Here is a 57,671-nt window from a genome sequence, read left to right as displayed (position 1 = left end):
GATTCTGCGATATGCGGCGGCACTGATCGCCATGACGCTGCCGGCTTTCTATATCGGTGTGGCCTGTTTCCACCCGGAAATGCTGCCGACCAGCCTGGAATTGTCTTTTGCTGCAGCCAGGGGCGGCGTTCCCTTTCCGGTGCCGGTGGAAGTGCTGCTGATGGAATTGGCTTTTGAACTTTTGCGGGAAGCAGGAATACGGCTGCCCGGTCCGATGGGAAGCGCCCTCGGTATTGTGGGCGGCCTGATCATCGGACAGGCGGCGGTGGACGCCAATATTGTCAGTCCGATCGTTGTTATCGTTGTGGCATTGACGGCCCTGGCGTCCTTTACGATCCCAAATGAGGGTTTTGCCTCGGCTTTCCGGCTTGTAAAATTTTATCTTATTTTTCTCGGAGCTTTTCTGGGAGTTTATGGAGTAGTCCTGGGGATGCTGACTGTGCTTATCCATCTGGCATCCCTCGAAAGCTTTCAGATTCCCTATCTTATGCCTTATGTGGCGGTGAAGGCGGATGAAAACCGGGATTTTCAGGATGGACTTATCCGAATGCCTTTGTTTAAATTAAAAAAGCGGCCCGTTTTTGCGCGGAAAGGCCAACGGATACGCTATAAATCGGAGGAGGAACAGGATGTTTTCAAATAATGGAAAAATTTCAAATCATCAGGCGACAAGGCTGCTGATCCTGGATGTATTTACCGGCGCCTGCCTCTTTTTGCCGATGGCCCTTCCGAGACTGGCAGGGGAGGGCGGTTTTCTTGCGCTGCTTCTCGGACTTTTGCTGACACTGGCGGACGGCGCCCTGCTGTCATGGGTTCTCGGCAAATGCGAAAGCCGTTTTGTTCAAAGCCTCGGCGGCTGGCCGGGAAAGGTTCTGCGATGGCTTTACGGGCTTCGATGCTTTGCGGCCTTTGTTTTCCTTATGGGTTTGTTTTCATCGGTTTTAAATGAAACTTTTTTATATACAATGCCGAAATGGCTTGTTATTGCAGGGATGATGCTCGTCCTCATCTATGGAAGTACCAAAGGGATTGAGGTCCGTGCCCGGTTGTCGGAAATTCTGTTTTATCTGATTCTGATCCCAATCATATTGATCGGACTTTTTTCTATACCGGAAGGTGATATTTTCCGGCTGCTGCCCCTTTCGGATACTTCACTTTCGGGAATCATTCAGGGGGTGTTGGTGACCTGGGTGTTGATGGCACCGGTGGAATGGATGCTTTATATCGCCCCGGAGAATCCCAATGAAAAGCCTTTTCGGGTTTTTGCCTGGGCCCTTGGCATCGGCGGCGGATTGGCTGCTCTGATTTATGTCCTGTGCGTGACAGTAATGACGGTTGAGGGGATGGCCGGGGAACGCTGGCCGACGGTCATACTGATGCAGATTGTCCGAATCCCCGGAGGATTTTTATCAAGGCAGGATGGCCTGATGCTGTCCTTCTGGATTTTTGCCATGTTTATCAGTCTTTCCGGCGCCCTGAGTCATACGGTGGAATTATGGGGGATTCGTGAGGCAAAGGTCAATCGCTGGAAGGTATGGGCCTTTGCTTTGGCCGGGGCTGCACTGTCCTGGCGGCTGGGGACGGAACGGCGATTTTTGAATATTTATTTTATGTGGATGCTTATCTCCGGCGCCGTTCTTTTGTGGCTTGTGCCGTGGCTGATGGGTATGACCTGCAAGGGCAGAAAAAAAGGATTTCGGAAAGCGGGCGCACTGGTGCTGGCACTTTGCCTGCTTGGCGGTCTGACCGGGTGCGAGAATTATGTGGAGCTTGAGAACCGGGCTTTTGTCATGGCCCTCGGCGTGGATCTGGGGGAGGAGGAAACCTATCGGTTTACCTATACCTTTCCGGATCTGGAGGCGCTGACGGGCAATGGCAGCAGTGCCAAATATCCGCCGATGACGCTGGAGGCGGACAGTCTTCAGAAAAGTGAGGATAAATATGACAGTATGTCAGGGAAATCATTGGACTATGGACAGGTGAAGGTGATTGTTCTGGGAAACGAAGTGGTTGCCGACAGAGAGAAACTGCAGGGCCTGTTGGAAGAAATACGGGAGAATACAGAATTTGCCCGGACAATGCTCGTGTGTGAAAGTCTGACGACAGGGGAGGACATGCTGGCCCTGGACGAGGAAGTGGCCGGTTCCATAGGAATTTATATGGAGGAGATGTTTGAAAACAATGGTGAACATCTCGGGGTATCTCCGGTCATATTAAACGATGTGATTTTAAAAATGGAGAAGGCGGATGTCGGCGATATTCTTCCAAAAGTTTATGTTTACGACAAGAAACCGAGAATTATGCGCTGAATTCCTTGCCTTTTCCGGGGATTTCGGGGGAAGAAAGCAGTTGAATAATTAGAGTGAATCAGGTACAATAGATAAAAAACTACAATACAGTAAGTATGGATAGATAACCGAGGTGCAAAACATGAATAATAAATTAACTGTAGCAGTAATGTTTGGCGGTCAGTCCTCTGAACATGATGTTTCCTGTGTGTCGGGCGTGACCATCATGAAAGCCCTGGACAGGGAAAAATACGACGTCCTTTTGATCGGGATCACAAAGGATGGCCGCTGGCTGCTGGCGGATTCGATAGAGGATGTGGAGAGCGGCGCATGGCGGGAAAGCAGGATACAGGCAATTATCTCGCCGGATGCGCAGGACCACGGGCTGATCCTTTTTGAGGATGGCCGGAGCCGGAAACAGCGGGTAGATGTGCTTTTTCCGGTGCTTCATGGAATGTACGGCGAAGATGGAACGATACAGGGATTATTTGAAATGGCCCAGATCCCTTATGTGGGCTGCGGCGTTTTGGCTTCCAGCGTTTCCATGGATAAATGGTATACGAAGATTGTGGTGGATGATTTAAATATCCGCCAGGCAAAATACGTGCCGATCAGTCATATCGATATGCGGAATATCGATGGTTGTGTGGCAAAGGTGGAGGCGGCTCTGCCTTATCCGGTGTTTGTTAAACCGTCGAAGGCGGGATCATCTGTCGGGGTGAATAAGGCATCCGACAGAGAAGAACTGGTTGCCGCTTTGAATGAGGCTCTCCGGCATGATATTCACATTCTCGTGGAGGAAGCTATTGTGGGCCGGGAGATTGAATGTGCCGTTCTCGGCGGTTATGAACCGAAAGCCTCGGATGTGGGTGAGGTGCTCTCCGCCGAAGATTTCTATACATTTGATGCGAAATATAACAATCAGGAGTCCAGGACGGATCTGCATCCCGTATTCCCGGAAGGAAAGCTGGAAGAGGTCCGGGCCGATGCGGTGAAGATTTTTAAGGCGCTGGACGGCTTCGGCTGCGCCCGGGTGGATTTCTTTATGGAAAAGGGAACGAATGAAATTGTTTTCAATGAGATCAATACAATGCCGGGCTTTACGTCCATCAGTATGTATCCGATGCTGTGGAATGAAAAGGGACTTGATAACGGCGCGCTGGCAGATGAGATGATTCGTCTGGCATTTGAGCGTTATGTGAGATAGGAGGTCCGAAAGATGCAGATAGATGCACCGATTGGTGTTTTTGATTCGGGCGTCGGCGGTTTGACCGTAGTGCGGGAAATCATCCGGCAGCTTCCTTCGGAAAATATTGTTTATTTTGGAGATACGGCCAGAGTACCTTATGGAACAAAATCCAGAGATACCATTATTAATTATTCGGAACAGATTGTTCATTTCCTAAAGACAAAGCAGGTGAAGGCGATCGTGGTGGCCTGCAATACGGCCACATCCTATGCCCTGGATGTTTTGAAAGAAAAACTGGATATACCGATCATCGGCGTTGTCCGGCCGGGAGCGGTGACTGCGGTCAATGCCACCCGGAATAAACGCATCGGTATTATAGCGACAGAGGGCACCATCGGCAGCGGTATTTATCCGCGGGTGATCCATGAGTATGATTCAGCGATCGAGGTGGTGCAGAAGGCGTGCCCGCTGTTCGTTTCCCTGGTTGAGGAGGGATGGACGGATGATCCGGTGACGGATGAGGTTGCCCGGCGGTATTTGAAGTCGCTGCAGGATTCGGGGGTCGACACCCTCGTCCTCGGCTGCACCCATTATCCGCTGCTCCGAAAAACTATCGGGCGGCTTGTCGGCGAAGGCGTTACCCTGGTCAATCCGGCCTATGAGACGGCCTGCAGTCTGCGGGAGCTGTTGAAGGAGGAAGGTATATACAGGGAAACCGGAGAACCGTCCTATCATTTTTTTGTCAGCGACGGTGCGGAGCGGTTTACCAAGTTTGCCAATTCGATTCTTCCGGTGGATTTAGTACCGACACGGCTTGTGCCGATTGAAAATTATTAATCAGAATGGATGAAGGACAGGTATACATAATGACAGATAAAGTAATTTTATCAATAAAGGGCGTTCAGCATGAATTTGGCGAAGACGGCACGACGGAGATGATAACGACCGGGAATTATTATTTCAGAAATGGGAAACATTATATTCTGTATGATGAAATGATACCTGAGATCGGAGAGCAGATGAGTAATACGCTGAAGATGACGCCGAATCGGGTCGATCTGATCAAGCACGGTTCCCATAATGCCCATATGGTATTTGAGCCGAATATGAAGAATATGGTGATGTATCGGACGCCTTACGGCATGATGGAAGTCTGCTTTAATACTTTCAGCGTGGAATTGACGGAAACAGAGGAAAACATTCATGTGCGGATAGAGTATGCGCTGGATATTAATGAAGGTTTTGTTTCCGATTGCACCATCGAAATCAATGTTCATGCGAAAGAACATTGATTTTACGGGATTTCATTGATTTTTTTCGTATTTAAGAGTAAAATTTTAAGTAACTACTAACAAAGAAAATTATGGAGGGTTAAAAAATGTTTGTATCCGCAGAAGAGATGTTGAAAAAAGCCGTAGCCGGCCACTATGCTGTTGGACAGTTTAATATTAACAATCTGGAATGGACAAAAGAAATTTTGCTGGCTGCAGAAGAAGCAAAATCCCCGGTGATCCTTGGGGTTTCCGAGGGCGCCGGAAAGTATATGACCGGGTTTAAGACGGTTGCGGCAATGGCCGGAGCAATGATTGATGAACTCGGCATTACTGTGCCTGTAGCGATCCATTTGGATCATGGAACTTATGAAGGCTGCCTGAAATGTATCGAAGCCGGATTTTCTTCCATTATGTTTGACGGTTCCAAATATCCGATCGAAGAAAATGTTGAAAAAACAAAAGAACTTGTAAAAATCTGCCGTGAAAAGGGAATGTCTCTGGAAGCGGAAGTCGGTTCCATCGGCGGTGAAGAGGACGGTGTTATCGGTGCCGGTGAATGTGCGGACCCAAATGAATGTAAGATGATCGCTGATCTGGGCGTAGATATGCTGGCAGCAGGTATCGGCAATATTCACGGCAAATATCCGGCCAACTGGAAGGGACTGAGCTTTGAAACATTGGATGCCGTTCAGAAGCTTACAGGTGATCTGCCTCTCGTACTTCACGGCGGCACAGGAATTCCGGATGATATGATTAAAAAAGCAATTTCCCTGGGTGTTGCAAAAATTAATGTAAATACGGAATGTCAGCTTGCTTTTGCAGACGCTACCCGTAAATATATTGAAGAAGGCAAAGACCTTCAGGGCAAGGGCTATGATCCGCGTAAATTATTGAAGCCGGGCGCAGACGCTATCCGTGCGACAGTGCTTGAAAAGATGGAATTATTCGGTTCCGTTGGCAAGGCCTGATTGAAAATTTTATAAAAAAAGCGGGGCATTTACTTCAAAGTGGGGGTAAATGCCCTTTTTATCCCCTTTTTTACGTAGTTTTTTAATAAAAAATGCGAAAAACAGTTGATTATTTACATGATTTATGCCATAATTGTAGTAAATATGTAATAGAATTGTAATAAATCAACAGGGAGGACATTATGAAAAAGTTCAGTGGCTTTAATAAGGGCCTTATCTATGCGTTGGTGACATCAATGGTTATTTCCTGCGCATCAGGCATCGGTCCGCTGAGGGCAAATGCGGCCACGACGGGTACGGTCAACGCAGATGCTTTGAATGTCCGTTCTGGCGCAGGCACAGGGTATTCCCGTGTGGGAACAGTGACTCAGGGACAGACACTCAGCATCGAGGAGACGATACAGGGCTCAGATGGTTATACATGGTACAAAGTGTCCGGGGCGGTTTCAGGATATGTTCGGGGTGACTATATTTCGAATGTGGTTTCAGATACACCGACACGTCCAACCAGTTCCGCCGGAACGATCACGGCGGATTGGCTGAATGTGCGTACCGGGGCAGGAACGAATTTTTCCCGTATGGGCAGTGTGGCCCAGGGCACGCGTCTGACAGTGATTTCGGTTCATGGCGAATGGTATAAGATCACCTGCCAGATGGATGGCGTTATTCAGACAGGATATGTACATAGCCAGTATGTTCAGATGGACGGCAGTTCAGGCAATACAGGCAGTCAGGGCAATACAGGCAATCCGGGAAATACGGGCGGTACAACGCCGACACCGGCTACCGGTACAGGCGTTGTCAATGTGGACGCGTTGAATGTCCGGGGCGGAGCAAGTACTTCGGATACGATTTTAGGCCTTATCCGTCAGAATGAATCGGTGGAGATTCTCGCAAGCGAGGGATCATGGTATAAGATTCGTTGCTCTATCAATGGAAATACTCAGGAAGGCTATGTTTATGCCGAGTATATTTCAAAAACATCGGGCAGCAGCAATCCGTCAACGGATCCGGCCCCATCGACCGGCAAAGGTGTTGTCAATGCGGATGCACTGAATGTGCGAACCGGTGCGGGAACAAACCACAGTTCGATCGGCTTGATCCGAAAGAATGAACAGGTGGAGATTATCGGACAGTCCGGTTCATGGTATCAGGTAAAATGCAAAGTGAACGGCAGTGAGACAACCGGTTATGTTTCTGCCGAATATATTACACGGATTAACGAAAGCGGCGGCACAACACCGGCTCCGGAACCGGAACCGACACCATCCTATGAAAAGAAAAATGGTGTTGTCAACGCAGATGCGCTGAATGTGCGTACCGGGGCAGGAACAAACCATTCTGCTATCGGCCTGATTTATCAGAATGCGTCAGTGACTGTTATCGGTGAGGAGAACGGATGGTATAAGGTTTCCTGTGTTGTCAACGGAGCAAACCGTGAAGGCTATGTTTCCGCTGAATATATTACGATTGTTGACAGCAGTTCCGGCAATCCTGGAACTACCAATCCGGGCGGCAATGTCGATGTCACGGGAAAAACCGGAATTACGACGGCGGACGGCTTGAATTTCCGTACCGGTCCGGGAACAAATTACAGTACACAGGGGCTTGTATATCTCGGCACACAGGTAAATATCCTGGGTGAAGAGGGCGACTGGTACAAGGTATCCTGCGTTGTGAACGGCGTTATCAAAACCGGCTATATGAGCAAAGAATTTGTACGAATTGCCGGAAGCAATGATACGCCATATGAAGGACCTACAGATGCTCAGTTTGAAGAACAGCTCGCCGCTTTCCCGGAAAGCTATCGAAATGCGCTGAGACATCTTCACGCACAGCATCCAAGCTGGAGTTTTACTGCAAAATATACAGGGATTGATTTCAATTATGCGGTTGACCAGGAAAACAGCGGTAATCGTTCGATGATTTATGTTTCTTCAACGACACCGTTCTCATGGCTGTCCACAGCGCCTGGAGATTATGACTGGGCAACGGATACGTATGTTAATAAGGACGGTTCATCATGGAAGGGCGCTTCCAGAGAATTGATCGCTTATTATATGGATCCGAGAAACTTCCTGGATGAACAGCAGATATTCATGTTTGAGAGCCAGTCCTATGAGACTTCCCAGAGCAGAGTTGTTACGGCAGGTATTCTGGGCGGTACATTTATGGCGGATGGTAATGGATATTATTATAATGGCCGGTATTACAGTTATATAGATACATTTATGGAAGCCGGACAGATTGCGGGAGTAAGCCCTTATTTCCTGGCCTCCAGAGTACGCCAGGAGGTTGGCGGCGGCAGTTCGGCAGTCGATGGAAGTTACGGTTATTACAACTTCTTTAACATCGGCGCTTATGCCAGCGCTTCAGGAAATGCGGTACAGAATGGTATGAACTATGCGGCTCAGACAGGTACATGGCGGCGTCCATGGACAAGCCCGTGGTTATCCATCGTCGGCGGCGCGGAATTCCTTGCAAGTTCCTACATCAATGTCGGACAGAATACGGATTACTTCCAGAAATTCAATGTGGTTGATACGCCATATTTTGACCATCAGTATATGGGCAATATTCAGGCACCGTGTACGGAAGGTACAAGCCGGTACAGCACTTATAAAAACCTTGGTGTATTGGACGACAGTGTCATTACCTTTATTATTCCTGTTTATGATAATATGCCGACAAGCGCCGCAGCGATTCCGGCAGTGACAGGAAATCCAAACAGCTATATCAAGTATATGAGCATCAACAATGGCAGCATTGGATTTAACCAGACATTTACTTATAATAAGCTGAATTATAATGCGGTAACAAGAGAGTCTTCAATCAATATTTCCGCAACGCCGGTCAGCAGCTATGGAACGATTGTTTCCGGAGCAGGATATCATGCACTGAATCCGGGCAACAATGTGATCCAGGTTGTATGCCAGGCCGGAAATGGAAATCAGACAACCTATACACTGAATATTTATCGCCAGTAGAAAAGGAGAAAGACCATGAATAAAAAAATAATTTCTATCATATGTGCAACGGTTTTAACCCTCTGTGCAGTGGTCGGCGGCGTGGTATTTACCGGGATGCAGACAATTGCGTCGGGAGCCCAGATGACCGTATCCGTGGAATCTCCGACAGTGGGAAAAGACGATGAAGTGAAAGTACTCGTGACAGCTTCCAGCGGTGAGGCGATGAGTTATATTAAGGCGGATCTGACTTATGATGCCGAGAAACTTGAGCTGGTTGGAACATCCACCGATCTGGCCACCGGTGCCAACGGTGAAATCCAGATTATTGAAACATTGGCTTACGGCGAAACAGAGAGAACCTATGAGCTGACCTTCAAAGCGCTGGAAGTCGGAGCGACAGATATCAGTCTTCATGATGCGTATATCGAGCAGTATGAATCGCTGGAAATGGTCAGCCTGGAAAGCAGTTATACTTCCCTTGAAGTGGTTGTCAATACGGATATCTCCGAGGATGCCCGGATTAAGGAACTTATGATCGCAGGGGTTCAGAAGCTGGAAGAAAAATTCAGCCCGGATGTTTTTGAGTACGATGTGGAAGTCGGAGTGGATATGGAAATGTTCATCTATTCCGCAGTACCGATGGATGAAGAAAGTGTGATCACCGCACCGGAGGACCTGATGCTTGACATCGGTGAGAACTATTTCGAGATTCTTGTAACGGCTCCGGCGGGCAATACCCAGACATATATCATTAATGTCACCCGGTTGGATCACGAACTGGAAACGGAAACCGAGACAGAATCCGAAACAGAAACCGAATCTGCGATGGAGACGGAAACCGAATCTGTATTAGGAAGCGAGAGCGAGACCGGATTGGAAACCGAAGGTGAAACAGAAAGCGAAACCTTAGGTGAAGACCTTCTTGGAGCACCTCAGCCATACAGTGTTGATGAGACGGAACCGGAAATGTAAAATAAAAAATTGATCAAAACCCCTATAGGCCTTTGGTTTATAGGGGTTTTTGTGGTATACTGTGAACACTTGGCGACACATTGAGTACTTGGCGAGGTATTTTCGAGCCTAGTACGAAAGCGTACAGAGTAGGTATTAAGTATTTAGAGGAAAGGGAAGATTATTTTATGTTAGATCAGAATATATTTATGGAAACAGTGCGGGAAGTTTCTGAAATTATAAGGACGGCTTCGGAGCCTCTGTCGCGGGAGGAGATTCTCGGCTATTTTGCTTCCATGGATTTGAACGAAACTCAAAAGGAGATGGTGCTGGAATATCTGTTGAAGCCGGAAAAGAGCTCGGATTCTTCCAAAGGAAATATGGCCAGTGATGCATCGGAAGAGGAAATAATAGATGAAGATTTGCTGGAAGAGGGGGAAGGGACGCTCGAATCGGAGGAAATATCCGAGTCGATGAAAAGCGGCGGAAAGAACGCCGAATCGCCGAAGAAAGGGAGTCAGGCATCCGAACTGCCGGATTCTCCGGTGTTCCGCATGTATCTGGATGAAATTAGCGGAATTTCTCTCTGCACGCCGGAGGAGCTTCAGAAGTTGTACGGACAGCTTTTGGAGGGCAACGACAGTGTGATCGGGAAGATATCTGAAAACTGGATGCACAGGATTTTAGAGCAGGTGAAAAAGCTGTCGGTGGCTGCGGAGGATTTTTCCGATGTTGTGCAGGAAGGAAATATGGCTTTATTTATGAAGCTTTCCGAGTTGTGCGGCGGCAATACGGCCCTGACAGATGTGGAAGCAATGCTTGACCGGGCAGTCGAGGCGGCGATGAAGGGCTATATGGATGAAATCACCGGGGAAGATGATGTGGAAAATGCTGTGGTCGGCAAGGTGACGCTGGTGAATGAAGCACGAAAATATCTCATGGAACAGAGTGGGCAGGAACCGTCGATCCGAGAACTGGCGAAGTATACAAAAATGTCTGCGAGTGAACTGAGGGATATGCTGGATTTCATTCAGAAGGCAGAGGAATCGGCAAAAGACCGAAGATAGAAAGCAGAGGATATGAGAGCATATTGGAAGAATATCGGGAGCATGCCGGAGCAAATCGGGAGAATATCGACTCTGGGGCGGGCATATATTAGCCTGAAGGATTTTAAGGAAGCGGTTAGATGAGGGAATATCGGGTTCTTGCGGCAGCTTTGTGCATGATGTTGGTATCGCTGATCATATCCGGAGTACGGAATATCAGTGTGTCTGCAGCACCGGAAAGTGCAACCTATGATATTTATGAGGAAAGTGAACGGCTGGTGGCATTGACCTTTGATGACGGTCCAAAAGGAGAAAAAACAGAGGCGCTTTTGGATATGTTAAAAGAAAAGGGGGTCCATGCCACTTTTTTTATGATCGGCGCCCAGGTGGAGGAACAGCCGGAGCTTGTCCGGCGTATTTATGAGGAAGGACATCAGATTGGGATACATACCTACAGCCATGTGGATTTATCTTGTCTTACGGAAGAGAAACAGCGGGAAGAAATCGAGAAATCCAGGGCAGCGATCGAGGCGGTTATCGGGGAGGGAGAGTTTCTGCTCAGACCGCCCTTTGGCAAAATGAACCCGGCGCTGGAGGACTGGCTGGACTGCCCGATGATCTTATGGTCCGTTGACACGGAGGACTGGACAGGGAAACCGGCGGCGGATATTATTCGGGAAACGGCGGAAACAGTGAAGGATGGCGATATTATTTTGATGCACGATATTTCGGATTATGGCCTTGAGGGGGCGGCCGGAATTATTGACGAATTACGGCGGATGGGTTATACTTTTTTAACAGTGGATCAGTTATTTGCCTGCCGGGATATTGAACTGGAAGACGGCGTGTCCTATCGGCGGGCGCGGTGAGAGGAGAAAATATGTTAAAGATAGGTTCCCATGTGGGAATGAGCGGAAAAGAAATGTTTTTGGGGTCTGCAAAGGAGGCTGTATCCTACGATGCCAATACTTTTATGGTGTACACGGGGGCGCCCCAGAATACAAAGCGTAAAGATATCAGTGAACTGCGCATCGATGAGGGGTGGGCTTTCATGCGGGAACATGGAATTGATGAGATCGTCATTCATGCACCCTATATTATCAATATGGCGAATACGGTGAAGCCGGAAACCTTTGAGCTGGCTGTGGAGTTTATGAATCTGGAACTCAGCCGCTCTGAGGCGATGGGAAGCAAAATCCTTATTGTCCATCCGGGGGCCCATGTGGGCGCAGGGGCCGAAGCGGGCATTGCAAAGATTGCCGAAGCCCTGAATGAAGTGCTGCACCGGGATTCGAAGGTGTGCGTGACCCTGGAGACAATGGCCGGCAAAGGCAGTGAGATCGGCCGGAGTTTTGAGGAATTGGCTCAGATTTATGACCGGGTTGCCTGCAATGATAAGTTGAGAGTTTGTTTTGATACCTGCCACACAAGCGATGCAGGGTATGATATTATCCATGATTTTGACGGTGTTATGGAGCAATTTGACCGGATTCTCGGGAAGGAACAGATTGCTGTATTTCATATTAATGACAGTAAAAATGCGCCGGGAGCGGCCAAGGACCGCCATGAAAATATCGGGTTCGGCCATATCGGTTTTGAGGCTTTAAACCGAATCGTCCATCATAAGGATTTTGAAGATGTACCGAAGATATTGGAGACGCCTTATGTGGCCGATGCGGACCAGCCAAAAAAATCCTGGGCGCCGTATCGGATGGAGATAGCGATGCTCCGTCAGGGAGTATTTGACGCAGAATTAAAAGAAAAACTTGCAAAAAACGGAGGAATGAAGTCATGAGAGACGAAACAAAATGTTTGCATTCAGGCTATACGCCGAAAAACGGAGAACCGCGGGTACTGCCGATCGTGCAGAGTACCACCTATGTATTTGATTCAACCGAGCATATCGGCCAGTTGTTCGATATGCCGACAGAATATATGTATTCCCGGTTTGCCAATCCGACAGTGGATGCGGTGGAGAAAAAAATCGCGGATTTAGAGGGCGGTGTCGGCGCAATGTGCACATCTTCCGGACAGGCTGCATCCCTGTTTTCAATTTTGAATCTGTGTAATGCGGGCGACAGTTTTATCAGTACATCCACGATTTACGGGGGTACAGTGAATCTCTTTGCCGTTACATTAAAAAAACTTGGCATTGAATGTATCTTTGTGGATGCGGAAGCCGATGAAGAAACCATTCAGAAGGCATTTAAACCAAATACCCGCTGTGTATTCGGGGAAACTCTGGCAAATCCGGCGCTGGCGGTTCTTGATATTGAAAAGTTTGCCAATATTGCTCATAAAAATGATGTGCCCCTCATTATAGATAATACCTTTGCCACTCCGATTCTCTGCAAGCCGATTGAATTCGGCGCGGATATTGTTGTTCATTCCACCTCAAAATATATGGATGGACATGCCCTTCAGATCGGCGGTGTGATCGTGGACAGTGGTAAATTTAACTGGGCCAACGGCAAATTTCCGGAGTTCACCGAGCCGGATGAATCCTATCACGGTGTGATCTATACGAAGGAGTTTGGCGAAATGGCCTATATTATTAAGGCCCGTATGCAGTTGATGCGTGATTTCGGCGCTTATCCGGCAGCCCATTCCGCGTTTTTGCTGAACCTCGGATTGGAGACACTGCCGATCCGTATGGAACGCTATTGTGAAAATGCGCTGAAGGTTGCGAAATTTTTACAGGCCTCAGACAAAATCGAATCGATCAGCTATGCGGCTCTGCCGGGAGATAAATATCATGAACTGGCAAAGAAATATCTTCCAAAGGGAACCTGCGGCGTAATCTCCATAACGATTAAAGGCGGGAAGGCAGCAGCTGTCCGGTTTATGGACGGGCTGAAGCTGGCATCCAATGAAGTCCATGTGGCGGATATCCGCACCTGTGTTCTTCATCCGGCCAGCGCGACTCATCGTCAGCTGACAGATGAACAGTTGATCGCTGCCGGTGTGAATCCGGGATTGATCCGTCTTTCTGTCGGACTTGAAAATGTGGATGATATTATTGCGGATTTGGAACAGAGTCTTAAAAATGTATAATTGCGCGGATAAAAGAGGGTTGGAATAATGACATTACAACAATTACATCAGGTAATTACCATTGCGGACAATGGTTCTATGAATGAGGCGGCCAAAAAGTTGTTTATATCCCAGCCAAGTCTGTCAGCCACGGTGAAGGAACTGGAGCAGGAAATCGGTTTCAGCCTGTTTGTGCGTTCCAACCGGGGAATTATCATCACGCCTGAGGGCGAAGAATTTCTGGGTTATGCCCGGCAGGTGACAGAGCAGTATCATTTGCTTGAGAACCGATATCTTGAAAAAAAATCAAAAAAGAAATTCAGTGTCTCCATGCAGCATTATTCTTTCGCGGTGAAAGCTTTTGTGGAGATGGTTAAGAAGATCGGTATGGATGAATATGAATTTGCCGTCCATGAAACCCGGACATGGGAAGTCATTGAAAATGTGAAGTTTTTTAAAAGCGAGCTCGGCGTGCTTTATCTGAATGATTATAATGAACAGGTGATGCGCAAGATTTTTAAGGAGAATGGCCTGGAATTTGCGGAGCTTTTTCAATGTGAAACTTATGTTTATCTGTGGGGAGGACATCCGCTGGCCGATCAACCGCAGATTTCGATGGAGGAGCTGCAGGCTTATCCCTGTCTGGCTTTTGACCAGGGGAAAAACGGGGCGTTTTATTTTGCGGAGGAAATGAAGAGCACCTATGATTATAAGCAGATTATTCATGCCAATGACCGGGCAACGCTTTTAAACCTGATGGTTGGACTGAATGCTTATACGCTCTGCTCCGGCATTATCTGTGAGGAGTTAAACGGCCTGGATTATAAGGCGGTGCCGCTGGTGGAAACGGAGAAGATGCGGATCGGTTATATTAAACGGAAAGGTTCGAATATCAGTCCCATCGGAGAGGTTTATATCCGGGAACTGGAAGCCTATCGGGAACGGCTGTTATAGGCTGTACCTATAGTTTGATATCGCTTTTTCATATTAACACTTTTCAGAAAATATTGATATAATGAGAACATCTTAAAAAACAGGTGAAGTGATCTGGCACCTGTTTTTTAATCATCAATAATCATATAAAAACGATATGAATAATATGAATTAAGGAGATTCACTATGATTCGATTTGAGAATGTGAGTAAAACTTTTGTTTCCGGAGGACGGACGATTGAAGCGGTAAAAAATGTGAATCTGGAAATTGAAAAGGGGAAGATCTACGGAATTATCGGATTTTCCGGGGCCGGGAAATCCACGTTGGTCCGCTGCATAAATCTTTTGGAGCGGCCTACATCCGGAAAGGTATATATCGATGGTGTGGAGCTGACCGGGCTGTCGACGGCGGAGCTGAGAAAACAGCGCGAGAATATAGGCATGATCTTTCAGCAGTTTAATCTGTTTAAGTCCCGGACGGTTTATGAGAATGTGGCTTTTCCACTGCGAAAAAGCCATCTTACGAAAACAGAAAAAGAAGAGAAAATCCGCCAGCTTCTGGATTTAGTAGGCTTGGAGGACTATAAAAAAGCCTATCCGTCCCAGTTGTCCGGCGGGCAGAAGCAGAGAGTGGCCATAGCGCGGGCATTGGCCAATAATCCGAAGGTGCTGCTGAGTGATGAGTCTACCAGCGCGCTGGACCCCCAGACGACGAAATCTATTTTAAAATTGTTGAAAAAAGTCAATAGGGAAATGGGAATTACGATTGTTATTATTACCCACGAAATGCAGGTGGTCAAGGATATATGCGATGAGGTGGCCGTTATGGAAAACGGAGAGGTCGTAGAGCAGGGCGGTGTTTTTGAAATCTTTGCGTCACCGAAACAGCCGATCACGAAAAATTTTGTGGACAGCACAACAAATCTTTCCAGAATATATGAATTGGTGGAGGAAAAACATCCGTTGACAATGCTGCGGAAGGGACAATGCATTTTACGACTCCGATATTTAAAGCAGGATGCTTCGGAGGCGTTGGTATCTTACATATCCCGACAGTTTCAACTGGATATGAATATTATTTTCGGTAATATTGAACTGATCGATGAGAATCCTATTGGCGGATTGGTAGCTATTGTTGATGGGGAGAGATCATCCGTCGAGAAGGCTGTGGATTATCTGAGAAATAAACAGATTGGCGTGGAGGTGATTTTGGATGCCTGAATTTCTTGAAAAGATCATACCGAATGTTCTTGATAAGCCGGATGCGCTTGTGGAAAGTATTCAGGAAACGCTGGTGATGACCCTGTGGTCGGGCGTGTTGATTTTTGTCTTGGGAATGTTTTTCGGTATTATCTTAACGGTAACAAAACAGGGTGGAATATGCGAAAACAAAGGCGTTTTTCAGGTGCTGGATAAATGCATTAACTTTTTTCGTTCCATTCCGTTTATTATTTTGCTGACGGGTCTGATGCCTTTGAGCCGTTTTATTATGGGAACAGCGATCGGAGTACCGGGGGCTATCGTTCCCCTCGTGTTCGGCGCCACTCCTTTTTTCACGCGCCAGATTGAAAATGCTTTTGCAGAAGTGGATCCGGGGCTGATCGAAGCGGCCCAGGCCATGGGCTGTTCTGCACCGGAGATGGTCTTTCAGGTTTACATTAAAGAAAGTATTCCGGGCATCGCCAGGGGAACAACGATTACGGTGATTAGTCTGCTCGGACTGGTAGCTATGGCCGGTGCGGTTGGGGCCGGCGGTCTTGGCGATTTTGCCGTCCGCTATGGCCATGACAGAAATCAGGTGGATGTCACCTATGTGACGGTCATTATTCTCGTTATTTTTGTTTCGATGATTCAATGCATCGGAACATTTATAGAAAAGAAAAATATACATTAACACAATGAAGAGGAGGAAATGAATATGAAGAAGAATATTTTACGTACCTGCGCTTTAACGGCTGCACTGATATTGGGGCTGACAGCCTGCGGCGGTTCAGGAAAAACAGAGACAAAGAAAGCCGATGCGGAATCCGCAGTGTCAACAGAAGGTGAAGAAACAGCGGCGGGCGGAGAGTCAACAGCCTCCCGGGAGGAAGTCACCGTCAGGATCGGTTTGACCGGGGCAATTTATGAAGAAATATGGAATCCGATTGCTGAAGAATTAAAGGATGAGGGCATCAATATTGAACTGGTTCAGTTTTCTGATTTTTCTCTGCCGAATGCGGCACTTGCCAGCGGCGATATCGAAATGAATGCATTCCAGCATCACGCCTATTTTGAAAATGAGGTTGAGACAAAGGGATATGACATATCGGCTATCGGCGATACCTTTGTTATTGCAATGAATCTGTATTCCGATAAGATCAGCGATGTTTCTGAATTGAAGGACGGCGACACGATTGCCATTCCGGGGGATGCCTCCAACGGCGGACGGGCATTGAAGCTTCTGGAATCTGCGGGTATCATTAAATTAAAAGATGATGCGGGAGCAAATCCGGAGGTATCTGATATTGAGACTTATAATGTTCAGGTTGAATTTATTGAGGCGGATGCTTCGAATATATATTCCATGCTGCCGGATGTTACCGCGGCAGTCATCAACGGAAACTATGCGCTGGATTGTGGCATCGACCCGCAGGAAGACGGCATTTTCTTTGAAAAAGAGTATGATGACGACAGCTATTTCTGCCTGATCGCCGTGCGCAGTGAAGATAAAGACGACCCGGTGTATCAGAGAATCGTAGAAGCATTCCAGTCTGAATCCACAAAACAGGTTTTCCAGGATGTATTTAAAGGATTTTTTGTACCAGCATGGGAGTGAAAGCAATGACATCAATTCATGACATTATTAAAGACGACAAACGGTGTATTACCGAAAATATTGATGAAAAGTATCAGAGTGACGTCCTCGGGCGCTTAAAAGGGTGTGCGGATACGGTGGTTTTTCCCGTATCTACCGAGGAAGTCAGCCGGATTATGCGGTATGCCTGGGAAAATGAGATTCCGGTGACGCCGAGGGGCGCGGGAACGAATCTGGTCGGCTCCACGGTACCGCAGAGAGGAGGCATTGTTTTAGATGTATCTCTCATGAATCGTGTTCTGGAATTGGATGAGGATACAATGACAGCTGTAGTGGAACCGGGAATACTTCTGGAGGATTTTCAGAAATATGTTGAAGCGCGGGGATTATTTTATCCGCCGGATCCCGGTGAAAAGCAGTCTTCGATCGGCGGCAATATCAGTACGAATGCGGGCGGTATGCGGGCGGTTAAATATGGCGTGACAAGAGATTATGTCCGGGGACTGGAACTGGTTCTCGCCAACGGGGACGTGATAACCGTGGGCAGTAAGAATGTGAAGGATGCCAGCGGGCTGTCTCTGAAAAATATTGTTATCGGCTCAGAGGGTACATTGGCTGTAATTACCAGGTGCATTTTAAAATTGATTCCGAAACCGGCTTCGACATTAAGTGTACTGGTGCCTTATCCGGATATCAAAACGGGAACTTCCAGTGTCCTTGCTTTATTGAAAGGCAATGTGGGACCGACAGCGGTGGAATTTGTGGAGCGGGATGTGGCAAGGCTTGGTGAGAATTTTACGGGCACAAAATTTCCATGCCCGTCGGCGGGAGCCTATATGATACTCACCTTTGATGGGGAGCCGGAAGAAGTGACGCTTCACATAGAGAAAGCCGGAAAGATTGCCCTTGAAAACGGCGCCATAGATTTTATTGTTCTGGACGATCCGGAGCAGGCTGCTGAAATCTGGAAAATGCGGGGAGCCCTGGTGAAAGCTGTGGAGGCTGTATCTGAGCAGGAACCGGTAGATTTGGTTGTCCCGATCAGCAAGGTGGATGCCTTTATTCAATTTGTCGGCGAGCAGGAAAAAAAGAGCGGTATGCAGCTGATTCGTTTCGGCCATGCGGGCGACGGAAATGTTCATCTGTGTGTTGTCCGGGGCGACAGGGATGATGAGACATGGAAAAGAGAGCTGCATGACAATATGGTGGTTTTATATCATCATGCCTATACTCTTGGCGGCCTGACATCCGGAGAACATGGTATCGGTTTGAGCAAGCGGCCTTATTTTCTGCAGGAGACGCCGGATTCGGTGTTGAGGACCATGCGTCAGATAAAATTTTCTCTGGATGAAAAGGGAATATTAAATAATCATAAATCCTATTTGGCATAAGAGGTTGGAGCAGATCTATGAAAACATTGAGTAAACGGACAGAAAGTTTTACGGATTCGGTGATTCGGCGAATGACCCGAATCTCCAATACTTATGGCGCGGTGAATCTGTCTCAGGGATTTCCTGATTTTGAACCGCCCAAGGCGATAACCGCCCGTTTGGCAGAGGTGGCCGGACAGGGGCCTCACCAGTATGCGCTGACATGGGGCGCACAAAATTTCAGGGAGGCTCTGGCGAAAAAAATTGCCCGTTTTTCCGGCATCCGGGTGGATCCGGACAGAGAACTTGTGGTTACCTGCGGCAGCACGGAAGCAATGATGGCGGCGATGATGGCGGTGGCAGACCCGGGGGATAAAGTCGTTATTTTTTCTCCTTTTTATGAAAATTATGGTGCGGATACCATTCTTTCCGGGGCGGAACCGATTTATGTTCCGCTGACACCGCCGGAATTTAAATTTGACGCGGATGTGCTGGAAGCGGCGTTTAAGCAGGGGGCACGGATAATGATTTTATGCAATCCGTCGAATCCCTGCGGTAAGGTGTTCACAAAAGAAGAGCTTGAAATGATTGCGGATCTGGCAAAGCGGTATGATGCCTATATTATCACGGATGAAGTGTATGAACATATTGTTTATGAGCCGAACCGGCATACATATCTGGCAGCTCTGCCGGGAATGAGAGAGCGGACGATCGTCTGCAATTCCCTTTCCAAAACCTATTCGATCACCGGCTGGCGGCTGGGTTATGTGATGGCGTCGCCGGAGATTACGGACAGGGTAAAAAAAGTTCATGATTTTTTGACGGTGGGAGCTGCGGCGCCGTTGATGGAAGCTGCGGTCGTCGGATTGAATTTCAGTGATGATTATTATAAAGAATTGCAGAATCATTATACCCATATGAAAAATCTTTTTACGGGCGGTCTTAAAAATCTGGGCTATACCTTTTCTGAACCCCAGGGCGCTTATTATGTACTGATGGACGTCTCTGAATTCGGAGTGAAGGATGATGTGAAATTCTGCGAATGGCTGGCACGGGAAGTCGGAGTCGGCGCCGTGCCGGGTTCCAGCTTTTTTAAAGAGGATGTGAATCATTTTATCCGTTTCCATTTTGCAAAACAGGATGACACCCTGAAGCAGGCGCTGGATCATCTGGCATCCCTACGGTCAAAGGCCGCCAAAGGCATATATTAGGAAAAATGCAGTCAGACAGGAAAATTGTTTGACTGTATTTTTTTTCGACATTTTACAATCAGGGAAGTTTTTTCTTGTGTTTGGTGTGAAGGTGAAATATAATAATAAGCAACAGGGGGTGAGCACTTATGAATATAGAAGACTGGAAGGATATTTATAATTCAAAGGTTGTATCGGCAAAAGAGGCCATTGGTTATATTAAGAGCGGAGACCGGGTAGTTACCGGCCATGCTGCCGGGGAACCGACATACTTAATCGATACATTGGTGGAAAACTATGAAATGTATGAAAATGTGGAGATATGTCACATGGTTTCTCTCGGTGAAGGAAAGTATACGCGTCCCGAGATGAAGGGACATTTTGTTTTTAACGGTTTATTCCTTGGTGCCGGGACAAGAGAGGCGGTGGCCCAGGGTTACGCCAATTACAGTCCGGGATTTTTCCATGAGGTGCCGAAATTTTTCCGCACGGAGCTGCCGGTGGATGTGGCGCTGGTGATGGTGAGTGTTCCGGATAAACATGGTTTTTGTTCCTTTGGAACATCCAGTGATTATACGAAGCCGGTGGCCGACAGCGCGAAAATCGTTATTGCCCAGGTGAATGAGTTTATGCCGAGAACCTTCGGCGGTAATCTGATTCATGTCCGGGATATTGATTTTATCGTGGAACATTCGGAACCGATTCTGGAGCAGAAGCCGGCGAAGGTGAGTATTTTAGAACAGAAAATCGGAAAATACTGCTCCACCTTAATTAAGGATGGGGATTGTCTGCAGCTTGGTATCGGTTCTATCCCGGAATCTGTGCTCCCGTTTTTATGGGATAAAAAGGATCTGGGCCTGCATACGGAGATGGCTTCCGATGGCATTGTGGATCTGATGCTGGCCGGCATTATCAACAATAAACGGAAAAAGGTGGAGCCGGGACGGAGCGTCATCACTTTCGTTATGGGAACCCGGCGGCTCTATGACTTTATTGATGATAACCCGGAGATTTCCATGAATCCGGTGGATTATGTGAATGACCCGGTGATTATAGCAAAGAATGATAATGTGGTTTCTATTAACAGCTGTATACAGGTGGATCTCATGGGACAGGTTGCCAGCGAAAGTATCGGCCTGAAACAGTTCAGCGGTGTCGGCGGGCAGGTAGACTTTGTGCGCGGCGCGGCGATGAGCAACGGCGGACGGAGTATTATCGCTATGCTTTCCACGGCAAAAGGCGGAACGATCAGCCGTATTGTGCCGTTTTTAGATCCGGGAGCGGCGGTGACAACTTCCCGGAATGATGTGCATTATGTAATAACCGAGTATGGCATTGCTTTGCTTAAGGGAAAAACATTGAAGGAAAGGGCGCGGGCTCTGATCAAGATTGCCCATCCGAAATTCCGAAAAGAATTAAAAGATGAGTATGAACGTCGGTTCCTTGAGCCTTATGAATATACGCCGGTACTTCACCGAAGTGCAGATCAAATAACGGCGGAATAGGTGTACGCCTGAAATCTATATGATGGAGAAAGGGCAATGATTGGATTTATACTGGCAAAAAAAATATTGTCTTTATTTTTGATGATGGCAATGGGCGCTGTTTTAGTGCGGGCAAAGGTGATCAGAGTAGAGGACAGCCGGAGCATATCGCTTATATCCTTGTATCTGATCACGCCCTGCGCCATATTTTCTGCCTTTCAGATTGAATATGAGCCTCAGATTTTAAAAGGACTTATATTGGCGGCAGCAACAGCGTTAATTCTTCATATTTTTATGATTATTTTAACGAAGATTCTGGAGAAACCGATGGGATTGGATGCGGTTGAGAAAACATCGCTTATCTATTCAAATGCGGGAAACCTGATCATTCCTATAGTCACTGCGATTTTTGGCAAAGAGTGGGTCATTTATTCTACGGGTTATTTATCGGTTCAGACAATTTTACTCTGGAGTCATGGACGGATGATGATATGTGGGGAGAAAGGTATAGATTTTCGGAAGATATTTATGAATATTAATATCCTGGCTGTTTTTGCCGGAATTATATGTTTCATTTTGAGATTGCCGCTGCCGGCGCCATTGTTTGATGCTGTCGATTCGGTGGGAGTTATGCTCGGACCGTCGGCAATGATCGTTACGGGAATGATTATCGGCAGCCTGGATTTTAAAAAGATACTGTCGTATCGGCGGTTATGGTTTATCACCCTATTGCGACTTATTATTTATCCATTGATCGGCGTTGCCTTTTTAAAATTCAGCGGGATCACCGGATTGGTATCTGAGGGAGCAACGATTCTCATGATAACCCTTCTGGCCATGACGACTCCGTCGGCTTCCACGGTGACACAGATGGCCCAGGTTTATGGAAAGGATGCGGACTATGCCAGCGCCATTAATGTGGTGACAACGCTGTGTTGCATTTTTACCATGCCGCTGATGGTGACATTATATCAAATGTAAAAAAATTCTTCTCCTGAGGAACCTGAGGAACGGTTCCCATGGAGAAGAATTTTTTTGTGTTCGAAAAGTTGAATTTTATAACACAAATGGTTATAATAGTACTAAAGGAGGTGCGTAATCATGGCACAGGCAACATTTAGTGTAAGAATGGATGAAAATTTGAAGAAACAATTTGATGCTTTATGTTCAGACTTTGGTATGACGGCATCTACCGCAATCAATGTGTTTGCAAGGGCTGTTGTGCGAGAGAGAAAAATACCTTTTGAAATCACATCTTCTGAACCTGAGGTTACCAGAGAAAAGGCAATGAAGGCATTTATGGCATTAAGAGAGGAAGCTAAAAAAAATGGACTGCAGGATATGACTTTAAGTGAAATTAATGAAGAGATTCGGCGTGTCAGATACGGTGAGGAGGACGATGGATGATTTGTTATGCGGTTATTGATACGAATGTTCTTGTTTCCGCATTGCTCTCCAGTAATGATATGGCTGCGACTGTTCAGGTTGTAGGAAGAATGATTGCGGGACAGATTGTTCCAATTTACAGCAGAGAAATCATGAATGAATATGAGGAAGTTCTTAATCGAAAAAAATTTAATTTTCCACGGAAAATGGTGAGATATGTACTGAAATTAATTGGGGAGTGCGGGATTTTCGTGGAGCTGCAGCCAATGGAGGTGATTCTTCCGGATATAAAGGATTTGCCTTTTTATGAAGTTGTTATGGAAAAACGAAAGGATGGGGCTTATCTTGTGACAGGTAATCTCAAGCATTTTCCCAAAGAACCTTATATTGTTACGGCAAGACAGTTGATCGATATTTTGGATGCAAATAAAGAATAGAAAGGCCCTCGGAAAAAGCGTTTAATAGCTTTTCCGAGGACCTTTTCTATTCTTCAGAATTTACTCGAGTTCAAAAGCGCCGGTGTAGAGCTGATAATATTTGCCTTTTTGGGCAATCAGGTCATTATGAGGTCCGCGCTCGATGATACGCCCCTGCTCGAGAACCATGATCACGTCCGAGTTTTGGACAGTCGAGAGCCTGTGGGCGATGACAAATACGGTGCGTCCGAGCATAAGCCGGTCCATACCTTTTTGAACGATAGCCTCGGTACGGGTATCGATGGAAGAGGTCGCTTCATCGAGAATCATGACCGGAGGGTCAGCCACGGCGGCCCGGGCGATGGAAATCAGCTGGCGCTGTCCCTGGGAAAGCCCGGAACCGTCACCGGAGAGGACGGTATCATATCCCTGAGGGAGACGACGGATAAAACTGTCGGCATTGGCCAGCTTTGCCGCTGCGATACATTCCTCATCGGTTGCCTCCAGATTTCCGTATCGGATATTATCCATGACAGTTCCCGTGAACAGATTGACATCCTGCAGGACAATGCCGAGGGAACGGCGCAGATCGGCTTTTTTAATTTTATTGATGTTGATGCCGTCATAGCGAATCTTACCGTCGGCGATATCATAAAATCGATTGATCAGATTGGTGATTGTTGTTTTTCCGGCGCCGGTAGCGCCGACAAAGGCAACCTTTTGACCCGGTTCCGCATAGAGGGTAATATTGTGAAGAACAATTTTTTCTCCCGTGTATCCAAAGTCCACATCGTAGAAACGAACCTCACCCTTTAATTCTTCATAGTGGAAACCGCCGTCTGCCTGAGGTACTTTCCAGGCCCATAACTCGGTGCGGTGATCGGCTTCTTCGAGTTTACCGTCTGTATACCGCGCATTGACAAGGGTCACTTCGCCGTTATCATCCTCAGATACTTCATCCATTAATTTAAAAATACGTTCTGCTCCGGCCAAAGCCATGATGACAGCGTTCAACTGCTGAGAAATCTGACTGATCGGACCGTTGAAGGACTTGGTCAACTGGAGGAAGGAAGCGATAGCGCCTAATGTTAGGCCGCTCACTCCGTTCAGGGCCATGGCGCCGCCAATGATGGCAATGAGGACATATTGAAGATGCCCCAGGTTATTCATGATCGGCATGAGGACGTTGGCAAACATATTGGCGGAGGTGGCATCCTCACACAGATGAGCGTTCTTCTGATCAAATATATCCTCGGCCGCTTCCTCATGGCAGAATACCTTAATAACCTTCTGGCCGTTGATCATTTCCTCAATATAGCCGTTCACATCACCGATGGATGCCTGCTGGCGGATAAAATAGGTGCTGCTCTTTCCGGCAATGAATTTTGTAATATTTAAAATAAAAGTAATGCAGACAACGATAACTAAGGTCAGCCAAACGTTGACGGACAGCATTGCACAGAAAACGGAGATGACCGTGATCATAGATGAAAACATCTGTGGGATGCTCTGGGAGATCATCTGGCGCAGGGTGTCCGTATCATTGGTATAATGACTCATGATATCCCCATGGGTGTGGGTATCAAAATACCGGATGGGAAGGCTCTGCATGTGGGCAAACATGGTGTCACGAATCTCCTTTAAAACCCCCTGGGCAATGGATACCATGATTCGGTTGTAAAGGAAGGCGCAGACAATTCCCGTCATATAAATACAGGCCATAACAATGACAGATCTGAAAAGGGCATCAAATACCGGATCTGCATCCACCAAAAGCGGTGTAATGTAATCATCGATCAGAGTCTGTATATAGAGTGATGAGGCAACGCTGGTCAGAGCGCTGACTAATATACATATAAGTACAAAGAAAAAACGCAGCTTATAATGAAAAATATAGGAGAGCAGACGCTTTACTGTGTTTGAAGATACCTTTGGACGTTTATTCATGGTCTTTTCCTCCTTTCACCTGGGATGCGTAAACTTCCTGATAAATCGGATTGGATGCCAGCAGTTCCTCATGATTTCCGATGGCGTTGATCTCGCCGTCGTCCATGACGATGATCTTATCCGCATGTTCTACAGAAGAAATTCGCTGTGCTATGATGATTTTGGTTGTTTCCGGAATCTCTGTCAGGAAGGCTCTTTGAATAAGAGCATCCGTTTTCGTGTCGACGGCGCTGGTGGAGTCATCCATAATAAGTATTTTTGGCTTTTTAAGCAGAGCCCGGGCGATGCAGAGACGCTGTTTCTGACCGCCGGAAACATTGCTTCCGCCCTGTTCGATATATGTGTCGTAGCCCTCCGGAAAGTTCTGGATGAAATCGTCGGCCTGGGCAAGTTTGCAGGCGTGGATCAATTCTTCATCCGTGGCCTGAGCATTTCCCCAGCGAAGATTCTCTTTGATCGTCCCTGAGAACAAGACGTTTTTCTGCAGCACCATAGCCACATTATCTCTGAGAACTTCCAGATCATAATTTTTCACATCGACACCGCCGACACGGATATTTCCGATGGTGGCGTCATAGAGACGGGGAATAAGCTGAACCAGGCTGGATTTGCCCGAACCCGTACCGCCGATAATCCCCACGGTTTCTCCGGATGCAATATGCAGTCCTATATTTTTCAGACAAAGTTTATCCGCATTTTTGGAATAACTGAAGCTGACATTTTCAAAATCAATGGAACCGCTGTTAAGAGCCATGACCGGCTGTTCCGGGGAGGTGATATCCGAAGTTTCCTCGATGATCTCCACGATACGTTCCGCCGAAGCTCTCGATATGGTGATCATAACAAACACCATGGAGAGCATCATAAGGCTCATAAGGATCTGCATCAGATAAACGAATAAACTCATCAGTTCGCCGGTGCTTAAGCCGACGGCGGCGTCATTTCCGGAGGCAACGATCATCCGGGCGCCAAACCAGGAAATAAAAAGCATACTTCCATAAACACATAATTGCATCAGAGGCATATTGAAAGCCAGATTTTTTTCGGCGTGGGTGAAATCGTTATAAATATCCTGGGAAATGTCCTTAAATTTTTTGATTTCGTGGTCTTCCCGGACAAAGGATTTGACAACGCGGATCCCATGCAGATTTTCCTGAACGACGTTATTTAATTTATCATAGGTCTTAAATACCCGTTCAAAAATCGGATGGGTGCGGGTCATGATGAAATAAAGACCGATACCGAGAATCGGGATGCAGGCCAGAAAGACGAAGGCAAGGTTACCTGCTACTCTAAAGGCCATAATCATCGCCGCGATCATCATGATCGGTGAACGGACGGCCGTACGAATGATCATCTGATAAGCGTTCTGCACGTTGGTCACATCCGTTGTCAGACGGGTGACAATACTGGCTGTGGAGAACTTATCAATATTGGCAAATGAGAAGTTCTGAACATTGTAATACATATCTTTCCGAAGGTTTTTAGCAAAGCCGGAGGAAGCGATGGCAGCGCTGCGGCCGGATAGAAATCCCAGGGAAAGGGATACGAGGGCACATACAACAAGGATGATGCCTGTTCTCAGAATATAATTCATGTCTCCGGCATCGATTCCGGAGTCGATCAGTTTTGACATCAGAAATGGAATAATAACTTCAAGAATAACTTCACCGCTGACAAAAATCGGTGCCAGGATAGAATCTTTCTTGTATTCCCTGATGCTTTTCATTAAATGTTTAATCATAAGATGCCTCCTGTCATTCATACCCTTTCGGGCGTCCCGCATGTTAGATGCTGCGCATGGGCGCGCTTCGTCAGGCTCTGCGCGATAGGGTATACCCATTCGGGTATCCCGTATGTCAGATGCTTCGCATGGGCGCGCTTCGTCAGGCTTCGCGCGATAGGGTATAAATTATTGAATATTATTTTTAAATTTTTCCATCACCTGATGGAAAATACGGAGTTCTTCTTCAGTGACACCCCGGCGGAGCAGCCGTTCTGTTTCCTGCTGTTCTCGCTCAATGGCGGCCTGGAGCTTTTCTCCGTCCGGCGTCAGCAACAGCTTTTTCAGCCGTGCATCTCCGGGAACTGTCTCCCGGCGAAGAAGGCCCTTTGTTTCCATGAGCCGGATGACCTTTGAAACCGTGGAGCGTCGGATGCAGAAATCATTTTCTATATCCCGCTGATAGATATCCCTGTCGGAATGGTGGGCCAGATAATTCAGAATCCAGCCGTTATTCCGCGTGACATTATCATCCATATGAGAGAAAACCTCCGAATGTTCCATACGGCGCTTCATCAGATTTGATAAGTTGTGGAGTTGAAATCCAATATCTAATGTGTGGGGCATGAAAACACCTCCTTAAAAAAAGTTAGACATCAAACAGTTAGATGCCTAACATATTATATAGAAAACCTGTTCTTTTGTCAACAGGTTTTTATGCTTTTATTTTTAAAGCTTTGATAATTTCTGAAGCGGAAGTGCCGGAAACCTCTATACGATGTTCCGGTTCGTTAATATGCTCCAGATAATGAGCGTCCGAATTGCTGATGATCCGGCATTGATTTAAATAGACGTGCTGCCGGAGAAGTTCTTCTTTTTTGCTTAAATTTTTGATTTCGGCGCAGGTGAACTGACTATCCGGCGGAATAAAGCCGAGATTGGCGATCAGGCTGTTTGCTGTTTTGTCCACATGGGCCGGGATCATAATGCCGTCCCTCTCTTCAGTCAGAGAATATACTTCATCGAAGCCTATAGAAGTATTGCAGAGCAGAAGATTCGGCTCTTTCCCGATGATCTCATCCATATCATTATAGAGAAGCTGTTCCCCGAATATCTTTTCCTTGTTTGGAACTTTCAGCATTTTGTCGTAGACATAGGCGTCAAAATCAAGGGCAGCCCGTAAGTCCGGAAACAGGCAGACAACATGAACTTCCTCTTCGGTACATAATTCCATACCGGGCAGAGCAATTACGCCGTATTCCTCCGCCATTTTCATGGTCGGCGCGCAATTGCGGCAGGAATTGTGATCAGTGACCGCGATCACATCCAGTCCCTTGACGGCAGCCATACCGGCAATATTGGCGGGAGTCATGTCATTATCTCCGCAGGGAGAGAGGCAGGAATGGATATGAAGGTCGTAAGTGAGCTGTGTCATGGATTCAGTTTCTGATAAATACTCAGAGCTGCGTCAAAAATCGGCAGACCAGTGGTAAACAGGGTGATTCCCTGCATTTCAGCCTTGCTGAGTGTCACCTCGTCCACGCAGGCATCCTCGGCAAGAATGACACAGGCGGCGTCAGTTAATGAAGCGACAGCCAGAGTATTAATATTTGCCATAACGGTGACCCAGGCACAGCCGGCCGGTGCCTTACCCATGGCAACGCTTAAAAGGTCACAGCAAAACGGCACGGTGATGTCCCGTTCAGGGTCATCACCGGCATTTTTTAATTGAAACAGATTTGAGTTGATTAAATCCTGTACAGTCATAGTTAAGCATCCTTATCTTCTTTATTCAGGTTCAGCGCTGCATCCAGAAGAGAAATGTCGGAAAGGAGCGTCCGCAGATATTGTTTGAATATGTAGCGGTAGTCGTTGCCCTTCATTTCATAAGCGGAAGCGCTGTTGACCAGAGAATTCATACTGCGGGTCAGAGAGTGGATCTGATCCTTTAATATGTAAATACAATAGGTTTCGTTTGCCTTGCCCCGAACGATATCTTCCGCCAGGGCCTTACAGGTTGGAGCGCCGCAGGCACCGCAGTCCAGGCCGGGGAATTTCTGGCAAAGCCGTTCTACCCGGTTCATCATCATAATACTTTCTTTCATCGAAGTGCCGAGGCGGAATACCGGGAGGTATTCAACTTCTTCCGTCCAATTGATCTCATCTTCGGCCAGATCCGCAGGCGCACGGGTGACAACTTCCGGAAGATGCTGATTTAATTTTTTTAACTTGGCCTGGGCAACGTAAGGATTTTCCACGGTGAGGACACCGCCAACACAGCCGCCGTCGCAGGCGTTCAGCTCGATAAAGGACAGATTGGAGAATTTTTCATCCTCCAGGTCCTCAAGGACACGAATGACATTTTCAATTCCGTCGGCGGCCAGATAATTGTCGGTCACAATTCCGGCAGCTTCACCGCCGTGACTTCCCCAGCCGACGCCGATCCGCCCGGCCCGGGATAAATCCATCGGTTTCTTTTCGGCTTCCACCATAAGCGGAAGAAGCATCGGATAAACATCCTTGATGGCAAGGACACCGTCAATATCACTTTTGGCTGTTCCCAAAGGTTCTTTAGCGTAGGCTACTTTGGAAGGACACGGTGAAATAAAGATAATGCCGATGTCTTCCGGTGCAAGACCGGTTTTTTCGACGGCATATTTCCGTGCGAGCCGTGCAGCCACTTCTACCGGCGGATTGATCGGCAGCAGATGGTCGATCAGATTCGGAAAACGTACCCGGATCAAACGCACGACCGAAGGACAGGCCGTACTGATCAACGGCCATTTTTCCGGATGTTCGTCAATATATGTGCGGGACACTTCCGAAACGATCTCTGCCGCGGAAGCAACCTCAAAAACATCGTCAAAGCCCATATAGATGAGAGCGGTCAATACGATGTTGATATCATCCAGATTGTTGAACTGGCTGTAAAGGGACGGCGCCGGAAGCGCCACTGTATATTTGTAATTACTGAGAATATCTGTACGGTCATAATGGCTGCGTTTGGCGTGATGGGCGCATATACGGACACATTCACCGCAGTCGATGCAAAACTGGCTTGTGATCACTGCTTTGCCGTTGCGGACACGAATTGCCTGAGTCGGACAGCGCTTGATACAGTTGATACAGCCGTTGCATAATTCTTCATTTAAGTAGACGGAGTGGAAGAATGTATGATTATTCATAGACACACCATCCTTTCTAATATTTCTCGAAATCCGGTTATTCCGGCATATTCACTGTCATTGTTACAGTGGTTCCCTGGCCGAGAACCGTCTGAATATCCATCGTATCGGAATACTTTTTCATATTTGGGAGGCCCATTCCGGCACCGAAGCCGAGGGAACGCACCTGATCCGGGGCGGTTGAGTAACCGGCCTGCATCGCCTTATCGATATCTTCAATCCCCGGTCCCACATCTTTGAGTTCCATATGGATCAGATCCGGGGTGATGTTGACGGTGATCTCACCGCCGTTCGCATGGATGACCATATTAATTTCGCCTTCATACATGGCAATGGCGACTTTACGGACAATTTCCGGCGGTACGCCGAGTTTTTTCAATTTATGCTTTACATCACTGCTCGCTTCTCCGGCCCGGGTAAAATCTGTCGGTGAGACATGGTATTTTAAAGTCATAAGACTATTTTCCATGCTGTCCACCTCCCCGGAGACCGGCTTCATAAAGAAGTCCGCAGGCTGAAAACATTGGCAGTGATGTGGCGAGCAGGCAAATATTCCGCTCAGCGGCCATTTGAATCATGGCCTCGTCCGGCTGTTTATTGCGGACCATGATGACGCAGACAATATCCATCATTTCCGCGGTGCGCAGCACCTGAGGATTACACAGGCCGGTAATAAGGACCGCCTGGTCATCAACATGGGCAAGGACGTCACTCATCATATCTGAGCCGCAGGCAGTAAAAACTTCACGGCCAAGCATGTCGTCTCCACCCAGTACACGGGCGTTTAATAATTCTTTTATGCTTTGAACTGTCATATTACTCCTCCTGATTTTAAGGATTGTACTAATTGTTATAATTATATCATAAAATTGGAAAAATTGTATATTGTTTTATCATGTAAATATAGAAATTTCACAAAAATAATGTTATAATGAAGTACCGGATTTTAAATAAGGGGTGATTATTTTGGGAAGTAAGAAACAGAGTGTTCCGTTTAACGGAACAGCAGAACAAAAAGAGGCCTTACTTTCTGCGATTCATGAGCTTCAGGGTGAAAAGGGCTCCCTGATGCCGATCATGCAGAAAGCGCAGGAAATCTACGGATATCTGCCGATTGAGGTTCAGACGATGATTTCCGATGAGCTCCATGTGCCTCTGGAAAAGATTTATGGAGTTGCAACCTTTTATTCACAGTTTGCGTTAAATCCAAAGGGACGTTATCAGATTTCCGTCTGTCTTGGAACGGCCTGCTATGTTAAAGGCTCCGGGGATATCTATAATAAGCTTATGGATCTGCTCGGAATTGTCGGCGGCGAGTGTACGCCGGACGGAAAGTTTTCGCTGGATGCCTGCCGTTGTGTCGGTGCCTGTGGACTGGCGCCGGTCATGATGATTAACGACGAAGTTTATGGACGTCTGTCCGTGGATGATGTCGAAGCCATCCTGGCAAAATATGATTGATTATGATGACGGAGATTTCCTTAAATATTCTGGATGTGGCGGAGAATTCTACCCGGGCCGGGGCTTCGGTGGTAGAGATCAGTGTTTTGGTGGATACCCGGGCAGACCGTTTGACGATTATCATTAAAGATGACGGCTGCGGCATAACAGAAGAGCAGCTTACCCAGGTGGAGGATCCTTTTTATACGACGCGTACAACACGGAAGGTCGGACTTGGAGTCCCGTTTTTTAAGATGGCGGCTCTCAGCGCCGATGGAGATTTTCGCATTAACTCAAAGGTCGGCGAGGGAACGGTGGTCCGGGCCGAATTTCGGCTGAACCATATAGACAGGATGCCTCTTGGAGATATCAGCGGGACGATATATACGTTGATCCATTTCCATCCGGAGACAGATTTCTGTTATACCTATCGCTATGATGACCGGGAGTTTGTGCTGGATACGCGGCAGATGAAAGAGATTCTCGGCGGAATTCCGCTGGATACACCGGAGGTGGCCGAGTACATAAAGGAATATTTAACGGAGAACAAAATGGACGTGGATGGCGGAGCCATCATTTGAATAGGAGGTAACTATTGCTATGAAATCGCTTGAGGAATTAAAAGCTATTCGTGAGAAGATGCAGGGAAAAGTCGGCATGCGTTCAGAGGATGCCGGACAGATTCGTGTTATTGTCGGCATGGCAACCTGCGGTATTGCCAGCGGTGCGAGACCGGTGCTTAATGTATTGTCGGATGAGGTTCAGAAACGGGGAATGAGCAATGTAGTCGTCACTCAGACAGGCTGTATCGGACTTTGTCAGTATGAACCGATCGTCGAGGTCCTTGAACCGGGCAAAGAAAAAGTAACTTATGTGAAAATGAACGTGGATAAGGCCATGGAGATGTTGGAACAGCATCTTGTTCGCGGTCATGTATTAGGAAAATATACATTAAACGAAACAACATTATAGTCAGGAGGTAGCGTTCTATGTATCGTGCGCATGTTCTGGTATGCGGTGGCACAGGATGTACGTCCTCCGGCAGCCAGAGAATTTTAGAAAGATTAAAAAGAGAACTTGATAAGCAGGGATTGAGCAAGGAAGTATCCGTTGTGCAGACCGGGTGCCATGGCCTGTGTGCCCTTGGTCCGATCATGGTCGTATATCCGGAGGCTGTTTTCTATTCCATGGTTAAGGAAGATGATATTCCTGAAATTGTGGAAGAGCATTTGCTCAAGGGACGTGTTGTAAAACGTCTTGTTTATGATGAGACATTGACAGATGAGGGTGTGAAATCCCTGTCAGAAACAGATTTTTATAAGAAACAGCATCGTATTGCGCTGCGCAACTGCGGTGTCATTAATCCGGAAAATATTGATGAATATATTGGAACCGGCGGTTATGAAGCCCTTGGCCGGGTCCTTACCGAGATGACGCCGGATGAAGTCATTCAGACGATTTTGGACAGCGGGCTCAGAGGCCGCGGCGGCGCCGGATTCCCGACAGGCTTAAAGTGGAAATTTGCTTCCTCTAATCGGGGAGAAGTTCAGAAATATGTCTGTTGTAATGCCGATGAAGGCGACCCGGGAGCATTTATGGACCGTTCCGTTTTGGAAGGCGATCCACATGTTGTTTTGGAAGCCATGGCTATTGCCGGTTATGCCATTGGAGCGGACCAGGGTTATATTTATGTCCGTGCCGAATATCCGATCGCGGTAAAACGGTTGGAGATTGCCATCAATCAGGCCAGAGAATACGGTCTGCTCGGCAAAGATATTTTTGGAACAGGCTTTAATTTTGATATTGACCTGCGTCTTGGCGCGGGAGCTTTTGTCTGCGGTGAAGAGACAGCCCTTATGGTTTCCATTGAAGGCAACCGTGGCGAGCCGAGGCCGAGACCTCCGTTCCCGGCGGTTAAAGGTTTATTTGCAAGCCCGACAATCTTAAATAATGTGGAAACCTATGCCAATATTCCTCAGATCATCTTAAATGGAGCGGATTGGTTTGCTTCTATGGGTACAGAGAAGTCCAAAGGAACAAAGGTATTTGCTCTCGGCGGTAAGATCAACAACACAGGCCTTGTGGAAATCCCTATGGGAACAACACTGCGTACCATTGTCGAAGAAATCGGCGGCGGTATTCCAAACGGCAAAAAGTTTAAAGCGGCTCAGACCGGCGGTCCGTCCGGCGGATGTATCCCGGCAGAGCATTTTGATATTCCGATCGATTATGATAATTTGATCGAGATTGGTTCCATGATGGGTTCCGGCGGTTTGATCGTTATGGATGAGGATAACTGTATGGTGGATATTGCAAAATTCTTCCTTGAATTTACGGTGGATGAATCCTGCGGTAAATGTACGCCGTGCCGTGTGGGTACGAAACGTATGTATGAAATTTTGGATAAGATCACAAAGGGTCAGGGGACTCTGGAGGATTTGGACCGTTTGGAAGAGCTGGCTTACTATATTAAGGATAATGCTCTCTGTGGTCTTGGCCAGACGGCGCCGAACCCGGTATTATCTACGCTGCGTTATTTCAGAGATGAATATGTGGCCCATGTTGTGGATAAACATTGTCCGGCGGGCGTTTGTAAGGCACTTTTGTCTTACCATATTGATGCAGATAAGTGCCGCGGATGTACGCTTTGTGCGAGAACCTGTCCGGCAAGTGCGATCGAAGGCAAGGTGAAGGAACCGCATGTGATTCATCTGGATAAATGTATCAAGTGCGGTGCTTGTATGGAAAAATGCCGCTTTGGCGCAATTTATAAAGAGTAATGGAGGGCAGAAAAATGGGCGATATTACAATTAAAATCAATGGTATGGATGTAACCGCTCCGGCCGGCTCCACAATTCTTGAAGCGGCCAGGCTGGCACATATTGAAATTCCAACTTTATGTTATTTAAAAGATATTAATGAAATCGGCGCCTGCCGTATGTGTGTTGTGGAAGTCAAAGGCGCGAGAACCCTGGTGACAGCCTGTGTATATCCGATCAACGAGGGTATGGAAGTATGGACCAACACACCAAAGGTTATTGAATCCCGTAAAAAGACGTTGCAGCTGCTTCTTTCCAATCATCGGAAGGAATGTCTTGCCTGCGTCCGCAGCGGAAACTGCGAGTTACAGCAGCTTTGCCGGGATTTGGGTGTAACCGATGAACATAAATATGACGGTGAAATGCTTGAGAGTGAGATTGATACCTCCGCCGTACATATGATTCGTGATAACAGCAAATGTATTCTCTGCCGCCGTTGTGTGGCTGTCTGCGAGAAGGTTCAGGGCATTGGCGTTATCGGAGCAAATGAGCGTGGGTTCAAAACCTATATCGGTTCTGCTTTTGACATGGGTCTTGGCGAGACAAGCTGTGTATCCTGCGGCCAGTGTATCGCTGTCTGTCCGACAGGGGCACTGAGAGAAAAAGATTATATTGACGAGGTTCTTGCGGCTGTGGCTGATCCGGACAAGTATGTCTGTGTTCAGACAGCACCTTCGGTGCGCGCGGCTCTCGGTGAAGAATTTGGCTATCCGATGGGAACGGATGTGGAAGGAAAGATGGCAGCAGCACTTCGAAGAATCGGTTTTGATAAAGTTTTTGATACAGATTTCAGCGCGGATCTGACGATCATGGAGGAAGCTCATGAGTTCCTCGACCGTGTGCAGAATGGCGGCGTTCTTCCGATGATCACCTCCTGTTCACCGGGATGGATCAAATACTGCGAGCATTATTTCCCGGATATGACAGAGCACCTGTCTTCCTGTAAATCTCCGCAGCAGATGTTCGGCGCTGTGTTAAAGACCTATTATGCGGAAAAGATGGGCATTGATCCGAAGAAGATTGTCAGCGTCAGCATTATGCCGTGTACGGCAAAGAAATTTGAGATCGGCCGGCCGGATCAGAGTGCGGCCGGAGTTCCGGATGTGGATTATGCGATGACGACCCGTGAGCTGGCCCGTATGATCAAACGCCTTGGAATTCGATTTAATGATCTTCCGGATGAAGGCTTTGATGATCCATTGGGTGAATCTACCGGTGCCGGTGTCATTTTCGGCGCGACCGGCGGCGTTATGGAAGCTGCCCTTCGTACCGCAGTGGAGACTCTGACAGGAGAAACTCTTCCGAATTTAGATTTCGTGGATGTCCGCGGAACCGAGGGGATTAAAGAGGCAACATATCATGTGGCCGGTATGGATGTGAAGGTTGCTGTGGCTTCCGGCCTTGGCAATGCCCGGAGACTGCTTGAAAAAGTAAAATCCGGCGAAGCGGATTATCATTTTATTGAAATTATGGGCTGCCCGGGCGGCTGTGTCAACGGCGGCGGTCAGCCGCAGGTATCCGGCACTGTTCGAAATACCGTGGATGTGCAGGGAATTCGTGCAAAGGTATTGTATGATAATGACGCGGCAAAGACGATTCGTAAATCTCATGAGAACCCTTCCATTAAAAAGGTTTATGAGGAATATTTTGGTGAACCGGGAAGTCATAAAGCCCACGAAGTACTCCATACGACTTATGTGAAACGGAGCGTTAACGGAAATTAATATTCAGTATATGAAGGCAGGAAGAGTAAAAGTGCTCTTCCTGTTTTTCAAATAAGCAAAAGTGAGGGCGAAGCAGGAGGCAGTGAAAGGAGCGATGGTTTTATGAAATATGTAATTATCGGCGGTGTTGCTGCAGGAACAAAGGCAGCAGCCAAGTTAAAACGCTGCGACAGAAACGCGGTTGTGCGGGTTTACACGAAAGGCTCAGATATTTCCTATGCGGGGTGCGGACTTCCTTATTATATCGGCGGGGATATTCCGACACGGGAGGATCTGATCGTGAATACGCCGGAGAAATATGCCGGATTGACCGGAGCAGAAGTTTTTACAGGTTATGAAGCCACGGAGATTGACAGCAATGCAAAAACAGTTGGTTTGAAAAAGAATTCGGGAGAGACGGTAACAGACACGTATGATAAATTGATTATTGCCGTGGGTGCAGATCCATTTGTTCCCCCGGCAGACGGCGTACAGCTTCCGGGAGTATTCTGTGTGCGGACTCCGGATGATGCGGTGGGCATCCGGGCCTATGTTGAAGAGGGGAAATGCCGCAGGGCGGTGGTCTGCGGCGCCGGATTTATCGGCTTGGAGGTCGCGGAAAATCTGAGGGCTCAGGGACTGGAAGTTACGGTTATTGATGCGGCCGCCCAGATCATGCCGGATGCCTATGATGAAGAGATGGCTGATTATGCAAAAAAACAGCTTAAAGCAGCCGGCATGCGGGTGCTGACATCTACCGGTTTAAAAGGCATTGAAGGCACAGATAAGGCGGAAAAGGTAATAACAGACAACGGAGCATTGGCTGCGGATGTTGTCATTCTGGCAATTGGCGTGCGTCCGGCCACGGATTTTTTATCTGATTCCGGGCTTGAGATGGTTAAGGGAACGATTTTAGTTGATGCAGAAATGAAGACCAATCTGCCGGATGTCTATGCGGTGGGCGACTGTGCCATGGTTAAAAATGCGCTGACCGGGGAAGATCAATGGTCGGCGATGGGCTCTACGGCGAATCTGGCGGCTCGGGCCATGGCAAAGGCGTTGAACGGCATTGGAAATGGTTACGGCGGATGTCTTGGCACCGGTGTAGTGCAGTTGCTTCCGACGTTAAACGGCGGGCGAACGGGGCTCACGGAGGCACAGGCGAAAGCGGCCGGTTATAAGGTCACCTCCGTGATATGTGTCGTAGATGATAAGGCCCATTATTATCCGGGGGCATCCACATTTGTTGTTAAACTGATTGCTGAGACGGAAACAAGAAAGCTGTTGGGACTTCAGGTGCTGGGGGCAGGAGCCGTTGATAAGATGACAGATATCGCTGTTATGGGGATTTCCCGGAAAATGAAGCTGGATGATTTTGATACGCTTGATTTTGCCTATGCTCCGCCGTTTTCCACGGCAATCCATCCGTTTGTTACGGCATGTTATATTCTGGAAAATAAATTGGACGGCTTATTTACATCCATGACGCCTGCCGAATATGGTGCAGGGGCCGGGAAAGAGTATACCGTGCTGGATGTTCAGCCGGCTCCGGCGATTCCAAATGCCCGCTGGATCAATCTTTCTGAGGTCAACGGGCCGATCGACGGGTTGGAAAAGGATGCAAAGCTTTTGCTTGTATGTGCAAAGGGCAAAAGAGGTTATTTCCTTCAGAATCGGCTGAAAGCTTTTGGATATACGAATACAGTTGTTCTGGAGGGCGGTGCATTTTTCAATGAGGTGAAGGTGCCGCGCAATGGTCAGAAACTTTCCGCAGAGGAGATTAAACGTGTCAAAGGTCTTGGATGTCTTCAGGACAAGAGATATGATGATGTTTTTAATGTGCGCGTCATTACCCGGAATGGAAAATTGACTTCTGAAGAACAGAAGAAAGTGGCCGAGGCGGCAGAAAAGTTTGGCTCCGGCGAAGTTACCATGACAACCCGGCTGACCCTGGAGATTCAGGGAGTGCCATACGATCATCTGGATGATCTGTTTGCTTTTTTGGCGGAAGCAGGGCTGGAAACCGGCGGAACCGGCTCTAAAGTGCGGCCGGTGGTATCCTGCAAGGGAACGACTTGTCAGTACGGATTGATCGATACCTTTGACCTTTCTGAAAAACTGCATGAGCTTTATTATATCGGTTATCATGGTGTGTCCCTGCCGCACAAGTTCAAAATTGCTGTGGGAGGATGCCCGAATAACTGTGTAAAACCGAATCTGAATGATTTGGGTATTATCGGTCAGAGGCTGCCGGAAATTGATCTGGACAAATGTAAAGGCTGTAAAGTATGTCAGGTGGAAAACAGTTGCCCGATCAGGGTGGCGCAGCTGGTGGACGGAAAAATCCGGATTTCTGAGAACGCATGCAATTACTGCGGGCGCTGTATCGGTCAATGCCCGTTTGGCGCGGTAAACGGCTCTATGACAGGTTATAAGGTTTATATCGGCGGCCGCTGGGGCAAAAAGGTTGCTGAGGGACGGCCGCTGGATAAGGTTTTCACATCGGAAGCCGAAGTGATCGACCTGGTAGAACGCGCGATCCTTTTCTTCCGGGATAAGGGTATTTCCGGGGAGCGTTTTGCGGATACCATTGCCCGTTTGGGATTCGAGTATGTGCAGGATAAGCTGCTCAACAGCAAAATCGATAAAAAGCATGTTCTGGATAAGACGGTGGTCGGAGGCGCGACCTGCTGATGGGGTAAAATTGTAAGGGTCAATGAACTCATGAAGAAACTCAAAGTTCATTGGCTCTTTCCTTTATATTAAAATGAACTCAATTTCTCGTTTTCTATTTTATTGTCGAAAGCTGTCAATCAATGATGATTGAAATCTCAGAAGTTTCTGTGCTAAAATAGTTACATCCGGGAGGCTATTCTGGCCGATCGAAATAGAAATCTTTTATTTAATCAAAAGCTTTGTTCAAAGCAATTCACTCAAAACGCGCGGAAAAAGAAAATATAAACAATGAACAGAAAGGGGAGATTGCATTTGGCAAAAGAATTAAAGGATGTTTTTCCCATGCTTCAAAGCAGGGAAGAAGTTCTGAAAAATATCCATTCGGATGAACATTTAAAGAAAATATTTTTTGACTGGAAACCGGAGGAACAAAAAGAATTTCTTGATATTTGTACCGGTGCGCATGGGGTAAAGATGCTTTATGACGGGGTATTTAAAGAAGTTATGAATCCGGAATATGCACCGCAGCGTCTAAATGATTTTTTGTCCCATGTATTGGGAGAAAAAGTCAGGGTGATGAAAGTCCTGCCAAACGATTCAACACGGCTTACGGATGAAAGTTCTTTGCTTGTCATGGATATTGTTGTCGAATTTGAGGGAGGAGCCATCGGAAATATTGAAGTTCAGAAGATGGGCTACTTATTTCCGGGAGAACGGAGTGCCTGCTATTCGGCTGACTTACTGCTTCGCCAATATAGACGGCTCAGGGATGAAAAAAAGAAGAAATTCAGTTACCGGGATATCCGCACAGTCTATACAATTGTTCTTTTTGAGCATAGTCCAAAGGAATTTCAGGCCTGTCCCAATGTATACAGACACTGCTTTGAGCAGAAGTCAGATACGGGGCTTGAACTGAACATGCCTCAGAAATTCATCTACATATCGCTTGACATCTTCAGAAAAAACATCAAAATGAAAATGGAAACACAAAAAATAAACTGGAGGCATGGCTGACATTTTTTTGCAGAGATGAACCGGAAATTATATTAAATTTAATCGAAAAGTATCCAGAATTTAAACCGCTGTATGAAGATGTCTATGAATTGTGCCGGAATGTGGAGGGAGTTATGCAGCTGTTTTCAAAAGAATTGTTGGAGATGGACCGTAACACGGTAAGATTAATGATTGATGAAATGCAGGAGGAAATCGATGGAATGCATGAGGAGCTGGATGGAGTGCAGGATGAGCTGGAGAGAAAGGCTCAGGAGCTGGATGAAATGCAGGAGAAACTTGAAGAAAAGTCTATGGCATTGAAGGAAAAGGTGGCTATATTGGGCGAGAAAGATCAGGAGCTGAAGGAAAAGGATAAAGAGATTGAATCCGTAAAACAGCAGAATGAGACTTTTGCGCGGCGTATTGCAGAGCTGGAAAAGAAATTACTGGAGAAATAAGAAAATGAAATACAAAAGAAAAAAGGTGACATGGCGGAATTGGTTTCTGAAAGGAACGGATTTCGCCATTGTTTTTTTTGAATGAAAGGTGAAAAAAATATCAAAGGATGTTATAATACAGTTAACTAACTATAGTCAGTGTACGTGAGGGAGATTTTATGAAGATTATTGATTTTAAGGATGCGAGCTGTAAGCATTGCTACAAGTGTGTGCGGTCCTGCTCGGTGAAGGCGATCCGGGTTAAAAATGCCCAGGCCCAGATTATGAAGGAATACTGTATTTTATGCGGCAAATGCCTGGAAGTCTGTCCACAGAATGCCAAGACTTTTGTCAGTGATCTGGACAGAGTAAAATATTATATCCGGTCCGGAGAAAAGGTGGTTGTCTCCATTGCACCGTCCTATCTCGGTATTATGGATTATGAAACACCGGGACAGGTGGTGGATGGTTTGCTTAAGCTTGGATTTACGGCGGTTCGTGAAACGGCGGAGGGTGCGGCTTTGGTGACCGCCGAGTATGCAAGGATTCTTTCGGAGGGACAAATGTCCAATATGATCACGACCTGCTGTCCGAGTGTGAATGATTTGATTGAAAAATATTATCCGTCGCTGGTGCGGTTTATGGCGCCGGTCGTATCCCCGATGGTAGCCCATGGGCGGCTTATAAAGAAGCTTTATGGGGAGGATACAAAGGTTGTTTTCCTTGGCCCGTGTGTGGCAAAAAAGGAAGAGGCGGAGGAAGATGAGCGAACGGAAGGTGCCATTGACGCTGTCATTCATTTTGGAGAATTAAAGGAATGGATGCAATCGGAAAATATTGTGCTCAGTGAGTGTGAGAATCGCCCAATGGAAAATCCGGATCCGAAGATCAACCGGCTTTATCCGGTCAGCCGGGGAGTCATTCAGTCGGTTATGGAGACGGAAAAGAATGATTCTTATCGGCATCTGTTTGTGGATGGCATTGAGAATTGCCGGGAACTTTTGGAAGCGATGGAAGCCGGAGAGATTCAAAACTGTTTTATTGAAATGAATATGTGCGAGGGCGGCTGTATCAAAGGACCGGCGACAAATAAGATGGAATTTTCCAGATACCGTGCCCGTTTCCATATAGAGGACCAGGTGGAATATGCACCGGCGGAAGCTCTGAAAACTCCGGTGAATGTGGCTATGGCGAAAAAGTTCTGTTCAAGGAAGGAAAATGACCATATGCCGACGGAAGAGGAAATCCAGGAAATTTTGAAGGCGACGGGAAAATATAATAAAGATCAGGAATTAAACTGTGGTGCCTGTGGGTATACAAGCTGCCGGGAAAAGGCTATTGCCGTATTCCAGGGAAAAGCGGAACTGGATATGTGTCTGCCGTATACCTTTGAGCAGGCCCAGTCCATGTCTAATCTTGTATTGGATGCGACTCCGAATATGATCATGATTATCCGCACGGATTTGAGTATCGGTGAATTTAACCGCAAGGCGGAAAATGTCTTTAAGGTTTCCAGGCAGGAGGCGGTGGGACGGTATATATATGAGTTTATGGATGCCTCTTTATTTGAAGAGATTTTGAAGACCCATCAATCGATTCAGCGCAGAAAGGCCGAGCTGGAGCCTTATGGAATGACGGTACTCATCAGTGTGGTTTACATGGAAAATCAGGATTCGCTGCTGACTATTATTCAGGATATAACATCGGAAGAAAAGGAACTGGAACATCAGTATCAGCTGAAAATGAAAACAGTGGAGGCTGCCCAGCTTGTCATTGATAAACAGATGATGGTGGCCCAGGAGATTGCCGGCCTGCTCGGAGAGACAACAGCAGAGACAAAGGCAACCTTGAATCAGCTGAAGCGGTCCATTTTAGAAGATGAGGGAAGATAGGCGGAAGGTTGGTGTGAGATGAACGTCAGTATTGATGTATCATGGAAAAGTTTAAATAAGCATGATGAGGAATTGTGCGGAGATAAGGTAGAAGTTTTAAAGACGCAGGATTCGGATATCATCATTTTGGCCGATGGTATGGGAAGCGGTGTCAAAGCCAATATTCTGGCGACGCTGGCCTCGAAGATCCTGGGAACCATGTTTTTAAAGGGAGAACCGATTGAGGAAGCCGTGGAAACCCTGGCCAGCACTCTGCCGGTCTGCAAGGTGCGGGGGGTATCCTATTCTACCTTCAGTATTCTGCAGATTTTCCATAGTGGAGAAGCGTACCTTGTTGAATTTGATAATCCGGGATGTATCTTTGTGCGCAATAAAAAGTTAATGACAATTCCGGATAATATACGTGAGATCAGCGGGCGAAGGATTCGGGAATATCGCTTTCAGGTTCAGCCGGACGATTGTTTTGTGCTGATGAGCGACGGTACAATTTATGCCGGAGTCGGTGAATTACTGAATTTTGGATGGACATGGGAGAGCATGGCGGAATATACGCTAAAATGCGTAAAGGAGACCAAATCCGCGGCCCGCATTGCATCCATGCTCAGTCAGGCCTGTGATGATCTGTATCAGCAGCGGCCGGGGGATGATACAACGGTGGCGGTAGCCAGAGTTATTGAGCGCCATATCGTCAATATTTTTACCGGGCCGCCGGAAAAGAAAGAGGACGATATCCGGCTGATGAAAGATTTTATGGCTGCGGATGGCAAAAAAATTGTCTGCGGAGGTACAAGCAGCCAGATTGCCGCAAGGTATCTGAATAAAGAGATGACAAACAATAATGATGGAACAAAGGAGGTGCCGCCGACGGCCAATATCCGGGGATTGGATTTGGTTACGGAGGGTGTGCTGACTATGAGTCATACATTTAAACTGCTTCGACGGTTTGATGAGGGCGATATTGATGCCGACTTTTTTGAGGCGCTGGACGCAGATAATGGCGGTGCAAAGCTGGCCAGGATCTTGCTTGAAGAGTGCACTGAATTGAATCTGTTTGTCGGCAAAGCCAATAATCAGGCCAATTATGAGAATAACCGGTTGTTTGACATCAGTGTGCGCAAAAATCTGGTTGTCCAGTTAAAGGATGCGATGGAGCATCTGGGCAAGCAGGTGAATATTACATATTACTAACAGGAGGAGAGCGTCATGTTTTGTGTGAAATGCGGAGCCGAATGTGAGGACTTTGAGGAGGGTGGAATTCTTCGGCAGAGGTGTATGCACTGCGGTTATATTCATTATAAAAATCCTTATCCATGTATTGCTGTTCTTGTTGTCAATGATTTCGGACAGATATTGCTTGGAAAGCGGGGAGAAAAATCTATTTATCCGGGAAAATGGTGCCTGCCCTGCGGATATATTGAGTATGATGAAACCTATGTGGAGGCAGCTGCCCGGGAAATAAAAGAAGAGACGGGAATAACAAGTCCGCCGGATGGTATTATCAATGTTGTTTCAAATCAATTTGACAACGGCGTGCATTCTCTTGTTGTGGTGATGATTTCACATTATCATGGTGATGAACCGCTGAAACCGGGGGATGATATTATCGATGCCGGCTGGTTTGATGTGGACAGACTGCCGCCGCTGGCATTTTCGGCAGATGTTTTTATTATTGGAAAGTACGAGCGGATGCTGGGGAAAGGCGGTATTACAATGTTGACGCTGGAGGGCAATTCCGTTTATGGTCATTAAGAGGAGATAGACATGCAAAGTTGCTATTCAAAAGAATTATTGGAATTTATTGAAAACAGTCCGACTTGTTTTCACGTTGTGGGAACGTTGGAAAAGATGCTGAGGGAAGCGGGTTTTGAAAAGCTTCAGGAAAACAGTCGGTGGCCGCTTGAGGCCGGCGGAAAATATTATGTGACACGAAATGGTTCTTCCATCATCGCCTTTTGTGTGCCGGAAGTTATCGACGGTTTTCATATTATAGCCAGCCACAGTGATTCGCCGACGTTTAAGGTGAAGGAGATTCCTGAAATCGGCGTAGAAAAGAAGTATACGAAGTTAAATGTGGAAGGCTATGGCGGTATGCTTATGTCCACGTGGTTTGACCGCCCTTTGTCCGTTGCAGGCCGGATACTGGCCCGTGAGAACGAGCGGATCGTTTCAAAGCTGGTAAATGTGGACAGGGATCTGCTCATTATCCCAAGCCTTGCGATTCATATGAACCGTGGAGTAAATGACGGATATAAGTTTAACATTCAAAAAGATCTGCTTCCATTGTATGGTGACGGCGAAAGCGCCGGGACATTTATGAAAGTGATTGCAGAGGCAGCCGGGGTAGACGTGCGGGATATCATGGGCCATGATCTGTTTCTTTATCCGCGGGTGCGCGGCAGCCTTTGGGGAAAAGATAATTGTTATATTTCATCTGCCCGGTTAGATGACCTTCAATGTGTTTTTTCATCAGCGAAGGGTATGATCATGGCGGAGAATTGTTCTCAGGCAGCTATGCTTGCCGTTTTAGATAATGAGGAGGTCGGGAGCACGACAAAGCAGGGTGCTGCTTCGGATTTCCTGAAGGAAACAATTTTCCGGATCTGCTGTGAAAGGGGTATGGATGCAGTGGAGCGCAGCCGGGCGATGGCGTCAAGTTTTATGATATCAGCGGATAATGCACAGGCGGCCCATCCCAATTATATGGAGAAATCGGATGCTTTTAATCGTCCGTTTATGAACGAAGGTATTGTTATTAAATACAATGCAAATCAGAAATATACGTCGGATGCCGTATCATCGGCTATATTTAAAATGATTTGTGAAAAAGCGGGCGTACCTTATCAGGTGTACATGAATCGTTCAGATATTCCAGGCGGTTCCACTCTGGGAAATATTGCAGGCACACAGATTTCAATGAACACGGTGGATATAGGCGTTGCTCAATTGGCAATGCACTCGGCCTATGAGACTGCCGGAGCAAAAGATACGGAGTATTTGATCAAAGCGTGCAGACAATTTTTTGAAAGCATTATTCAAAGTGCGGAAAATGGCTATGAAATACGATAGAAAATAAAAGAGGAAAGATGTTATGTATATTGGTGATTTTTTAAAAAAGGTTTTTAAAAAGGGAAATACGACAATTCTCATATACTTTTTTATTAATATGCTGCTTGTTGTCGGAATTATTGCCCTTTGTTTTGCCGAGGTGAATATCTTTTTAGGTATTGGGGTCGGCGTTGGATTATATGCGGTTTCTGTTATAATTTCACTTTCGTCCTTTGGCGAATGGATGCGCCGGCGCCAGCTGCATTGTATTCCGATGAGTAAAAATCCGGGACTTGAGGCAGCGGTGATGCCTTTGATCGATGAAGTGTACAGCCGTGCCAAAGAAGAAACTCCTGAGCTTGCCGGCGATATTAAATTTTATTATCTGGAGGATGACAGCGTCAATGCTTTCGCAGCCGGGAGAAAAACGATATGTATACATACGGGGACACTTCAGCGCCATGACGATGAGACAATTAAAGCTGTTTTGGCCCATGAGTTTGGACATATTGCCCACCATGATACCGATCTGGGACTGTTTGTTAATGTCGGAAACCTGATCATTAATGTATTTTTCATTTTGTGCAGTATCGGTGTAGGTATGATGCACTTGATCGGAAGTATTTTTGCTATTTTTACATCCGATGATGACGGCGGGCTGGCTTACTTTTTTGTTCAGTTGTCATCCTGGTTAAGCCAGGTAGCGTTGTCAGTGGCACAGCTTGTCTGGGTTCGGTTTGGACAGATCATGTTGGCAAAGGCCAGCAGAAATCAGGAGTTTGAGGCGGATATATTTGCTGCAAAGCTGGGGTATGGCGTTCCGTTATGCGAGCTATTTGATACGTGGGGCAATGATACGCCGAAAGATTTATTTGAGGGGATGTTCAGAGATCATCCATCCTCCCCGGAGCGTATTGAAAATCTCCAGAAGTTTGGCGTGCCGTTTACAGGGCTTTCTCCGGAAAGACGGCAGGTGCTGCTTGAGGAATATAAGCGCAGTAAGAAAAAACAGAAAAGGGGCTGCATGGTTGGCTGTGGTATTGTTGTTATTCTTGCTTTAGCCGCGATTATTGCAGGAGCCATCGGCGGTGTGCTGAAGTCTAGGGAAAACAGAAAGCACCGTGTACCGGAAACGGTTCAGACGGTATCCGAACAATCTGAGAATGTGGAAACCGAAGAAATTTTGCCGGAAACAGTTCAAAACGAGATTGGAGCGGAAACCGAAAAAGTGCCGGAAAGTGTCGATTTGGCTTCAGTTCAGGCTGTTGTCAGAGAATCATCCAATGTGGATTTATCGGCGGCGGTTCCACTGGCGTTTGCGGATGCCTATGCCAGTTCTGTTGTGGCACAGGAGGGGTATGATAACTCTTCGCTTGTTGCTATCGATGGTTTGCTGGAAACTTCCTGGCAGGAAGGTGTGGACGGAAATGGTGAGGGCGAATATCTGGAACTTTATTTGAATGGCGAGCAGCCGGTGAAATACCTCGTTCTCAATCTTGGCAATTGGCGGAGCAATGATTGGTTTTATGATAATAATCGACCGAGAAGTTTGACGATTCAGGTCGGCGATTATATCACTACTCAGGAATTCCCGGATGGTCAGATTGAGCAGTGTGTTGAATTCTCCCAGCCGGTACCGGCTTCAACAGTGCGATTGACGATCAACAGTGTCTATGAAGGAAGAGACTGGCAGGATACATGTATTGCGGAAGTGAGGGCCTATGGTGAATAAAAGAACAGTTATAGGCTTGGTTCTCTGCATGGTGTTGGCTTTGGCGGGATGCCGGGGAAATACGGCTCCGGCCAAAACCGCAGAAGAAGAATCTCAATCAAAAATGAATGTCGTAATCTCTGAGACAGCAGAGGATACAGGTGCAGAAACGGAAACTGCAGCCGGGCCTAAAATAGAAAATCTGGATGGTTTGGATGCCGGGACGGTCATTTCTCCGGAGGATATTGAAAGCGGAGAATTAGATAATTATTTTGTAAGTTATACGATTGATGACGATTTATTTAAGCGAATTTACGGGTTATCTTATAAAGAAGATTGTACGATTCCCCGGGAAGAACTGAGATATTTAAAAGTGCTTCATTACGGGTATGACCGACAGATTTATGTGGGCGAACTTATGGTGAATGCGGAGTTGGCCGGGGATTTTCTGGAAATATTTCAGGCGCTTTATGAGAATCAATATGAGATAGAAAAAATGCTTTTGGTTGATGATTTTGGAGCGGATGATAACTGGTCGATTGAGAATAATAATACGTCTGCTTTCAACTACAGAGTATCGACTCTGGATGGAGTGACCTTGTCGAATCATGCTTTCGGCCGGGCCATTGATATTAACCCATTGCATAATCCTTACGTCACCTATTATGATTGGGGAATGGATACTTATTTTGATGAGTCCATACCTTATATGAACAGAGAAGATTCATCTTTAAAGCATATGATCAACCATGAGGATTTATGCTGTCGGCTATTTATCGAGCATGGTTTTACCTGGGGCGGTGATTGGGAAAATCCGAAGGATTATCAGCATTTTGAGAAAATAGAATAATGAGGAAAGCTGTCGAATTCCGGCATACGATTATTAAAATTCAAATTGAATCTGAAATCTATTTAGAGTATAATATTAATTAACCCAGAGTGAAAGGAGGGAAGATGAAACGCAGGACAGGGAAATATTACAGACAATATTGACGACGGTATTGGATGTCCAGTCGGATGTTAAAGAACTTCAGACAGAAATGAAGGAAGTCAAAGCGGATGTCAGAGAACTTCAGACAGGGATGAAGGAAGTTAAAGCGGATATCCGGGAGATGAAGGAAGATATTCAGGGACTTCAAACAGAAATGAAGGAGGTCAAGGCGGATATCAGAGAACTTCAGACAGAAATGAAAGAAGCGAAAGCGGATATCCGGGAGATGAAGGAAGATATTCAGGGACTTCAGACAGAGATGAAGGAAGTGAAAGAGGATATCCGGGAGATGAAAGAAGATATTCAGGAACTTCAGACAGAGATGAAAGAAGTCAAAGGGGATATCCGGGAGATGAAGGGAGATATTCAGGAACTTCAGACAGAGATGAAGGAAGTAAAAGAGGACATTCAGGATACAAAAGAAGATGTGCAGGAATTGAAGACGGACGTTGAGCAGTTAAAAACTTCTGTTAAATCCATAGAGACAACTCTGGAAAATGAAGTTATTCATGGAATAAAAATCATTGCGGAGGCTCATTTTGATTTACATAGGAAACTGCATGAAGCATTAAAAATTACGAATGAAGAGGAACTGATCGCACTTCGAGTGACAAATCTTGAAAGAGAAATGCGGGAAGTGAAAGAACGGATAGATAAAATTGCATAATAAAGCGAAAAAAATCGTTACAAACAGGAGGGCCTTGTGCCGACATCCGATTTGTAACGATTTTTATCGTAGAGATAAAAAATACAGAAATTATCGACAGGTAAGGGATTTCTTGCTATAATCTACGCGGAAGAACTGTATTTTTATTATAGAAGGGATGATGAAAGTGGAAGCGATAACTGCAGGGGAGATTGTAAAGGCAGTGGATGGTACATTGCTGGCCGGAAATCCGGAAACAGTGATTGATAATATATGCATTGACAGCCGGGAAGTAAAGGAGGGAAGTCTTTTTGTTCCGATCATCGGCGAAAAGGTTGATGCTCACAAATTTATTGCTCAGGTATTGGATCAAGGAGCTGCCGGTGTTTTTATGTCCCATGGCGATGTGACGGTCACAGATAGAGTACATATCCTGGTGAAGGATACGGTGAAGGCCCTGGGAGACCTGTCTGCCTGGTATCGGAGAAAATTTCAGATGCCTATCGTAGGTATTACCGGAAGTGTCGGAAAGACATCCACCAAGGAAATGATCAGTGCGGCATTGGAAACCGGGTTTCATATTATGAAGACGGCTGGAAATCAGAACAGTCAGATTGGTGTTCCGCTGACATTGTTCAGACTGGAAAAGGGTCAGGAGATGGCTGTCGTTGAGATGGGCATCAGTGAATTTGGTGAAATGGAAAATCTGGTTCGTTTCGCAGCGCCGGATGTGGCTGTGGTGACGAATATCGGTGAAGCCCACATTGCCCAGTTCGGCAAAAAAGAAAACACTATGAAAGAAAAATTGAAAATTGCCATGAATTTTAAAGAAAAACAAAGGATTTTTTTGAATGGTGATGACCCGCTCCTGCGTCAGGCCGCAGGTACAATGAAATGTCCGGTGACCCTTTTTGGAACATCCGATGGGTGTGATTACCGGGCGGAAAATATTCACATTGAAGATGGGAAAAATTGTTTTACGCTTGTCTACCCGGGGGGTCAGGAAGATGTTGTTATTCAGCAGCTTGGCCTTCATAATGTACTGAATGCGGCGGTGGCCATTGCCGTTGCCCGGTATTTCGGTATTGAGCCGGAGAGTGCAAAGAAAGGTTTGAGGGATTACGAAGGTATTCCGATGCGTCAGCAGATTAACCATTTGTCTCGGGGGATTAAAGTTATTGATGATACTTATAATGCAAGTCCTGCTTCTGTAAAATCCGGAGTAGATGTATTAATGCAGTTGGATAATCCGGGGCGGAAGATAGCAGTCCTTGGCGATATTCTGGAGTTGGGGGATGTGTCCCGGCAATGCCATTATGATACGGGGCTTGCCATAGCAGAGAAAAGACTTGATTTGATTGTTACTGTCGGACAGGAAATGAAAGCGCTGGCAAAGGCTGTCATTGATTCGGGCGAAGGAATTGCAGTGTGCAGTTTTGATACAAATGAAGAAGCGATTCCATGGCTTCTGGAAAATATTTCCGATGGTGATGCTATTTTGGTAAAGGGTTCCAGGGGCATGCATGAGGAGGAGGTCGTTAAGGCCCTCAGAGAGAAATTCGGGATACATTTTTAAGGCTGTGTTTTAGAGACATTGTTAAGTCCTAAACTTACCTTGCATTTCTATGTAAATCGGAGTATAATCTACACACAAAATCGATACTTCAATTGGGTAAAGAATTAAAGATATTCCAGGAGGGGAAATATGTTTAAAGTACGGGAGGCCAGAAAACTGGCAGAGAAAATCTTCTTTATGGAAGTTGAAGCACCAAGGGTTGCTAAGGCTTGCCAGCCGGGAGAGTTCGTTATTGTGAGAATGGATGAGAGAGGTGAACGGATCCCGTTGACGATCTGTGACTATAATAGAGAAGAAGGAACCATCTGCATTGTGTTTCAGACGGTTGGCGCATCCACGGAGAGGATGGCCGGTTTGAAGGCGGGCGATGCCTTTGCCGATGTCACAGGCCCGTTGGGAAATCCTTCAGAATTTGTGCATGAAGATATTGAACAACTTCAGTCTAAAAAAATGTTGTTTATTGCCGGCGGCGTTGGTACCGCTCCGGTGTATCCACAGGTAAAATGGCTCCATGAACATGGTATTAAGGTGGATGTCATCATTGGTGCAAAAACAAAAGATCTGCTGATCTTGACAAAAGAAATGGCGGCTGTGTCCGATTATCTGTATGTGGCTACGGATGATGGCTCCTATGGTTTCAAAGGACTGGTTACTCAGGTGCTTGAAGATTTGGTAAAAAATCAGCATAAACAGTATGATCACTGCGTGGTCATCGGGCCTATGATCATGATGAAATTTGCCTGTCTGATGACAAAAAATCTGGATATTCCAACGACAGTCAGTCTGAATCCGATTATGGTAGATGGTACCGGGATGTGCGGCGCCTGCCGTGTCACTGTTGGCGGGGAAGTGAAATTTGCCTGTGTGGACGGTCCGGAATTTGACGGGCATCTGGTTGATTTTGACCAGGCAATGAAGCGACAGCAGATGTATAAGACGGAGGAAGGCCGGGCAATGTTGAAATTGGCTGAAGGGGATACCCATCATGGCGGCTGCGGACAATGTGGAGGTGAAGCATAATGGCAGTAAATATGACACGTGTTCCTGTGCGGGAGCAGGAGCCGCTGGTACGGGCAAAGAATTTTGAAGAAGTATGTTTGGGGTATTCGGAGGAAGAGGCTGTCGCGGAAGCAGAACGCTGCCTTCACTGTGCAAAACCACTCTGTGTGCAGGGATGCCCGGTATCGATTGATATTCCTGAATTTATTCAGGCAGTGAAAGAAAGAAATTTTAAGAAAGCTTATGATGTTATTAATGAATCATCCTCTCTCCCTGCGGTTTGCGGACGGGTATGTCCTCAGGAAACCCAGTGTGAAGGACGATGTATTCTCGGTAAAAAGGGTGACCCGGTATCCATCGGAAAGCTTGAGCGTTTCGTCGCTGACTGGGCCGGTGAAAATGGCGTCGAGCCGGCAAAGACAAAGGAGCAGCGGCCAGAGCGGGTGGCTGTGATCGGTTCCGGCCCGGCAGGTTTGACCTGTGCCGGCGATTTGGCGAAGATGGGCTACCAGGTGAAAATTTTTGAGGCGCTGCATCAGGCCGGCGGTGTACTTGTCTATGGTATTCCGGAATTTCGTCTGCCAAAGGATAAGGTTGTAGCTCATGAGGTTGAAAATGTTAAAAAGCTTGGTGTTGAGATTGAAACAGATGCCGTTGTCGGAAAATCTGTCACAATTGATGAATTGATGAATGAGGAAGGCTTTGATGCCGTGTTCATCGGTTCCGGCGCCGGACTTCCGAAATTTATGGGTATTCCGGGAGAACAGGCCAACGGTGTATTCTCGGCCAATGAATATCTGACACGAAATAATTTAATGAAAGCATTTATGAATTATGATACGCCGATTCATGCCGGCAAAAAGGTTGTCGTTGTCGGAGGCGGCAATGTGGCAATGGATGCGGCGCGTACAGCTCTCCGCCTCGGTGCGGAAACGCATATTGTATATCGCCGAAGCGAAAAAGAACTTCCGGCCAGAGTGGAAGAAGTACATCATGCGAAGGAAGAGGGGATTCAGTTCCATCTTCTGAACAATCCGGTAGAAATTCTTGTGGACGATGCCGGATGGGTACGGGGAATCCGCTGTATTCGCATGGAACTTGGAGAGCCGGATGAATCGGGCAGAAGAAGACCGGTGGAAATACCCGGCTCAGAATATGAGATTGAGGCAGACACAGTGATCATGTCGCTTGGCACTTCGCCGAATCCGCTGATTTCCTCTACGACAGAGGGATTGGATACGGATCGCAGAAAATGTATTGTTGCCGAGGAAAGCAATGGGGCGACAAGCCGTCCGGGTGTTTTTGCCGGTGGAGATGCGGTTACCGGGGCTGCGACAGTCATTTTGGCGATGGGTGCCGGGAAGGCGGCCGCTGCCGGAATTCATGAATATCTGCAAAAAAACAAAAAACATTAAAAAAACTATTGCAAATTATTGACAAAAGGTATATAATGTGTTATGTTAAGAAATTAACATAACAATTAATCAGCCCTTTGAATCCCATAATAATATAACCCTTAGAAGCCGTTGTCGTATGATAGCGGCTTCTTGCTTTACAAAGGTGGATTTATGAAAGCAATTAAGCTGGCGGCCATGGACATTGATGGCACTTTAATAGGAAAAAATAAAATATTAACGGGGCGGACCAGAAAAGCGTTGACAGCGGCAGCGGCGCAGGGAATCCATCTGGTAGTGGCCAGCGGACGGGCTCTGCAGGCCCTGCCGAAGGAATTGATCGGAATTCCGGGGATGGAATATGTAATTACATCCAACGGAAGCAGCATATTTCGGCTTTCAGACAGGAAGAGAATCTATGCTCAGGATATGATGCCGGACCAGGTTCAGAAGCTTCTGGCATTTTATAAAAATTATGATTGCCCAATGGAGGCATTTATATGCGGAGTACCTTATACATCCAGGGAGTATTTTGAGCGGCCGGGGTATTTTGGAGCCGGTCCGGCTTCTGTGGAGTATGTTCGGACGACCCGGCAGCCGGTGGAAGATATGCGGACCTTTGTTGAGGAGCATAAAAATGAAATTGAAGGCATTAATTTTATTTTGCGGGATATGGAATTAAAGGCAGTCATGCGGCGTCAGCTTGAAACTTTTGATGGACTTTATGTGACATCATCGGTTCCGCGCTATTTGGAGATCAGTCATGGCAGCGTCTGCAAGCAGAGCGCTCTGGCATGGCTGGTGCAAAAACTGGGTATTTTGCCGGAAGAGGTGGCAGCTTTTGGGGACGGCGAAAATGATCTGGAAATGATTCAGTATGCCGGACTCGGCGTGGCTATGGGAAATGCGGTTCCGCTTCTTAAACAGGCGGCTGATTTAATAGCGCCGGCCTGCGATGAAGACGGGGCGGCCCGGGTGCTGGAGCAGCTGGCCGAAAAAAGGCACATATCATAGAAAAACAGCTATATTCTTACGGAAAGCTTGAAACGCTTTCTGAAAGAATATAGCTGTTTTATTTTGTCGGATAAAATTTACGAATAGATCAGGAATTGCGTTTTAATGCCGCCTCTATAAATCCGCGGAAAAGCGGATGGCATTTATTCGGACGGGATTTGAATTCCGGGTGGGCCTGGGTTGCGATGAACCAAGGATGGGAATTCAGTTCGATCATTTCAACAATTCGGCCGTCCGGGGAAACACCGCAGAGGCTCATACCGTTTTCGACCAATTCCTGGCGATAGTCGTTATTAACTTCATAGCGGTGACGATGGCGCTCTTCAATTTCACGGGTGCCGTAGAGCTGGTAGGCTTTGGAATTCGGGTCGAGAATACATTTGTAAGCGCCGAGTCTCAAAGTGCCGCCCAGATCAGTGATTCCGTGTTGATCCGGCATAATATGGATAAGCGGATGGGTTGTTGCCGGATTTAATTCAGAACTGTGGGCATCCGCATATCCCAGAACATGGCGGGCAAATTCAACGATAGCCATCTGCATGCCGAGGCAGAGCCCGAGAAACGGAACATTGTTTTCGCGGGCATACTGGATGGCAGTGATTTTACCTTCAATGCCCCGGTCGCCAAAGCCGCCGGGAACAAGAATACCATCAACATCTCCGAGAACTTCCTGGACATTGTAGGAGCTGACAAGTTCGGAATCCACCCATTTGATATGAACTTCTGTATGGTTGGCAACACCTGCATGTTTTAAAGCTTCGACGACACTCAGATAAGCATCATGGAGCTGGATATATTTTCCGACAAGGGCAACGGTAACTTCCTTTTCCGGATGTTTCCAGGCATCGACCATGGCTTTCCAGTCCTCCAGATCCGGTTCCGGGCAATCGATGCCGAGCCGCTTGCAGACCACATGGGCCAGATGCTCTTTTTCCATAGCAAGGGGCGCTTCATAAAGGACTTCCACATCCAGATTTTCAATAACACAATTTTGAGGAACATTGCAGAACAGAGAAATCTTATCTTTGACTTCATCCGTCAAAGGAAGTTCAGACCGACATACGATCACATCCGGCTGGATTCCCAGAGCCTGAAGATCCTTGACCGTGTTCTGGGTTGGCTTTGTTTTCATTTCTCCGGAACTGCGCAGATATGGAATCAGTGTGACATGGATCAGCATACAGTTCTCCCGGCCGATATCATGCTGAAACTGACGAATGGATTCAAGAAATGGCTGGCTTTCAATATCACCGACAGTGCCGCCAACCTCAATAATTGCAATCTCTGTTGCCTTATTCTGCTCATTACGATAGAAACGACTCTTGATCGCATTGGTGATATGTGGGATAACCTGAACAGTGTTGCCGCCGAAATCACCCCGGCGTTCCGCGGATAGTACATCCCAGTAGACCTTTCCGCTGGTTACATTGCTGCGGCTGTTCAATGAGGTGTCGATAAAACGTTCGTAATGCCCCAGATCCAAATCGGTTTCCGTGCCGTCATCAGTGACAAATACTTCGCCATGCTGGTATGGATTCATTGTTCCGGGGTCCACATTTAAATATGGGTCAAATTTCTGCATAGTGACATTGTAGCCTCTGGCCTTTAGAAGCCGTCCGAGAGAGGCTGCCGTAATACCCTTTCCAAGGCCGGATACAACACCTCCGGTGACAAAAACGTATTTTACTGCCATGCTTGCTCCTCCTTATACTGTATAAATCAAGGTTGTCAATATCAATAATTAAGTCATTATACACCCAATTTCACAGTTTATCCATACTTTTTTCATCGAAAATTTAGGAACAAGTATTGATTTGAGAACGAAGGACCATTATAATAATTAAATGGCAGCCTGAAAGTGCAGGCAGAGGAGGAAGCATGGAAGATAACAACAGAGATGATAAAAATAAAAAAAATGATGAGAACAAAAAGAATATACAAAATCTGATCATAATTATGATTACGGCTTTTTTAGCGGTTATGCTGATTCACGGGTTGCTTTCAAAGATGCAGGAAGGCCGTCGGGAGGAAGTACCTTATAATCAGTTTCTTGAATGGGTCGATGCCGGAGAGGTAAAGAAGGCGGAGATTAAATATGATACCATCGAATTTGTGAAGGATGATTCAGAGTGGGCGGTTACTTATTGGACAGGAAAGGTTGACTATGATGGCCTGGCTGAACGGCTGGAGGCCGGAGGCGTGGAATTCAAGGAAGAGGTTACCTCATCCAGTTCGATGATACTTTCCATATTTATGTCCTATATACTCCCGATCATTGCGATGGTGGCAATGTTCTGGTGGCTTATGCGCTCCATGAAGGGCGGCGGTATGATGGGCGTTGGAAAGTCCACGGCCAGAACTTATATGCAGAAGGAAACAGGAATTACATTTAAAGATGTGGCGGGACAGGAAGAATCCAAGGAATCTCTGACGGAGATTGTGGATTTCCTTCATAATCCGGCAAAATATACGAAGATTGGCGCCAAGCTGCCGAAGGGGGCCCTGCTTGTAGGACCTCCGGGAACAGGTAAAACCCTTCTTGCCAAAGCGGTCGCCGGGGAGGCGAATGTACCGTTCTATTCCCTGACGGGTTCGGATTTTGTCGAAATGTTTGTCGGCGTGGGCGCATCCCGTGTCCGCGATCTGTTTAAAAAAGCGCAGGAGACCGCGCCGTGTATTATTTTCATTGATGAGCTGGACGCCATCGGGAAAAGCAGGGATTCCAGATATGGCGGCAATGATGAGAGGGAGCAGACATTGAATCAGCTGCTCTCGGAAATGGACGGGTTTGATTCATCCAAAGGTATCATTGTGCTGGCGGCAACCAACCGTCCGGAGATTCTCGATAAGGCGATTCTCCGTCCGGGACGGTTCGACCGGAGGATTATTGTGGAAAAGCCGGATTTGATCGGACGTGTGGATATTTTGAAGGTCCATGCGAGAAATGTTCATATGGATGAAACGGTTGACTTTGAGGAGATAGCGAAGGCAACCTCCGGGGCGGTGGGCTCCGATCTGGCGAATATTATTAATGAAGCGGCGCTTTTGGCTGTAAAACGGGGGCGGAACGCCGTATCCCAGACAGATTTATTTGAATCTGTTGAGGTGGTTATCGCGGGTAAAGAGAAGAAAGACCGTATTTTGAGCCAGAAAGAGCGCAAAATTGTCACTTATCATGAAGTGGGACACGCACTGGTAGCCGCATTGCAGAAGAATACCGAGCCGGTTCAGAAGATCACTATTGTGCCGAGAACGATGGGAGCTCTGGGATATGTTATGCAGGTGCCGGAGGAGGAAAAGTTTCTTATGTCTCAGGTTGAGATGGAAGAAGAACTGGTGACGATGCTGGCCGGGCGGGCTGCGGAGAGCATTGTTTTTGATTCGGTGACAACGGGTGCTTCGAACGATATCGAGCGGGCGACATCTATCGCCAGGGCCATGGTGACTCAGTATGGTATGAGTGAAAAATTCGGTCTTATGAGCCTTGAAAATGTCGAGGATCGTTATCTGAGCGGACATACTGTATTAAATTGTGGTCAGGAAACCGCGACAGAGATAGATAAAGAAGTGATGCAGATTCTTAAAACGGCTTATGATAAGGCGGTGGAACTGCTGAGTGAGAATCGGGAATGTCTGGATAAAATCGCGGATTTTCTGATAGAAAAGGAAACGATCACCGGAAAAGAATTTATGCGGATTTTCCGGGAAGTCAAAGGCATTCCGGAGCCGGAAGAAAAGGATTCAGTACCGGCTGCCGAGAATTCGGAGAAGAAGGCTGAGGTTTCTGAAGATGTGGTGAAAGCCGCTGAAAGTTCAGAGGATACGGCGAAGGCCGAAAATACGGAAAAGGACGAATAACCGGTTGAATGATTAAGAGGAAAGGTAAACAGCTTTACTTGTTGGATGAGTTGTTTACCTTTTTTTATTTCATATGATATACTGTGAATGATGAATGAAGGGTTTTCTGGAGAATACTTAAAGAGAGGAGCTCTGGAATGTTTGATATCGAAGAGGAATTAAAAAAGCTTCCGGCGAAGCCCGGTGTATATTTGATGCATAATGAGCGGGATGAAATTATCTATGTGGGAAAGGCGATCCGGCTGAAAAATCGAGTCCGCCAGTATTTTCAGGACAGCCGGAATCTGACGCCGAAAATTGCCCAAATGGTGACGCATATTACCCGGTT

Annotated in this window: 52 protein-coding genes (2 of these 52 cut by a window edge); 43 read left to right on the top strand and 9 right to left on the bottom strand. The window is 46.8% G+C overall.

Annotation, left to right across the window (positions count from 1 at the left end):
- The 22 genes from ACMN7X_RS04765 to ACMN7X_RS04660 form a co-directional block, all read left to right on the top strand.
- Nucleotides 1-643, top strand: partial view of a spore germination protein gene (locus ACMN7X_RS04765; protein ID WP_418746352.1) — the 3' portion only. Its footprint begins 845 nt before the window's first position; only the last 643 of its 1,488 coding nucleotides appear in the window; its start codon lies beyond the left edge, outside the window; its stop codon occupies nt 641-643.
- A complete protein-coding gene (locus ACMN7X_RS04760; RefSeq protein ID WP_418746351.1) occupies nt 630-2,309 on the top strand; it encodes a GerAB/ArcD/ProY family transporter in 1,680 nt (559 codons plus the stop codon). The genes ACMN7X_RS04765 and ACMN7X_RS04760 overlap by 14 nt, the downstream gene beginning before the upstream one ends.
- 121 nt (nt 2,310-2,430) lie before the next feature.
- Nucleotides 2,431-3,495, top strand: coding sequence for a D-alanine--D-alanine ligase family protein (locus tag ACMN7X_RS04755; protein ID WP_418746350.1), 1,065 nt, complete (start codon nt 2,431-2,433; stop codon nt 3,493-3,495).
- Nucleotides 3,496-3,507: 12 nt separating this feature from the next.
- Nucleotides 3,508-4,314, top strand: a complete 807-nt coding sequence (gene murI, locus ACMN7X_RS04750; RefSeq protein WP_418746349.1) for a glutamate racemase — start codon at nt 3,508-3,510, stop codon at nt 4,312-4,314.
- 29 nt (nt 4,315-4,343) lie between these two features.
- Nucleotides 4,344-4,769, top strand: a complete 426-nt coding sequence (locus ACMN7X_RS04745) for a DUF1934 domain-containing protein (RefSeq protein WP_418746348.1) — start codon at nt 4,344-4,346, stop codon at nt 4,767-4,769.
- An 86-nt stretch (nt 4,770-4,855) separates the two neighbouring features.
- Nucleotides 4,856-5,719, top strand: a complete 864-nt coding sequence (fba, locus tag ACMN7X_RS04740) for a class II fructose-1,6-bisphosphate aldolase (protein ID WP_418746347.1) — start codon at nt 4,856-4,858, stop codon at nt 5,717-5,719.
- 182 nt (nt 5,720-5,901) lie between these two features.
- Nucleotides 5,902-8,706, top strand: a complete 2,805-nt coding sequence (locus ACMN7X_RS04735) for an SH3 domain-containing protein (protein ID WP_418746346.1) — start codon at nt 5,902-5,904, stop codon at nt 8,704-8,706.
- A gap of 15 nt (nt 8,707-8,721) precedes the next feature.
- The gene (locus ACMN7X_RS04730; RefSeq protein WP_418746344.1) at nt 8,722-9,660 is read left to right on the top strand and encodes a cadherin-like beta sandwich domain-containing protein; all 939 of its coding nucleotides are present in this window, start codon (nt 8,722-8,724) and stop codon (nt 9,658-9,660) included.
- Nucleotides 9,661-9,827: 167 nt separating this feature from the next.
- On the top strand, nt 9,828-10,706 hold the full coding sequence (locus ACMN7X_RS04725; protein ID WP_418746343.1) for a hypothetical protein: 879 nt from the start codon (nt 9,828-9,830) through the stop codon (nt 10,704-10,706).
- 119 nt (nt 10,707-10,825) lie between these two features.
- Nucleotides 10,826-11,554, top strand: a complete 729-nt coding sequence (locus tag ACMN7X_RS04720; RefSeq protein ID WP_418746342.1) for a polysaccharide deacetylase family protein — start codon at nt 10,826-10,828, stop codon at nt 11,552-11,554.
- Nucleotides 11,555-11,565: 11 nt separating this feature from the next.
- The gene (locus tag ACMN7X_RS04715) at nt 11,566-12,480 is read left to right on the top strand and encodes a deoxyribonuclease IV (protein WP_418746341.1); all 915 of its coding nucleotides are present in this window, start codon (nt 11,566-11,568) and stop codon (nt 12,478-12,480) included.
- Nucleotides 12,477-13,739, top strand: coding sequence for an O-acetylhomoserine aminocarboxypropyltransferase/cysteine synthase family protein (locus tag ACMN7X_RS04710; RefSeq protein WP_418746340.1), 1,263 nt, complete (start codon nt 12,477-12,479; stop codon nt 13,737-13,739). Before ACMN7X_RS04715 ends, ACMN7X_RS04710 begins: the two co-directional genes overlap by 4 nt.
- A gap of 27 nt (nt 13,740-13,766) precedes the next feature.
- A complete protein-coding gene (locus tag ACMN7X_RS04705; RefSeq protein ID WP_418746339.1) occupies nt 13,767-14,672 on the top strand; it encodes a LysR family transcriptional regulator in 906 nt (301 codons plus the stop codon).
- A gap of 165 nt (nt 14,673-14,837) precedes the next feature.
- Complete coding sequence (locus tag ACMN7X_RS04700; protein WP_418746338.1) at nt 14,838-15,872, top strand: methionine ABC transporter ATP-binding protein; 1,035 nt, start codon at nt 14,838-14,840, stop codon at nt 15,870-15,872.
- Nucleotides 15,865-16,545, top strand: a complete 681-nt coding sequence (locus tag ACMN7X_RS04695) for a methionine ABC transporter permease (protein ID WP_418746337.1) — start codon at nt 15,865-15,867, stop codon at nt 16,543-16,545. Before ACMN7X_RS04700 ends, ACMN7X_RS04695 begins: the two co-directional genes overlap by 8 nt.
- A gap of 24 nt (nt 16,546-16,569) precedes the next feature.
- On the top strand, nt 16,570-17,469 hold the full coding sequence (locus tag ACMN7X_RS04690) for a MetQ/NlpA family ABC transporter substrate-binding protein (protein WP_418746336.1): 900 nt from the start codon (nt 16,570-16,572) through the stop codon (nt 17,467-17,469).
- A 5-nt stretch (nt 17,470-17,474) separates the two neighbouring features.
- Nucleotides 17,475-18,839, top strand: coding sequence for an FAD-binding oxidoreductase (locus ACMN7X_RS04685; protein ID WP_418746335.1), 1,365 nt, complete (start codon nt 17,475-17,477; stop codon nt 18,837-18,839).
- A gap of 17 nt (nt 18,840-18,856) precedes the next feature.
- Nucleotides 18,857-20,029, top strand: coding sequence for a pyridoxal phosphate-dependent aminotransferase (locus ACMN7X_RS04680; protein WP_418746334.1), 1,173 nt, complete (start codon nt 18,857-18,859; stop codon nt 20,027-20,029).
- A 128-nt stretch (nt 20,030-20,157) separates the two neighbouring features.
- A complete protein-coding gene (locus ACMN7X_RS04675; protein WP_418746333.1) occupies nt 20,158-21,513 on the top strand; it encodes an acetyl-CoA hydrolase/transferase family protein in 1,356 nt (451 codons plus the stop codon).
- Between the two features lie 36 nt (nt 21,514-21,549).
- Nucleotides 21,550-22,473, top strand: coding sequence for an AEC family transporter (locus ACMN7X_RS04670; protein ID WP_418746332.1), 924 nt, complete (start codon nt 21,550-21,552; stop codon nt 22,471-22,473).
- A gap of 120 nt (nt 22,474-22,593) precedes the next feature.
- Nucleotides 22,594-22,899, top strand: a complete 306-nt coding sequence (locus tag ACMN7X_RS04665; RefSeq protein ID WP_418746331.1) for a type II toxin-antitoxin system RelB/DinJ family antitoxin — start codon at nt 22,594-22,596, stop codon at nt 22,897-22,899.
- A complete protein-coding gene (locus ACMN7X_RS04660) occupies nt 22,896-23,315 on the top strand; it encodes a putative toxin-antitoxin system toxin component, PIN family (RefSeq protein WP_418746330.1) in 420 nt (139 codons plus the stop codon). Before ACMN7X_RS04665 ends, ACMN7X_RS04660 begins: the two co-directional genes overlap by 4 nt.
- A gap of 60 nt (nt 23,316-23,375) precedes the next feature.
- On the opposite strand, the gene ACMN7X_RS04655 is transcribed toward ACMN7X_RS04660, so the two are convergent.
- The 8 genes from ACMN7X_RS04655 to ACMN7X_RS04620 all read right to left on the bottom strand — a co-directional run bounded on the left by ACMN7X_RS04655 (nt 23,376) and on the right by ACMN7X_RS04620 (nt 30,964).
- Nucleotides 23,376-25,241: an ABC transporter ATP-binding protein gene (locus tag ACMN7X_RS04655; RefSeq protein ID WP_418746329.1), complete on the bottom strand. Its 1,866-nt coding sequence runs from the start codon at nt 25,239-25,241 to the stop codon at nt 23,376-23,378.
- Nucleotides 25,234-26,985 (bottom strand): ABC transporter ATP-binding protein, encoded by a 1,752-nt coding sequence (locus ACMN7X_RS04650; RefSeq protein WP_418746328.1) that lies wholly within the window; start codon nt 26,983-26,985, stop codon nt 25,234-25,236. The genes ACMN7X_RS04655 and ACMN7X_RS04650 overlap by 8 nt, the downstream gene beginning before the upstream one ends.
- Before the next feature lie 168 nt (nt 26,986-27,153).
- Complete coding sequence (locus ACMN7X_RS04645; protein ID WP_418746327.1) at nt 27,154-27,591, bottom strand: MarR family winged helix-turn-helix transcriptional regulator; 438 nt, start codon at nt 27,589-27,591, stop codon at nt 27,154-27,156.
- Nucleotides 27,592-27,679: 88 nt separating this feature from the next.
- Nucleotides 27,680-28,399 (bottom strand): PHP domain-containing protein, encoded by a 720-nt coding sequence (locus ACMN7X_RS04640; RefSeq protein ID WP_418746326.1) that lies wholly within the window; start codon nt 28,397-28,399, stop codon nt 27,680-27,682.
- Nucleotides 28,396-28,731 carry a hypothetical protein gene (locus tag ACMN7X_RS04635; protein ID WP_418746325.1) on the bottom strand — a complete coding sequence of 112 codons (336 nt, stop codon included), beginning with the start codon at nt 28,729-28,731 and terminating at the stop codon, nt 28,396-28,398. The genes ACMN7X_RS04640 and ACMN7X_RS04635 overlap by 4 nt, the downstream gene beginning before the upstream one ends.
- Before the next feature lie 2 nt (nt 28,732-28,733).
- On the bottom strand, nt 28,734-30,149 hold the full coding sequence (locus ACMN7X_RS04630) for a [Fe-Fe] hydrogenase large subunit C-terminal domain-containing protein (protein ID WP_418746324.1): 1,416 nt from the start codon (nt 30,147-30,149) through the stop codon (nt 28,734-28,736).
- 37 nt (nt 30,150-30,186) lie between these two features.
- Nucleotides 30,187-30,618 (bottom strand): ATP-binding protein, encoded by a 432-nt coding sequence (locus tag ACMN7X_RS04625; protein WP_418746323.1) that lies wholly within the window; start codon nt 30,616-30,618, stop codon nt 30,187-30,189.
- Complete coding sequence (locus tag ACMN7X_RS04620) at nt 30,608-30,964, bottom strand: DRTGG domain-containing protein (RefSeq protein ID WP_418746322.1); 357 nt, start codon at nt 30,962-30,964, stop codon at nt 30,608-30,610. The genes ACMN7X_RS04625 and ACMN7X_RS04620 overlap by 11 nt, the downstream gene beginning before the upstream one ends.
- A 151-nt stretch (nt 30,965-31,115) precedes the next feature.
- On the opposite strand from ACMN7X_RS04620, the gene ACMN7X_RS04615 reads away from it, so the two are divergent.
- The 19 genes from ACMN7X_RS04615 (at nt 31,116) to ACMN7X_RS04525 (ending at nt 53,485) form a co-directional block, all read left to right on the top strand.
- Nucleotides 31,116-31,610, top strand: coding sequence for an NAD(P)H-dependent oxidoreductase subunit E (locus ACMN7X_RS04615; RefSeq protein ID WP_418746321.1), 495 nt, complete (start codon nt 31,116-31,118; stop codon nt 31,608-31,610).
- Nucleotides 31,611-31,612: 2 nt separating this feature from the next.
- Nucleotides 31,613-32,170 (top strand): ATP-binding protein, encoded by a 558-nt coding sequence (locus ACMN7X_RS04610; protein ID WP_418746320.1) that lies wholly within the window; start codon nt 31,613-31,615, stop codon nt 32,168-32,170.
- A gap of 19 nt (nt 32,171-32,189) precedes the next feature.
- Complete coding sequence (locus ACMN7X_RS04605; protein WP_418746319.1) at nt 32,190-32,561, top strand: (2Fe-2S) ferredoxin domain-containing protein; 372 nt, start codon at nt 32,190-32,192, stop codon at nt 32,559-32,561.
- A 17-nt stretch (nt 32,562-32,578) separates the two neighbouring features.
- A complete protein-coding gene (nuoF, locus tag ACMN7X_RS04600; RefSeq protein ID WP_418746318.1) occupies nt 32,579-34,369 on the top strand; it encodes an NADH-quinone oxidoreductase subunit NuoF in 1,791 nt (596 codons plus the stop codon).
- Nucleotides 34,370-34,383: 14 nt separating this feature from the next.
- Nucleotides 34,384-36,132: an NADH-dependent [FeFe] hydrogenase, group A6 gene (locus tag ACMN7X_RS04595; RefSeq protein WP_418746317.1), complete on the top strand. Its 1,749-nt coding sequence runs from the start codon at nt 34,384-34,386 to the stop codon at nt 36,130-36,132.
- Between the two features lie 102 nt (nt 36,133-36,234).
- The gene (locus ACMN7X_RS04590; protein ID WP_418746316.1) at nt 36,235-38,805 is read left to right on the top strand and encodes an FAD-dependent oxidoreductase; all 2,571 of its coding nucleotides are present in this window, start codon (nt 36,235-36,237) and stop codon (nt 38,803-38,805) included.
- A gap of 294 nt (nt 38,806-39,099) precedes the next feature.
- Entirely contained in the window at nt 39,100-39,801 is a 702-nt protein-coding gene (locus ACMN7X_RS04585) for a PD-(D/E)XK nuclease family transposase (protein WP_418746315.1), read from the top strand.
- A 113-nt stretch (nt 39,802-39,914) separates the two neighbouring features.
- Nucleotides 39,915-40,238 carry a hypothetical protein gene (locus tag ACMN7X_RS04580; RefSeq protein ID WP_418746314.1) on the top strand — a complete coding sequence of 108 codons (324 nt, stop codon included), beginning with the start codon at nt 39,915-39,917 and terminating at the stop codon, nt 40,236-40,238.
- A 158-nt stretch (nt 40,239-40,396) separates the two neighbouring features.
- On the top strand, nt 40,397-42,109 hold the full coding sequence (locus ACMN7X_RS04575; protein ID WP_418746313.1) for a [Fe-Fe] hydrogenase large subunit C-terminal domain-containing protein: 1,713 nt from the start codon (nt 40,397-40,399) through the stop codon (nt 42,107-42,109).
- Nucleotides 42,110-42,127: 18 nt separating this feature from the next.
- A complete protein-coding gene (locus ACMN7X_RS04570) occupies nt 42,128-43,297 on the top strand; it encodes a SpoIIE family protein phosphatase (RefSeq protein ID WP_418746312.1) in 1,170 nt (389 codons plus the stop codon).
- A 15-nt stretch (nt 43,298-43,312) separates the two neighbouring features.
- On the top strand, nt 43,313-43,858 hold the full coding sequence (locus ACMN7X_RS04565) for a nucleotide triphosphate diphosphatase NUDT15 (protein ID WP_418746311.1): 546 nt from the start codon (nt 43,313-43,315) through the stop codon (nt 43,856-43,858).
- A 12-nt stretch (nt 43,859-43,870) separates the two neighbouring features.
- Nucleotides 43,871-45,175 (top strand): M18 family aminopeptidase, encoded by a 1,305-nt coding sequence (locus ACMN7X_RS04560; protein ID WP_418746310.1) that lies wholly within the window; start codon nt 43,871-43,873, stop codon nt 45,173-45,175.
- A 22-nt stretch (nt 45,176-45,197) separates the two neighbouring features.
- Nucleotides 45,198-46,886, top strand: a complete 1,689-nt coding sequence (locus ACMN7X_RS04555) for an NADase-type glycan-binding domain-containing protein (RefSeq protein ID WP_418746309.1) — start codon at nt 45,198-45,200, stop codon at nt 46,884-46,886.
- Nucleotides 46,879-47,715, top strand: a complete 837-nt coding sequence (locus ACMN7X_RS04550) for a M15 family metallopeptidase (protein ID WP_418746308.1) — start codon at nt 46,879-46,881, stop codon at nt 47,713-47,715. The genes ACMN7X_RS04555 and ACMN7X_RS04550 overlap by 8 nt, the downstream gene beginning before the upstream one ends.
- 139 nt (nt 47,716-47,854) lie before the next feature.
- Entirely contained in the window at nt 47,855-48,523 is a 669-nt protein-coding gene (locus tag ACMN7X_RS04545) for a hypothetical protein (protein WP_418746307.1), read from the top strand.
- 157 nt (nt 48,524-48,680) lie between these two features.
- Nucleotides 48,681-50,078 carry a UDP-N-acetylmuramoyl-tripeptide--D-alanyl-D-alanine ligase gene (locus tag ACMN7X_RS04540; RefSeq protein WP_418746306.1) on the top strand — a complete coding sequence of 466 codons (1,398 nt, stop codon included), beginning with the start codon at nt 48,681-48,683 and terminating at the stop codon, nt 50,076-50,078.
- Between the two features lie 129 nt (nt 50,079-50,207).
- Nucleotides 50,208-51,098: a sulfide/dihydroorotate dehydrogenase-like FAD/NAD-binding protein gene (locus ACMN7X_RS04535; protein WP_418746305.1), complete on the top strand. Its 891-nt coding sequence runs from the start codon at nt 50,208-50,210 to the stop codon at nt 51,096-51,098.
- Nucleotides 51,098-52,492 (top strand): NADPH-dependent glutamate synthase, encoded by a 1,395-nt coding sequence (gltA, locus tag ACMN7X_RS04530; protein ID WP_418746304.1) that lies wholly within the window; start codon nt 51,098-51,100, stop codon nt 52,490-52,492. The genes ACMN7X_RS04535 and gltA overlap by 1 nt, the downstream gene beginning before the upstream one ends.
- A 153-nt stretch (nt 52,493-52,645) precedes the next feature.
- Nucleotides 52,646-53,485 carry a Cof-type HAD-IIB family hydrolase gene (locus ACMN7X_RS04525; protein WP_418746303.1) on the top strand — a complete coding sequence of 280 codons (840 nt, stop codon included), beginning with the start codon at nt 52,646-52,648 and terminating at the stop codon, nt 53,483-53,485.
- Between the two features lie 88 nt (nt 53,486-53,573).
- Here the strand turns inward: ACMN7X_RS04525 and ACMN7X_RS04520 are convergent, their stop codons facing one another.
- Entirely contained in the window at nt 53,574-55,178 is a 1,605-nt protein-coding gene (locus tag ACMN7X_RS04520; RefSeq protein WP_418746302.1) for a CTP synthase, read from the bottom strand.
- Between the two features lie 185 nt (nt 55,179-55,363).
- Between ACMN7X_RS04520 and ftsH the strand changes: the two genes are divergently transcribed.
- Together ftsH and uvrC are read left to right on the top strand one after the other, a co-directional pair.
- Nucleotides 55,364-57,343 (top strand): ATP-dependent zinc metalloprotease FtsH, encoded by a 1,980-nt coding sequence (gene ftsH / locus ACMN7X_RS04515; protein WP_418746301.1) that lies wholly within the window; start codon nt 55,364-55,366, stop codon nt 57,341-57,343.
- Between the two features lie 137 nt (nt 57,344-57,480).
- On the top strand, nt 57,481-57,671 hold the 5' end (the start) of the coding sequence (uvrC, locus tag ACMN7X_RS04510) for an excinuclease ABC subunit UvrC (protein ID WP_418746300.1). Its footprint extends 1,678 nt past the window's final position; the window shows 191 of its 1,869 coding nt (coding positions 1-191); its start codon is at nt 57,481-57,483; the stop codon falls past the right edge of the window.

The organism is Frisingicoccus sp. (assembly GCF_048388605.1).
Taxonomy (GTDB): domain Bacteria; phylum Bacillota; class Clostridia; order Lachnospirales; family Lachnospiraceae; genus Frisingicoccus.
The sequence above is the reverse complement of the archived record's forward strand: the minus strand, read 5'-3'. Positions and strand labels throughout refer to the sequence as shown.

Coding starts and splice junctions, on each gene's coding strand:
- ACMN7X_RS04760 (WP_418746351.1), top strand. CDS start 630: ATGTTTTCAAATAATGGAAAAATTTCAAATCATCAGGCGACAAGGCTG.
- ACMN7X_RS04755 (WP_418746350.1), top strand. CDS start 2,431: ATGAATAATAAATTAACTGTAGCAGTAATGTTTGGCGGTCAGTCCTCT.
- murI (WP_418746349.1), top strand. CDS start 3,508: ATGCAGATAGATGCACCGATTGGTGTTTTTGATTCGGGCGTCGGCGGT.
- ACMN7X_RS04745 (WP_418746348.1), top strand. CDS start 4,344: ATGACAGATAAAGTAATTTTATCAATAAAGGGCGTTCAGCATGAATTT.
- fba (WP_418746347.1), top strand. CDS start 4,856: ATGTTTGTATCCGCAGAAGAGATGTTGAAAAAAGCCGTAGCCGGCCAC.
- ACMN7X_RS04735 (WP_418746346.1), top strand. CDS start 5,902: ATGAAAAAGTTCAGTGGCTTTAATAAGGGCCTTATCTATGCGTTGGTG.
- ACMN7X_RS04730 (WP_418746344.1), top strand. CDS start 8,722: ATGAATAAAAAAATAATTTCTATCATATGTGCAACGGTTTTAACCCTC.
- ACMN7X_RS04725 (WP_418746343.1), top strand. CDS start 9,828: ATGTTAGATCAGAATATATTTATGGAAACAGTGCGGGAAGTTTCTGAA.
- ACMN7X_RS04720 (WP_418746342.1), top strand. CDS start 10,826: ATGAGGGAATATCGGGTTCTTGCGGCAGCTTTGTGCATGATGTTGGTA.
- ACMN7X_RS04715 (WP_418746341.1), top strand. CDS start 11,566: ATGTTAAAGATAGGTTCCCATGTGGGAATGAGCGGAAAAGAAATGTTT.
- ACMN7X_RS04710 (WP_418746340.1), top strand. CDS start 12,477: ATGAGAGACGAAACAAAATGTTTGCATTCAGGCTATACGCCGAAAAAC.
- ACMN7X_RS04705 (WP_418746339.1), top strand. CDS start 13,767: ATGACATTACAACAATTACATCAGGTAATTACCATTGCGGACAATGGT.
- ACMN7X_RS04700 (WP_418746338.1), top strand. CDS start 14,838: ATGATTCGATTTGAGAATGTGAGTAAAACTTTTGTTTCCGGAGGACGG.
- ACMN7X_RS04695 (WP_418746337.1), top strand. CDS start 15,865: ATGCCTGAATTTCTTGAAAAGATCATACCGAATGTTCTTGATAAGCCG.
- ACMN7X_RS04690 (WP_418746336.1), top strand. CDS start 16,570: ATGAAGAAGAATATTTTACGTACCTGCGCTTTAACGGCTGCACTGATA.
- ACMN7X_RS04685 (WP_418746335.1), top strand. CDS start 17,475: ATGACATCAATTCATGACATTATTAAAGACGACAAACGGTGTATTACC.
- ACMN7X_RS04680 (WP_418746334.1), top strand. CDS start 18,857: ATGAAAACATTGAGTAAACGGACAGAAAGTTTTACGGATTCGGTGATT.
- ACMN7X_RS04675 (WP_418746333.1), top strand. CDS start 20,158: ATGAATATAGAAGACTGGAAGGATATTTATAATTCAAAGGTTGTATCG.
- ACMN7X_RS04670 (WP_418746332.1), top strand. CDS start 21,550: ATGATTGGATTTATACTGGCAAAAAAAATATTGTCTTTATTTTTGATG.
- ACMN7X_RS04665 (WP_418746331.1), top strand. CDS start 22,594: ATGGCACAGGCAACATTTAGTGTAAGAATGGATGAAAATTTGAAGAAA.
- ACMN7X_RS04660 (WP_418746330.1), top strand. CDS start 22,896: ATGATTTGTTATGCGGTTATTGATACGAATGTTCTTGTTTCCGCATTG.
- ACMN7X_RS04655 (WP_418746329.1), bottom strand. CDS start 25,241: ATGAATAAACGTCCAAAGGTATCTTCAAACACAGTAAAGCGTCTGCTC.
- ACMN7X_RS04650 (WP_418746328.1), bottom strand. CDS start 26,985: ATGATTAAACATTTAATGAAAAGCATCAGGGAATACAAGAAAGATTCT.
- ACMN7X_RS04645 (WP_418746327.1), bottom strand. CDS start 27,591: ATGCCCCACACATTAGATATTGGATTTCAACTCCACAACTTATCAAAT.
- ACMN7X_RS04640 (WP_418746326.1), bottom strand. CDS start 28,399: ATGACACAGCTCACTTACGACCTTCATATCCATTCCTGCCTCTCTCCC.
- ACMN7X_RS04635 (WP_418746325.1), bottom strand. CDS start 28,731: ATGACTGTACAGGATTTAATCAACTCAAATCTGTTTCAATTAAAAAAT.
- ACMN7X_RS04630 (WP_418746324.1), bottom strand. CDS start 30,149: ATGAATAATCATACATTCTTCCACTCCGTCTACTTAAATGAAGAATTA.
- ACMN7X_RS04625 (WP_418746323.1), bottom strand. CDS start 30,618: ATGGAAAATAGTCTTATGACTTTAAAATACCATGTCTCACCGACAGAT.
- ACMN7X_RS04620 (WP_418746322.1), bottom strand. CDS start 30,964: ATGACAGTTCAAAGCATAAAAGAATTATTAAACGCCCGTGTACTGGGT.
- ACMN7X_RS04610 (WP_418746320.1), top strand. CDS start 31,613: ATGATGACGGAGATTTCCTTAAATATTCTGGATGTGGCGGAGAATTCT.
- ACMN7X_RS04605 (WP_418746319.1), top strand. CDS start 32,190: ATGAAATCGCTTGAGGAATTAAAAGCTATTCGTGAGAAGATGCAGGGA.
- nuoF (WP_418746318.1), top strand. CDS start 32,579: ATGTATCGTGCGCATGTTCTGGTATGCGGTGGCACAGGATGTACGTCC.
- ACMN7X_RS04595 (WP_418746317.1), top strand. CDS start 34,384: ATGGGCGATATTACAATTAAAATCAATGGTATGGATGTAACCGCTCCG.
- ACMN7X_RS04590 (WP_418746316.1), top strand. CDS start 36,235: ATGAAATATGTAATTATCGGCGGTGTTGCTGCAGGAACAAAGGCAGCA.
- ACMN7X_RS04580 (WP_418746314.1), top strand. CDS start 39,915: ATGCAGCTGTTTTCAAAAGAATTGTTGGAGATGGACCGTAACACGGTA.
- ACMN7X_RS04575 (WP_418746313.1), top strand. CDS start 40,397: ATGAAGATTATTGATTTTAAGGATGCGAGCTGTAAGCATTGCTACAAG.
- ACMN7X_RS04570 (WP_418746312.1), top strand. CDS start 42,128: ATGAACGTCAGTATTGATGTATCATGGAAAAGTTTAAATAAGCATGAT.
- ACMN7X_RS04565 (WP_418746311.1), top strand. CDS start 43,313: ATGTTTTGTGTGAAATGCGGAGCCGAATGTGAGGACTTTGAGGAGGGT.
- ACMN7X_RS04560 (WP_418746310.1), top strand. CDS start 43,871: ATGCAAAGTTGCTATTCAAAAGAATTATTGGAATTTATTGAAAACAGT.
- ACMN7X_RS04555 (WP_418746309.1), top strand. CDS start 45,198: ATGTATATTGGTGATTTTTTAAAAAAGGTTTTTAAAAAGGGAAATACG.
- ACMN7X_RS04540 (WP_418746306.1), top strand. CDS start 48,681: ATGATGAAAGTGGAAGCGATAACTGCAGGGGAGATTGTAAAGGCAGTG.
- ACMN7X_RS04535 (WP_418746305.1), top strand. CDS start 50,208: ATGTTTAAAGTACGGGAGGCCAGAAAACTGGCAGAGAAAATCTTCTTT.
- gltA (WP_418746304.1), top strand. CDS start 51,098: ATGGCAGTAAATATGACACGTGTTCCTGTGCGGGAGCAGGAGCCGCTG.
- ACMN7X_RS04525 (WP_418746303.1), top strand. CDS start 52,646: ATGAAAGCAATTAAGCTGGCGGCCATGGACATTGATGGCACTTTAATA.
- ACMN7X_RS04520 (WP_418746302.1), bottom strand. CDS start 55,178: ATGGCAGTAAAATACGTTTTTGTCACCGGAGGTGTTGTATCCGGCCTT.
- ftsH (WP_418746301.1), top strand. CDS start 55,364: ATGGAAGATAACAACAGAGATGATAAAAATAAAAAAAATGATGAGAAC.